Source organism: Blastococcus sp. SYSU D00695, from assembly GCF_054050555.1.
This window is the reverse complement of sequence record NZ_JBJGZP010000030.1, coordinates 1-42698: the sequence shown is the minus strand read 5'-3', so window position 1 is coordinate 42698 and position 42698 is coordinate 1. Positions and strand designations below refer to the sequence as shown.

Here is a 42698-nt window from a genome sequence, read left to right as displayed (position 1 = left end):
CCCCCCCCCCCCCCCCCCCCCCCCCCCCCCCCCCCCCCCCCCCCCCCCCCCCCCCCCCCCCCCCCCCCCCCCCCCCCCCCCCCCCCCCCCCCCCCCCCCCCCCCCCCCCCCCCCCCCCCCCCCGCGGCGGGGTCGAGGACGACGGAGAACAGGGCGCGCGGGTCCTGCAGCGTCGCCGGGGGCCGGGCCGCCGCGCGCGGGACGACGCGGTCCCACCGGGCCGGACGCCGGTGCGGCAGCAGCTCCCGGCCCTCGAACAGGTAGTCCCCCACGACCTCGCCGAGCAGCAGCCCGGCGCCGCGCTCGACCGGCAGCGCGACCGGGTCCCCGGGCCGGATCTCGTCGAGGAACGTCGACAGCTGGCGCAGGTCCTTCGACGGGCGCCGGCCCGACAGCTCCCTGGCCAGTGCGCGCAGCTCGGCCGGGGCCAGGCCGGTCGCGTCGACGTCGATCCCCGACTGGGTGCCCAGCCCGACGACGCCGGCGGCGAGGCAGGCGCCGAGCTCGTTGTGGTTGCGCGGGCGCACCACCCACACCCGCACGCCCTCCGGTCCCGCGGACGGCGGCAGGTCGTCGGGCTCGGGCCACAGGTACGGCAGGTCGTCGGGCTCGGTGCCGAAGCGTTCGGTGAACTGCGGCCGGTAGAACTGCGGGTCCTTGGCCAGCAGGTTGGACCGGTGCGACAGGTGCAGCGCCGGGTCGCCCAGCCACGAGGGCAGCAGGCCCGCGGCGGCCAGTTCCTCCTGCGAGGCGTCGACGACGTCGGGCGCGAACTCCCCGATCAGCGTGTACGTGCTGTCGGCGAAGCCGCGCTCCTGCCAGACCCGCACCATCGCCAGGCCGTAGGCGACCAGCGCCGGGGTGCGCCCCCGCCACATGCGGACGACGGGGTGGGACACCCAGCCGTAGTCGGGGAGCTCGAGCGCGCGGAGCACCTGGAGGGTCTCCACCCGCTGCTTGCCCAGCCGCGGGGAGTCCAGCAGCCGCGCGCTCTCGGCGAAGTCGGCCACCGGCAGGAAGGTCTGCATCGCCCCCGATCCTCGCCGAGACCGGCCCCGACCGCCCGCTCAGTCGCCGGCGTCGAGCTCCCGCAGCGCGGTCTCCCAGCGGTCGCGGCGGGCGTCGTCGTCCTGCTCCCACCAGGCGGTGCCCCGCTCCCCCAGCCCCGTCTTGGCCAGCTGCACCCGGGCGCGGGCGGCGGCCAGGGCAGTGGCGTCGTCGGCCCGGCCGGCCGCCCGAACCCCGGACCGGGCGACGCCGAGGTGGTGCAGCAGGCGGGCGCGGACGTCGTCGGGCAGCGCGGGGTCGGCGGCGCGCCAGCGGCGGCCGTCGACGACGATCCAGCGGCCGTCGCCGGTGCGCTCGACGTCGCGGCTCACGCGAGACGCGCGACCAGCTCGGGCAGCACCGTGCCGAGCGGGGCGTCGACCTTGACGTCGACCTTCGCGTCGCCGCGGGTCTCCCCCAGGTTGACCACGCCGACGGGGATGCCCAGCTCGGCGGCGCGCAGCACGAACCGGTAGCCGCTCATGACGGTCAGCGAGGAGCCGAGCACCAGCAGGCCCCCGGAGTCCTCCAGCAGGGCGAAGCAGTGCGCGACGCGGTCGCGGGGCACCGTCTCGCCGAAGAAGACGACGTCGGGCTTGAGCGGCCCGCCGCCGCAGGCCAGGCAGTCGACCATGACGAACCCGTCGAGCACCTCGTCGGGCAGCTCGGCGTCGCCGTCGGGGTTCACCTCGTCGGCGCGCGGCCCGAAGTGCGGGTTGGCGGCGCGCAGCCGCTCGTCGAGCAGCGCGCGGGAGGCGACGTCGCCGCACTGCAGGCAGATCGTGCGGTCCAGGCCGCCGTGCAGTTCGACGACGTCGCGGGCGCCGGCCGCCTGGTGCAGTCCGTCGACGTTCTGCGTGACCACACCGCTGAGCAGGCCGGCCGCCTGCAGGTCGGCGACCGCGCGGTGCCCGGCGTTGGGCCGGGCCCGGCGCATCTGCCGCCAGCCGACGAAGCTGCGCGCCCAGTACCGGTGCCGGCCGCGGGGGTCGCGGCGGAAGGTCTGCCAGGTCATCGGCGTGTGCCGGCGCAGCGAGCCGCTGGCCCCGCGGTAGTCCGGGATCCCGGAGTCGGTGGACAGCCCGGCGCCGGAGAGCACGAGCACGTCGCCGTCGGCGACCAGGTCGGCCAGCTCCGCCAGCCCGGGGACGGCGGTGGCGGCGGGCGGGGCGGAGGTCACCGGCCCATGGTCCCCCGCGGCGGCCGCCCCCGCCGGGCCCGGGCGAGCGGGGCGCGGGTCAGGCCCCGGCGGCCAGCTCCCGCTCGAACCGGACGAGCAGGTCGAGGTACACCCGGCGCAGCCCCTTCGGCGCGAAGGTGCGCTCGAAGAAGCCGCCGATCCCGGACGCGCCGTCCCACGTCGTCCGCACCCGGACGGTCGTGGTGCCCGCGTCCGCGGGGTGGACCGTCCACGTGGTGACCATGGAGGAGCGGGTGTCGCGCTCGACGAGGGTGTCGGCGTCGGGCTGCTCCACCTCCACGACCTGGTCGCGGACCCGCTTGGAGGTCGCGGCGAAGCGCCAGGCGACGCGGGTGCCCGCGCCCTGGCCGCCGGCCTCGACCCGGTAGTCCGAGAACTGCTCGGGCAGCGCCCGGCGGCGGGTCCCGGCGTAGTCGGCGAGCCCTGTCCGCACCTGCTCGGCAGGCGCACGGACGACGTGTTCGGCGGTGGCGACGACCTGTCCCATGACGACCATCCTGCCGCCGCCCCTCCCCGGTCCCGCCGACGGGCCTACGCGCCGTCCTCCTCGCGGTTGAGGTATCCGCACCGGAAGCGCGCCCCGGCCATCGCCTCGGTGAATCGCGCCTCCCAGGCCGGGTCGTCGACGGCGAACTGGTCGAAGGCGCGCTCCTCGAGGACGACCGGCAGCCCGTCGAGACCGGTGCAGGAGCGGCGCAGCAGCACGCGGGCCCGGCCGTCGACCTCGTCGTGGGCCGGCGTCCAGCGCGCAGCGGCGACCGCGGCGGCCATCTCGGCCCGGCGGCGCGGCGGCAGCACCGGCCGCCCGCCCGGCACCGAGAGCCGGCGTTCGGGCGCGACGGCCCAGACGATCACCGCGGCGAGCAGGGCGAGGAGGCCCAGCACCGCCAGCAGGCCCATCATGACCCGACGGTAGTGCGCCTCGCCGCCCCCGCGCCGATCCGCGGGACGCCGTCCCCGATACCCTCTCGGCCGTACGCCCCACCCGGCGCAGGCGCCGACGAGCCCCCGTAGCTCAGGGGATAGAGCATCGGTTTCCTAAACCGTGTGTCGCAGGTTCGAATCCTGCCGGGGGCACTCCTATATCTGTGCTGTTGCGCCTGATGCTTGACCACGGGGCTTCGGGTGAGTCGCGACAGTGTTGCGGTTGATGGTTGACAGCTGTTTCGGCTGATCCTTGACGCTCCTTCGATGAGGGAGTTGAGCGTGGCGGAGCAGCGCTATCTGGCGGTGCTGGCGGTGATCGCCGAGGGCCATCCGGTGAGCTCGGTGGCCCAGCAGTGGGGTGTGTCGCGGCAGACGGTCCATGCCTGGTTGGCCCGGTATGAGGACGGTGGGCTCGAGGCGTTGGCCGATTGCTCGCACCGGCCGAGGTCGTGTCTGCACCAGATGCCGGCGGGAGTGGAGGCGGCGGTGCTGAAGTTGCGGCGTCAGCACCGGGCGTGGGGTCCGCGGCGGATCGTGGTGGAACTGGCCCGGCGGCAGGTGGTGCCGGTGCCGAGTGAGGCCGGGATCTATCGGGCGCTGAAGCGGGCCGGGTTGATTGAGCCCGGCGCGCGACGGCGGCGCAAGGAAGCGTGGAAGCGCTGGGAGCGCGGTGCGCCGATGGAGTTGTGGCAGATGGACGTCGTGGGCGGCATCGGGCTGGCCGATGGCACCTCGGTCAAGGCGCTGACCGGCGTCGATGACCACTCGCGGTTCTGCGTGAGCGCGGTGCTGATGCCACGGGAACGCACCCGGGCGGTCTGCGACGGATTGGCCGCGGCGCTGCGCAGGCATGGCGTGCCGCAGCAGATCCTCACCGACAACGGCAAGGTGTTCACCGGCCGGTCCGGCCATCCCTCGACCGAGGTGTTGTTCGACCGGATCTGCCGGGAGAACGGCATCGAGCACCTGCTCACCGCGCCGCGATCACCGACCACCACCGGCAAGATCGAGCGGTTTCACCGCAGCTTGCGGGCCGAGTGTCTGACCGGGCAGCTGTTCAGCTCCCTGCGCACCGCCCAGGCCGCGGTCGACGAGTGGGTGGAGTTCTACAACGTGTCCCGGCCGCATCAGTCCCTGGACATGGAGACTCCGGCGAAGCGCTTCGTGGCCGGACCGGCCGCCGCCGTGCTGCCTGCGCAGCCCGACCGCGGCGGTGATGACTGGGTGTCTCGCCGGGTGGCCGGCAACGGGGTGGTCTGCGTGGCCTGGCAGCAGGTCAGCGTGGGCAAGCACCACGCCGGCGCCCGCTGCGACGTGCACGTCACCAACCAGCTCCTGCAGTTCTGGATCGGCAGCGATCTGACCAAGACCGTCGCCCGCACCAGCCGAGGGGAGGTCCGCAAGAAGCGGGCATCGATCCAACGAACGACGTCCTGAGCGTCGCGGATCAACCGACGCAACTCCGTCAAGCATCAACCGAAGCTGGACAGGGGCAGTCATATATCCGCTGGTCAGCGACCCGTCAGGCGGTCCGGCCAATGGTCCGTACTTCGGCGCGGAGCTCTCTGGTCCGCACCTGGTCCGCACGAACCGCCTCCAGCCGGCCCGCGACCGCGTCCAGCTCGTCCTCAAGAGGTGGCTGTACCGGTCCAGCGTCATCGCCTCCGAGGCGTGCCGGAGCATCGCCTGGACCGACTTGATCGTCGCGCCCGAGCTGATTGCCAGGGATGCCTCCGTGTGCCTCACCTCGTGGGGGACGAGCCCCTCCAGGCCCGCCGCTGTCGCCGCCGCGTCCAACGCGCCCCGCCGGAAGTTCCGCACCCGGAGCGGGGTGCCCGTCCGGCTGGCGAACACGAAGGCGTCCGGCCCCTTGCCCGCCAGCATCTCGGCGAGGTCGGCCCGCAGGAACCGAGGGACGACGACCGTCCGCCGCTGGTGCGTCTTCGGCGGGCCGAACACCTGTCGGCCGTCGACCTCGGTCACGGCCTCGGCGACCGTGATCCGCCCCCGGAGGAGGTCGACCCGGCGGACCCGCAGCCCGGCCGCCTCGCCCCACCGGAGGCCCGTGTACGCCAGGAAGAGGACGAGGGTCCGGTGCTGGCCGCACTCGTCGGCGAGGCCGGCGACCTGCTCGTGCGAGAGGTAGCGCCGTTCGGTCGTCGGGAACCTCGGGAGGTCGACCTCAGCGGCCGGGCTACGGCTCAGCCGCCCGTCCCGCACCGCGAGGTCGAGGAGGCTCGACAAGACCCCAGACGCCTGCCGCGCCCGGCTGGCCGAGAGGCCGCCGACGTCCTGGGCCGTCAGCTCGGTGACCCACGCCCCGACGTCGGAGTGCGTGACCCGGTCGACCGGCACCCGCTCCCACCTCGGGAGCACCTGGGTACGGAGAAGAGACGGGGTTCGCGCTGGTCGAGCGGTACCCGCGCGCTACCTCAGCGACGAGGAAGCCGCCGAGCAGCTCGCGTCTGACCGCTCGGTGTCAGTTCGGTACGGAGGCGCAAACCCGGCCGGAGTCAACTGGCCCTCATGACGGGGGTCGGGACGCTCGAGAAGCGGGAGAGTGGAGCGGCTCCAATAGTCGTCCCCCGTGGCCCGCTTGCGAGCGTCCTGATGCTGAAGACCCGGGAGGTGTCACTGTTCCTAGCTCGACAGGTCGCGGATCACAGTTCGCCGCCTTGCGGCCCGACGAAAAGGCTTGATGGGGTGCCCATCGCAATCCGTCACACCAGAACCACTGTCAGCTTTGTCGGAAAGAGCCGGGCCGTCGCCTCCCCACGCTAGGGGCCCACCTCGATAGGGTGTCGCACCAGACGGCGGGCCCCTCTCGGGCCCGAACGACCGTAGGGTGTAACGAGTATCGGCCGGAAGGTGGCGGGTTGGCTCTCGACTTCGGAACTCACGCGGACGTGGTGTTCGATCGAGCCCCGTTGCAGGTTGTCCTCTGCCAGATCAAGTTTCCGCCCATCTACTCATTGATGGGCGAGGCTGGAATCGCGGGCTTCCAGGAGGCTATCCGCCACTTGTATCCCAAGACGAACAAGTCTGTGGACGCGCAATTCCAGGTGTCCGATCAGCAGATGAGTGTAATGCAGAGCGCTCCCACGTTTCAGTTCCAATCCGAGGATGAGCTTTGGACAGTAAGTCTGTCTGTAGATTTCATCGCTCTCGAAACGCCAAAATATAGTCACTTCGGCGAATTCAATGAGAGGTTGGAGCGCATTCTTGCGGCGTTGGCCAGGACGGTGCGCCCTGCTGCCACGACCCGCATCGGGCTGCGCAAAGCCAACAGGCTCCTGCATCCAAACGTTAGCCGGCCGGCTGATTGGACGGGGCTGCTGAGACCGGAACTTCTAGGGGTCGTTGCCGCTCAAGAATTGCCCACACCGGTGCAGTTCGCCTTCTCGGAGCTTCGTTTTCAGGACGAGGACAACTTCATGGTGGTGAGGCACGGCCTTGATCCCGCTGCCGAACAAGCCTACGTAGTGGATGTTGACTACTTCACTGAGCGGCCTTACAGCCTGGACGAGGCGGAATCAGCTCATAGCCTGCTTCGACACTACTCGGATGGAATAACAAGCTTCTTCCACTGGTGCCTTGAGCCCAGAATGTATGACTACCTAAAGCCGCATCCCCGAACGGAAGAGTCGTCGTGACGCAGAGTCTGGTGACACGCATTCCCCATGGGTCAGTCCAGCCTTTCCAGGAGGAGATGACCGCCGGGTCGGAGCCCCAGCCTGACCTCGCGGACCTCCTCGGCCAGCGAACGAGCATTGAAGGACCGACCTCGTCCGGCGAAGGCGTAGTCCGCTACCTGAAAGCGCAAGCCAAGGTAGACGAGGCGAGCCGCGGACGAGCTGTTGATTTGAGAGTTCTCATGGCCCGCTTGGAGGGCGTTCCCTTCGATCAGGCTTCCGCCATGCTTCGGACTTCCCCGGGAAAGCTCGCCAGATGGCTACAAGGTGTCGAAACGGTTCCTGCGAAGAAGAGCGAAGCTATTCGGGATCTGAATAGGATCGTCCTGGACCTAGGGCGAGTGCTCGACCCAGTTGCGTTTTCTCGCTGGTTCAACGCCCCCAACCCGAAGCTTGGAGGGTTGACCCCCTACGAGAAGGTCAAGCGGCGGGAGACGACGGACGTGCTCAAGGCGGTTGCCGCATACCTTGAACCAACCTTTGGCTGACAGGTCAAGTGCAGATTCAGTCGGGGGCTGACTGGCTGCCGCAAGGCCGCTATCAGTTCTATCGGTATCTCGATAGTGGAGCTGGCTATGACCCGGACTCACCATACGCGACGAGTGGTGGACGCTTCGATGATGGCGTGCGTGAAACCATCTATCTGGCATCCACCCCTGAGGGTGCGGTAGCCGAGTATCTGAGGCGTCATCCCGAGCTATTCGAGATGCAGGACGCGCTTCGCATCAATGTGCACGAGGTCCGTGTTCGCATTGAGGAGCGATGCCTTGATGTGAGGTCAGAGGACAAGGCTGCCAGAGCGGGGGTCGACCTCCCGCGACTTCTCTCGAATCATCCGCACGAGCACGAGCGCTACGCTTACTCCCGGGACGTCGCGGCGTCACCCGGAATTGGAATCGGGATTGCGTACCCGTCGGCGGCACATGCTGCGCCAGCGTGGTGTCTGGTCCTCTTCGGTCAAGCGGGGGCGGGTTGGGTGAGTGAGGGCTTCGAGCGGGTACCTCGTCCCTGGGTCGACCCCAAGGACGTCACCACTATCCCTGCTTAAGAACTTCGCCTGGCTCGACGCTCCCTCAGGTCTCGTTGGGAATCGGCCGATCGTTGTCGGCGTGCGGTGACCCATGCCGGGTCGTCGGGCGGTAGGTATTTCCCGTCCCGACGCCACTGTCCGATTCCGTCCTTCACCCCATCCAAGTACTCGCCAAGCATGAAAGCATGTTCGGTCATGTCCGGCGGCCTATTGGGGGAACCAGCTGCGGAGTTGAGCGGCACGTTGGCCCATCCGAAGATCTCTCGACCCAGCTTCGTAGGCAAGGGGGCCAGGGTCGTACCGGTAAGCAGTTGCCCTGTACGAGTTATCTTCCGGGCGACCTCTTTTGCGCCCTCAAGTGCTTGACTGTCAGGGTCGGGATTGTTCATTTGCGCGCCTACGAACGCGTCGAGCTCATAGAGTCGGCCGAGTAGCTCCTCCGCCGCCGCGTCGCGTCGCGTCGCTATGTCCCTATTGCGCTCCCTGCGCTCTCCTGCGAGGAACAGGAGGTAGGCGACCAAGCCAGCGACCACTGCTGAAGTTAGACCCAGCGTTGTATCCATCCAGAACTCGTCGTCCCACCAGGCCCGGTCGTTAGGTCCCCAGCCCGTCCGCGCCGTTGCCATGATCACGGAGCGAGCCTAAGGCGGCCACGTCCTCACGGCTCGGGGCCGGGATGGGGTGCCCTATTTCTACGGACAGTGACCCGCGTATCGGCAGCTGACGTGGCTCGTCGTCCGGCTGGCCGCCCGTTGGTCCGCGTCTGGTCCGCAGACCGGCCCGCAACAGTCAGCAAGTGCATGCACCGCTCGGCGCGAACCCGCAGCTCAGACGCCTAGGCCCTTCCGCCGACGCTGGTCAGCGGAAGGGCCGTAACGGTTTCCTAAACCGTGTGTCGCAGGTTCGAATCCTGCCGGGGGCACCTCGCAGGACGTGGACGAGCCCCGGCCCGGCGGCTCAGGTGACCGCGCCGTACAGCAGGCGGGTTCCCAGGAGTGCCGCGAGCGCGGCCCAGAACAGCAGCAGCGCCGCCACCTCGCGCCGGCACCACACCGCCAGCGCGAGGCCGAGCACCGGCAGGGAGATCCCGACGACGCCGGACACCTCCACCTTCGTCAGCGCCACCCGGACCTGCTCCGCGGTGGGCGCCTCGCCGGAGGGGGGCCACGACGTGGTCAGCGCGACGTACAGCGTCGCGCCCCAGGCGACGACCCACACCAGCGTCCCGACGTCGAGCACCGGCCGGACCCGGGCCCAGCGGGCGTCCCTGCGCGACCGCGCGGCCTGCGCCTGGCGAGCACTCGGTGGCATCCGCTCCGCCCTCGTCCCGGCGCGCCGCTGGACCGGCGCCCTCGACAGCCTGCACCGGCGGGCCGGCCGCTCCGAGCACCCGCTGCGCGGACTCGCCACCCCCGTCTAGGATCCAAGTCGCATCCATACAGGGGGGCGAGATGCAGACGGTCAGCGAGAACGCGGCGCAGCGCGCGCACCGGGTCATCCGTGACGGCATCGTCGACGGCACCCACCCCGGCGGCTCGATGCTCAGCGAGAACACCCTGGCCGCCGCCCTCGGCCTCAGCCGCACCCCGGTCCGCGCCGCACTCCTGCGGCTGGCGGAGGAGGGGTGGGTGACCATCTACCCCAAGCGCGGGGCGCTGGTCCGGGCGTTCACCGCCCAGGACGGCCAGGAGCTCGCCGCCGCCCGGCACCTGCTGGAGACCGGCGGGATGCGCACCGCGTCCCCGGCCGCGCTCGCCGCGACGTGCGCCCGCCTCGACGCCCTGATCGAGGCCCAGGACGACGCCCTCCACGGGCAGGACCGCGACCGGTTCGTCGAGCTCTGCACGGCCTTCCACCGAGGCTTCGTCGAGGCCGGCGGCAACGGCCTGCTGCTCGAGTTCGCCGACCGGCTGCAGAACCGCCAGGCGATGATGCTGCACCTGAGCCTGGGCGCCATCGACGCCCATGCCGCCCAGCTCGTCGACGAGCACCGGGAGCTGGTCGCGGCCGCCCGCAGCGGCGACCTGGACCGCTTCGCCGCCCTGCTGCACGCCCACATGAGCGACGAGCCCACGCCCCGCTTCGGGCTGGCCTGACCGTGACCCCGTCCGTCGAGGAGAACGCCCGATGACCACCGCCGACACCGCCGCGCTGCAGCGCCGCACCCTGCGCGTGCTGCTCGCCTCCCAGGTGCTCGCCGGCGCCGGCCTGGCCGCCGGGGTCACCGTCGGCGCCCTGCTGGCCGAGGACATGCTCGGCTCCACCGGCCTGTCCGGACTCCCCGCCGCGCTGCTGACCCTGGGCTCCGCCGCGGCCGCCGTCGGCGTCGGGCGGCTCTCCCAGCGGTCCGGACGGCGCCCCGGCCTGGCCGCCGGCTACCTCGTCGGCGCGCTCGGCGGGGCCGGCGTCGTCCTCGCCGCGGCGATCGACAGCGTGCCGCTGCTGCTCGCCTCCCTCCTGCTCTACGGCTCGGGGACGGCGACGAACCTGCAGGCCCGCTACGCCGGCGCCGACCTGGCCGCTCCGGAGCACCGCGGCCGCGCCGTGAGCACCGTGCTGGTCGCCACCACACTCGGCGCCGTCGCCGGCCCGAACCTGGTCGAGCCCATGGGGTCCGTGGCCGCCTCCCTCGGCATCCCCGAGCTCGCCGGGCCCTTCCTCCTGGCCACCCTCGCCTACCTGCTCGCCGGCGTCGTGGTCAGCACGGCGCTCCGGCCGGACCCGCTGCTCACCGCCCGGGCGCTGGCCGACGAGGCCGCCCGGGCCGCCACCGCCGCCGGCACCGCCGTCCCCACCGAGCGGACCGACACGACCCTGCTGCGGCTGGGCGCGACCGCCATGATCGTCACCCAGCTCGTCATGGTGGCGCTGATGACGATGACGCCGGTGCACATGCGCGAGCACGGCCACGGCCTGGGCGCCGCCGGGCTGGTCATCTCCCTGCACATCGCGGCGATGTTCCTGCCGTCCCCGCTCACCGGGCGGCTCGTCGACCGGTACGGCCGGCGCCCGCTCATCGCCGCCGCCGGCACCACGCTGCTCGCCGCCGGCCTGCTCGCCGCCACCGCCCCCGCGGACTCGGTGGTCCTGCTGGCGATCGCGCTCGTCCTGCTCGGCCTGGGCTGGAACCTCGGCCTCGTCGCCGGCACCGCGCTGCTCACCGACGCCGTCCCCCTGCGGCGCCGCGCCCGCACCCAGGGCACCGTCGACCTCGGCGTGGCCCTGGCCGGCGCCACCGGCGGGCTCGGCAGCGGCTTCGTCGTCGCCGCCACCAGCTTCGCCGCCCTCGGGCTGGCCGGCGGCCTGGTCGCCGTCGCGCTGGTGCCCGCGCTGCTCGTCAGCCGCCCGCGGACGTCGGCCGGCCCGGTGGCCGCGCAGGACGCGGCGTGACGGTCGACGTCGTCGTCGCCGGCGCGGGCATCGCCGGCCTGACCGCCGCCCACGCCCTGACGACGGCGGGGCTGACCGTCACCGTCCTGGAGGCCCGCGACCGTGTCGGCGGCCGGCTGCTGAGCGTCCCGGCCGGCGACGGCGCGATCGACCTCGGCGCCACCTGGTCCTGGCCCGACGAGCCGCTGGTGCACGCGCTCGCCGCCGACCTCGGCGTCGGCACGTTCCCGCAGGCGCTCGACGGCGACGCGCTGTTCGAGCCCGACCTCCGCGGGCCGCAGCGGCTGGCCGGCAACCCGCTCGACGTGCCGTCGACCCGCTTCGCCGCCGGTGCGCAGGCCCTGGCCCGCGGGCTCGCCGACCGCCTCCCGCCGGGCACGCTCCGGCTGGGCGCGCCCGTGCGGGCCGTCCACCTGCACGAGGACGCCGTCGTGGTCGAGGCCGGCGGGGCGGCGGTCACCGCGGGGCACGTCGTCCTCGCCCTCCCGCCGGCCCTCGCCGTCGACACCCTCGCGTTCACCCCGCCGCTGCCGGCACCGGTCGCCGCGCTCGCCGCCGGGACCGCGGTCTGGATGGGCGGCACGGTGAAGGCGGTCGCCGTCCACGACCGGCCGTTCTGGCGGGACGCCGGCCTGTCCGGGTCGGCGATGAGCCACGTCGGGCCGTTCGGCGAGCTGCACGACCACAGCGCGCCCGGCGGTCCGCACGCGGTCTTCGGGTTCGCCCTCGCCGACCGGTTCCGGGGCACGCGGGACGAGCAGGTCGCCGCCGCCTTCACCGAGCAGCTCGTGCGCCTGTTCGGCCCGGCCGCGGCCCGTCCCCGGGCCGTGCACGTCACCGACTGGAGCCGCGAGCGCCACACCAGCCCGGCGGCGCCCGACCCGCGGGCGTCCACCGCCGCCTACGGCCACCCGCTGTTCGGCGAGGCCGTCGGCGGGCGGCTGCACTGGGCGTCGACCGAGACCGCTGCCCGCTCCGCCGGCCACGTCGAGGGCGCCGTCCACGCCGGTGCCCGGGCCGCCCGCGCCATCACCGCGCTCACCGGGGCCACCCCCGGCGACGACCACCAGGAGACACCGTGCCCGACCTGACCGGACTGCTGCGCGAGTACGACCGCGCCCGCGCCTACACCGACCTGCTGTGGCGCGACCTCACGCCCGACGAGGTGACCTGGCGGCCGCACGAGGAGTCCAGCGCCATCGGCTGGCACCTCGGCCACCAGGCGCACGTCGCGCACTTCATGATCCGCAACCTGACCGCGGCCGAGCCCAGCCCCGACCCGGAGCTGGACGGCCTGATGGACTCCGCCAACCCCGAGCGCTTCCGCGGCGCCCTGCCGACCGTGGCGCGGCTCGCGCTGTTCCGCGAGACCGTCGCCGAGCGGGTGCACGCCCGGATCGGGGCCATCGCGGCGGGCCGGACCGGGGCGCCGTCGCAGATGGCGGTCGTGGCGACGCACCTGCTGACCGCGCTGGTCAACCACGAGTACCAGCACGACCAGTGGATCGGCGAGGTCCGCGCGCAGGACCTCGGCCACGCGCTGCCGCCGGACCCCGAGGCCGACGGGCTGGCGCGCGTCGACGGCTACCTCTGCCTGACGCCCCTCAGCTGACGGGTCCGGGCCGCCAGGGCTCGTCCTGGTGGGCGAGCCACACCAGCTCGGGGTCCAGCGCCCGGATCAGGCGCTGCCCCTCGGTGGTCGGCTCGTCGAGCTCGCCGGACCAGACCGCCGCGTCGCCGGCGATGACGACCGGCCGCCCGCCGGTCTCGACGACGACGACCTGCGTGCCCGGCGTGTGGCCCGGCGCCGGGACCAGCCGCACCCCGGGCAGCAGCTCGTGCTCGCCGTCGACCGGGACGTAGCGCACGCCGGGCGCGTCGACCCACTCGCGGATCGTGTAGCCGTCCTGGCTGCGCGCGTCCGCCAGCTCGCGGCGCTGCACGTACACCGGCCGGCCCGCGAACAGGTGGTTGCCGCCGCAGTGGTCGGCGTGCAGGTGGGTGTTCACCACGGCGTCGACCCCGTCGAGGTCGAACCCCTGCCGGTCCAGCGGTGACAGGCGCGGGTCCATGTCGGCCATCGCGGGGTGCAGCTCGGTGAGGCCGGTGTCGACCAGCACACGGCCGCCCGGGTGGTCGACGACGTGGACGAGGACCGGCAGCCGCTCCTCCACCGCGAGCAGGTCGCCGACGCGGATCGGCGTGACCGTCACGGCGCTCACCGGACGGTCGCGGGGGTCGGGGTGCGGGTCATGCGGTCCTCCTCGGGGCCCGGCGCCCGGGTCGGCGCCGCCGCCAGGTCCGACCACCCCGCGCCCCACGACTCATCGCTCGCGCCGGGCGACCCACACCTGCCGCTCCGTGCGCACGCCCAGGTCGGCCCGCCGGCGGACGCTGCCGGGCCCCGCGGGGTCCACCAGCCGGTCGAGGGCGGCGAGGTCCTCCGGCGACAGGGCGTCCGCCACGGCCGGCCGCAACCGGCCCAGGCCGGCGAGGGCGTACTCGCCCACGGCGTCCCGGGCGGGGGCCGGGAGGTCGGCGGCGGCGAGGTCGACGGCGATCGTGCGGGAGTCGACGACGGCGAGCCCGGCCGCGGTCAGCGCCGGGCCCCAGTCGGCCCCCCGGTGCGGCAGGTGCCCGGCGGTGCGGCGGTCGGTGACGGCGTGGCAGCGCTCCTCCAGCCCGGGCCGGTCCTCCGGCGCGTCCGCGGGCAGGAAGCGCGGGAACCCGGCGAGCTCGACGACCGCGAGCAGTCCGCCGGGGCGCAGCAGGCCGTGCACCCGGGCCAGCACCCCGCCCGGGTCGGTCATGTGGTGCATCGACGCCGACGCCCAGACGAGGTCGGGCTCGCCGAGGTCGGGCCAGCGGCCGGCGTCGAGGTCGGCCCGGACGGTGCGCACCCGCGCCTGCACCCCGCGCTCCCCCGCCCTCTCCTGCAGGCGGTGCAGGTGCTCCTCGGCGGCGTCGACCGCGGTCACCTCGGCGTCCGGGAACCGGTCGAGCAGCGCGAACGTGCCGGCTCCGGTCCCGCAGCCGAGGTCCACGACCTGCCGCGGCGGCGCCACCAGCGGCAGGGACCGCACGATGCCGGCGGTCACCTCGCCCAGCACCTCGGCGTCGAGGTCGAGGACGCGCAGCTGCAGTCCGGGGTCGTCGTGGGTGTGGCGGTGGGCATCGGGACCGGACGCGTGCTGGGAGGCCATGCGGCCACGCTGGGCACTCCTTGCCGTCATGGCACACTTCCTTGCCTGACCAGCAAATCTCGGCGACACCGGAACGCGCCCGCCCGGCCGCTCGTTGGTGCGATGGGGTGCGGCGCACCCCGCCCCTCCGCTCCGAAGAGAGACATGAGTCCCAGTCACAGACCCCAGGCCGCGCACCTCGACCCCGGACGGGGGGTGCGCGGCCGGTGACCGAAGTGCTGACCCTCCTGCTGGGGGTGCTCGTGGTCGTCGCGATCACGGGCGTCACCGGCTACTTCGTGGCCCAGGAGTTCGCCTACATGGCGGTCGACCGGGCCACGCTCGCCGCCGGCGCCGAGGCCGGTGACCCCGCCGCCCGCCGGGCGCTGGCGGTCACCCGCCGCACGTCCTTCATGCTCTCGGGCGCCCAGCTCGGGATCACCGTCACGGGGCTGCTCGTCGGCTACGTCGCCGAGCCGCTGATCGGCCGGTCCCTCGGCGCGCTGCTCGGCGGCGCGGGCGTGCCGAGCGGGGTGGGCATCGCCGTCGGTGCGGTGCTCGCGCTGCTGCTGTCCACGCTGGTGCAGATGCTCTTCGGCGAGCTGTTCCCGAAGAACCTGGCCATCGCCCGGCCGGAGCCGGTCGCCCGCCGGCTCGCCACCTCCACCACCCTGTACCTGTCCGCCTTCGGCTGGCTGGTCCGCGTGTTCGACGCCGCGTCGAACCTGCTCCTGCGGGCCCTGCGGATCGAGCCGGTGCACGACGTCGAGCACGCCGCCACCGCCCGCGACCTCGAGCACATCGTCGAGGAGTCCCGGCACAGCGGCGACCTGCCCGCCGAGCTGTCGCTGCTGGTCGACCGCATCCTCGACTTCCCCGACCGGCGGGTCGGGCACGCGATGATCCCCCGCCCCCGGGTGGACACGGTCGCCCCCACCGAGACCCTCGGCGCGCTGCGCGCCCGGATGGCCACCGGCCACTCCCGCTACCCCGTGCTCGACCCCGCCACCGGCGACGTGACCGGGGTGGTGCACCTGCCCGACCTGCTGACGACGACGGCGCCCGACACCGCACCGGTGACCGCGATCGCCCGCGACAGCGTCGTCGTCTCCACGTTCACCCCGCTGCCCGACGCGCTGCGGGCGCTGACCGGCAGCGGTGACCGGCTCGCCTGCGTGATCGACGAGTACGGCGGCTTCGCCGGGGTGCTCACCGTCGAGGACCTCGCCGAGGAGCTGGTCGGCGAGATCACCGACGAGCACGACGAGGCCGGCCCGGCGCCCGTCCCGGTCGGGGCGGACGGCGGCTGGGAGGTGCCCGGCGACGTCCCCGTGGACGAGCTCGAGCGCCTCCTCGCCGTCGACCTGCCGCGGGGCGGCTACGAGACGGTCGCCGGCCTGGTCATCACCGCCGCCGGCACGCTGCCCGGACCCGGCAGCACGCTCACCGTGGAGCTGCCGCCGGACCCGGCGGACCTGCTGCACGCCGGCGACCCGCAGCCGCGGTTGCTGCGCGTGACCGTCCTCGCCGTCGACCGGCACGTGCCGTCGCGGCTGCGGCTGGAGCTGCCCGACCGTGCCGCCGCCCTCCCGGAGGAACCCCGATGAGCGACCCGTGGGTGGTGCTCGCCGCCACCGTCGCCGTCGTCGCCCTGTCGGCGTTCTTCGTCGCCGTGGAGTTCGCGGCACTGGCCGCCAAGCGGCACCGGCTGGAGGAGGCCGCGTCGGGCAGCCGCTCCGGCCGGGCGGCGCTGCGCAACTCCGCGGAGCTGACGGTGCTGCTGGCCGGCTCCCAGCTGGGCATCACCGCGGCCACGCTGGCGCTGGGGGCCATCAGCAAGCCCGCGGTCCACCACTGGCTGACCCCGCTGTTCGAGGCGTGGGGGCTGCCGCCGGTCGCCGCCGACGTCACCGGCTTCGTCCTCGCGCTGCTGGTGGTCACCTTCGTGCACCTGGTGGTCGGCGAGATGGCGCCGAAGTCGTGGGCCATCGCCCACCCGGAGCGGTCGGCCACGCTGCTCGCCGTCCCCATGCGCGGCTTCATGGCGCTGTTCCGGCCGCTGCTGCGGGTGCTCAACGCGGCCGCGAACGCGCTGCTGCGCCGGTGCGGCGTGGAACCGGCCGACGAGCTGGCCGTCGGGCACAGCCCCGCCGCGCTGCGCCAGCTCGTGCAGCACTCCGCGGACGTCGGCGCCTTGGACGCCGGCTCCTCCGCGCAGATCAGCCGCGCCCTGGAGCTGGAGCGCACGACCGTCCGGGAGCTGGTGGCCGCCGGCGCCGAGCTCGCCGCGGTCGCACCGGACGCCACCGTCGGCGCCGTCCGCGACGTCACCCGGCGCACCGGGCACCTGCGCGTCCTGGTCGGCGAGCCGGGCCGCCCGACCGGTGTCGTGCATGTGCGCGACACCCTCGCCTCGGGGCGCGAGGCGCCGGCCGCCCCGTTCACCCGGCCGGTGGCCACCCTCGACGCCGGCACCACCGTGCACGCGGCGCTCACGGCGATGCGGGAGAACCGCACCCACCTGGCGGTCGTCACCGACGGCGAGGCGGTGCTCGGCGTCGTCACCCTCTCCGACGTGCTGCGCCGGCTGTTCCCGGAGCCGGCCGCCGCCTGACCCGGGGCGCAGACGACGGTGCGGCGGCCCCCCGAGGGGGACCGCCGCACCGTCGGGCCGTTCGGCCGGGTCAGCGCACCGCGCGGTGGCGCGAGCCGGCGACCGTCTCCGCGACGCCGATGAGCAGGACCGCGGCGACGACCGCGACGACGAAACCGAGGACGTTGAGCTCCCAGATGTCGCCCGTGCCGAGCGCGTTCGCGACGACACCCCCGATCACCGAACCGACCACTCCCAGCAGGAGAGTGGCCAGGATGCCCAGGTGCTGCCTGCCCGGGGTGATGAGGCGGGCGAGTGCACCGATGACGAGGCCGGCGACGAGGAATCCGATCATGAAGTGGCAGTACCTGGGTGGTCCGAGGGCCAAACGGTCCGCGGGACGCGGCGCTGCTCACACCGCGGTCCACGGCGGTGGCTCACCACTCCGGGTGAGGACCAGGCGCTCACCACTGGAGAGCCGTGCCCGACCGGCCGATGACGCAGGCATGGAGAGGCAGCAGCCGTTGGGCTCCCGGCGCGGTTCCCTGCTGCCCCTGTCCCTGACGATCGCGCTGACCGCGCTCTACGCCACCGGGCTGTGGAACCGCCCGCTCGACCCGGCCTGGGACCGGACGTACGACGTCGTCCTCTACAACCTGCCCTACCTCGCCGCGGCTGTCGCGTGCGTCGCGGCCGCCCGTCGGGTCCGCAGCGAACAGGCCGCGTGGCTCGGGCTCGCGCTGGCGCTGACGGCGGGCGCGCTGGGCAACGCACTGCGCGTGCTCTCCTCGGGCCTGGAGGGGAACGGGCCGGCATCCGGGCTGGCCAACGCGGTGTCACTGGCCGGCTACCTGACGATGTACGTCCCGGTCTTCGTGCTCATCCGCACCCGGGTCCCGCGGTTCCACCCGAGCATGTGGCTCGACGGCATCATCGGTGGACTCGGGAGCCTCGCCGTCGGCGTCGCCTTCGTCCTCGGGCCCTACCTGTACCCGGGCCCCGGCGACCCCGACGTGGCGCCGATCGACCTGGTGGCACCCACCACCACGGTGCTCCTGATCGCCGTGGTGATGGCGGTCGGCTCGATCCTCGGGGTCCGCCTCGACCGCACCTTCGTGCTGCTCGGCCTGGGCCTCCTCGGCATCTGCGCCTCCGAGATCGCCCTGTTCGCCCTGAAGGTCCAGGGCCGCTACGTCGACGGCGGCCCGCTGGAGCTGGGCTGGCTCGTGTGCATCGTCCTGGCCGCCGCGGCCGCCACGTTCACCCGCGAGCGCAGGATCGTCCCCGAGCGCAACAGCAGCTCCCGGCTGGGCTGGCGCCTGCTCGCCGTGCCGCTGATCTGCATCATCGCCAGCCTCGTCGTCCTCGGCGCCGGCTGGACCCACCCGATCCCGCCGGTCGCCGCCTGGCTCGCCATCGCCTGCGTGCTCGCCGGCATCGGCCGGATGGGCGTGACCTTCCACGAGGTCCGCGGCTTCAACGAGGTCAAGCTGGAGTCGCGCACCGACGAGCTGACCGGCCTGCCCAACCGCCGCGCCCTCATCGAGGAGGCTCAGCGGATCGTCACCGTCGCCCGCCCGGACCGGCCGGCCGCCTTCCTGCTGCTGGACCTCGACGGCTTCAAGGAGGTCAACGACAGCCTCGGGCACTCCGCCGGCGACGAGCTGCTGCGCCTGGTCGGCCCGCGGCTGGCCGGGTCCCTGCGCTCCGACGACGTGCTGGCCCGGCTCGGCGGCGACGAGTTCGCCGTCCTGCTGCCCCGCACCGGCGCCCAGGAGGCGCAGGCCCTCGCCGAGCGGCTGCGGGAGCTGCTGCTGGAGCCCTTCACGGTCGAGGGCGTCCGGCTGCACGTCGGTGTCAGCATCGGTGTCTCCACCACGCCGGTCCCGGCGAGCACCGTGGAGGAGCTGCTGCACTGCGCCGACGTCGCCATGTACAGCGCGAAGACCGCCCGCGAGGGCGTGCACCTCTACGTCCCCGACCCGGTCACCGGCACCGCCGGCAGCGACCGGTTGCGGACCATGGAGGAGCTGCGGACGGCACTGGAGACCGACGAGCTCGTCGTCTACCTGCAGCCGCAGCTGGGCCTGCACGACGGCGGGGTGGTGGGTGCCGAGGCGCTCGTCCGGTGGAACCACCCCACCCGCGGGCTGCTCTCCCCCGCCCACCTGCTGCCCGCGGCGGAGCAGGCCGGGCTCCTGCGGCCGCTGACCGACCGGGTCCTCGAGCTGGCCCTGGCTGCCACGGCCCACTGGTGGGCCGAGCGGCGGGTGCCGGTCTCGGTGAACCTGTCGGCGGCCAACGTCACCGACCTCGACCTGCCCGAGAAGGTCGAGGCCGCGCTGCGGCGGCACGGCCTCCCCATGGAGGCCCTCACGCTGGAGCTGGTCGAGGACACCCTCATGGCCGACCCGGAGCGCGGCCGCACCGTGCTGGCCGACCTGCGCCGGCTCGGCGTCCGGACGTCGATCGACGACTACGGCACCGGGTACAGCTCGCTGGCCTACCTGCGGCACCTGCCCGCCGACGAGCTGAAGCTCGACCGCACCCTGACCGCCGACGTGGACCGGGACCCGCGTGCGGCGGCCATCGTCCAGCACACCGTCGCCCTGGCCCACGAGCTCGGCCTCACACTCGTGGCCGAGGGCGTCGAGACCCTGGCGACCAGCGCGACGCTGGCCCGGCTCGGCTGCGACGTCGCCCAGGGCTACGCGATCGCCCGCCCCATGCCGGTCGGCGACTTCCTCGCCTGGCTGGCCGCCGCCGACACCGGCCTCATCGGCACGACCCTGATCCCTGACCTGCGGGTGGGCATCGGACCGTCCCGCTGAGCCGCCGAGACGGACGTCTCCGTTCCGCTGGGGCGACACGCCGGACCCGGTGGACGGCCGCACCTGGACGCTTGACCAGGATGGAGGGGTGACACCGCTTTCCTCCCCCGCCGACCTCGCCCGTCCCCGCCCGGTCCCGGGCTCCTCCGCGACCACGGACGACTGGCACGACCTCGCCCCCGAGATCCTGCGGCAGCGACTGGTCGTCGAGGGCGTCCCGGGCGCCCCCGTGGACGACGAGCAGATCCGGCGCTACCTCTCCGGGCTCTCGCGGGAGGTCGAGATGGTGCAACTCCTCGAGCCGGTCACCCACCGCTCCGACCTCTACGGCTGGGCCGGGTGGATCCACTGGGAGACCTCCGGCGCGCACTTCTACGCCTGGGAGCAGCCCCGCCTGTTCTTCTCCGTGGACATCTACACCTGCAAGGCCTTCGACCCCGACGCCGCCGTGGCCTTCACCCGAGACTTCCTCGCCGCCCGCACGATCGTCGCCAGGTCGTTCTGATGGCGCTGCGACTGCTGGTGGCCCACACCCCGGCCGAGCGGGACGCGGCGCGGCGTGTCGAGGGCCGGGTCTTCCTCGAGGCATTCGGCAACACCCCCGAGATCATGGAAGCCGAGTACGGCGACCACGAGGACCGCTCGCGCTTCGTCACCGTCATCGACGACGCGGACGGCTCGGCACTGGGGACCGCCCGGCTGATCCTCCCGGACGACGCCGGCACGATGAAGACGCTCGTCGACATCGCCACCGGCCCCTGGGGGCTGTCGGCGGCTGACGCGCTGGCAGCAGCGGACCTGACCGGACGACGGGTCTGGGACGTGGCCACGCTCGCCGTGGACCCCCGCTTCCGGGCGGGGAGCGCGGGAGCCGAGGTCAGCCTCGCCCTGTGCCACGGCATCTGGCGATTCACGCGCAACTGTGCTGTCGACGGGCTCGTGACGATCCTCGACGACACCGTCCTGACCCTGGTCCAGGCGATGGGCCTGGCCTGGTTCCCGATGGCCGGCGCCACCTCCCACCCCTACCTCGGGTCCCCCGCCAGCACCCCCTGCGTGTTCGTGCACGCGACGGCGGAGCAGCACATGCGCGCCACGCAGCCCGATCTCATGCCCGCACTGGACGACGGCGTGTTCGCCTCGATCACCGTCGACCCGGCCGACTTCTCCCCCGACCGCGGCGCCCTGCTCTCCGAGCCCGACCCGCTGCCGCGCAGCCCCGCACCGCCCCGCCGCGACACCACCGGCTGGCGGCCGCCGACGGAGCGGCGGGCCGCGGCGCGGACCGCGACACCGGCCGCCGGCGACTGAGCGCCGCTCAGCCCGCGACGTCGTAGGTCAGGTGCACCGCGGTCGCCGACACCCGCACCTCGCGCTGGACCAACCGGTGCCGGCCGGCCGCGGCGAACAGCGGCGTCCCCGCGCCGAGCAGCTCCGGTGCCAGGTGCAGCCGGAGCCGGTCGAGCAGCCCGACGGCCAGGCAGCTGCCCACCAGCGCGCCGCCGCCCATCACGTACACGTCGCGCCCACCCGCGGCCGCGCGAGCCGCCCCGACGGCGGCCGCGGGCCCGTCCGGCACGAAGGTGACGTCGTGCGTGCCGGCCAGCCGGACGTGCGCCGGCCGGGACGAGGTGACGACGACGAACGGCGGCCGGCGGTCGAACCGGGCGCCGTAGCCGAGCCCGTCGCGCCAGCCGTCCGGCCCGTCGACGGCGTCGAACGTCCGCCGCCCCATGACGACGGCGCCGGCCTCGACCGCGACGCTCTCCAGCTCGGCGGCGTCGACCGGGTCGTCGCTGGCCAGCGCCCACCGGTGCAGCGCCTCGACGCCGTCCCCCTCGCCGGCGACGAACCCGTCGACCGACACGGTCATGTCCCCGATCACTCTGCTCATGGGGGACATGACCGGCGGAGCGGCCGGGACCGAGCGGTCAGACGTCGCGGCGGGTGAGCACCAGCGCGGTCAGGCCCCACACCATCGCCGTCCAGAACACGGTCCACAGCAGGTAGGGCGCGGCCAGCGGCGCCTCGCTGAGGAACGGGAAGCCCGAGCCCTCGGCGCCGATCGTGGCCAGCGCCGACGGGTCCTGGAAGGCGTGCATCGCGCCGCGCCACAGCCCGTCGGTGGGCAGCAGCGCCCGCGACACGGTGCCGACCCGCTCGACCCCCTCGTTGCCGAGCACCTGGCCGACGTTGCCCACGATGCCGGCCACCCAGGTGGCGCCGAACAGCCCGACGGCGACCACCCCGGAGGCCATCGGCGACACCACGCTGGACAGCAGCAGGCCCAGGGTGAGCAGCACGACCGTCTGCCCGGCCAGCAGCACCAGCCCGGCCAGCGGGTCCGGCGGCCAGTAGCCGACCGTCCACCGGACGACGGCGAACTGCGCCAGCCCCGCGACCAGCACGTACCCGCTGCCGACGGCGACCAGCCCCAGCCACTTGCCCAGCAGCGCCGCCGACCGCCGCACCGGGCGCGCCAGCAGCGACAGCGCCATCCCCGACTCGATCTCACCGGCGACGGTCGGGCCGGCGAGGAACGCGGTGCCCAGCGCCGCGATCAGGCTCAGCCCGAACATCACCAGGTTGACCAGCTGGGAGGCGATCAGCCGGGCCTGGCCGGAGGTCAGGTCGCCGAAGTCGGTGTCCAGGCCGGTGAGCTTGGAGAAGCCCCACCCGGAGAGCACGAGCAGCGCGAGGGTGAGGACGGCCAGCGCCCACAGCACCCGGCGCCGCGCGGCCTCGCGGACGGTGAGCCGCGCGATCGTGAGGACGCCGGTCACCGGGCGCCCTCCCCGTGCCCGGCCCGCAGGATGCCGAGCAGCCGCTCCTCCAGGCTGATCCGCGCCGGCTCGACCGCGTGCACGCCGACGCCCAGCGCCACCAGGTCGGCCACCAGCGCGGGGACCGCGGCGCCGTCGTCGTCGGGCGGCAGCACGACCGTGAACCGCTCCTCGCCGCGCGGGGCCGCCTCGCCGGAGACCTCCCCGGCCGCCGCCAGCCGCGCCCAGGCGCGGCCGTCGACCCCGGTCAGGTGCAGCCGAACCTCCCGGCGGCCCAGCAGCTCGGCCAGCGTGCCCGCGGCGGCCACCCGCCCGGCGTCGAGGATCACCACCCGGTCGCAGACCCGCTCCACCTCGCCGATGAGGTGGGAGTTGAGGAGCACGGCCACGCCGCGCTCCCGCAGCGACAGCACCAGGTCGCGGACGTCGACCCGGCCGATCGGGTCGAGCGCGCTCGTCGGCTCGTCCAGGACGACCAGCTCGGGGGCGCCGACCAGCGCGACGGCCAGGCCGAGCCGCTGCTGCATGCCCTTGGAGAAGCCGCCGACGCGGTCGGCAGCCCGCCCGTCGAGGCCGACGGTGGCCAGCCGCTCGCGGCCCTCCGCCTCGCCCAGGGGGACGCGGGCCAGCCGGGCGTGCAGCGCGAGGACCTCCGCGGCGGTCAGCCACGGCTGGTAGCGGAACAGCTCGGGCAGGTAGCCGACCCGCGCCCGCGACCTCGGGTCGGTGCCGGGGCGGCCCAGCAGCATGACCTCGCCGGCGTCGGGCCGGACCAGCCCCAGCAGCATCTTGATGACGCTGGTCTTGCCCGCGCCGTTGGGGCCGAGCAGCCCGACCACCTCGCCGCGGCCGACGGTGAGGGAGACGCCGTCGACCGCCGTGCGGCGCCGGTAGCGCTTGCGCAGCCCCGAGCACCAGACGGCGGGCGACTCCGGCAGCTCCGCCAGCAGCTGGGCGGCGCTGCGCGGGTCGCCCGCCGCCGCCGTCAGCGCAACCCCCGGGCGACGGCGAGCACCTCGTCGGTGCTGAGCGCGCCGGCCACGCCGGTGACGACGCCGTCGTCGACCCACACCACCGCGGCCACGGCACCGTCGCGGGAGGCCAGCACGGTGGCCGTGGCGCCGTCCACGTCGGCCGTCGAGCTGGTCACCATGTCGGCCGGCACCGGCAGCGGCAGCGTCGTCCCGTCGGCGGCGAAGGTCTGCAGCTGCTCGGCGACCTCGGCGGGCAGGCCGGGCAGCGACAGCAGGTAGTCGCGCACCGTGGTGAAGGGGACGCCGTCGGACTCCGCGGTCGGGGCCACGGCCCGGCCGACCGCCAGCACCGGGATCCCCGAGCGCTGGGTCCAGACGGCGGCCACGGCGGGCCCGGCCTGCAGCCGCACCCGGCTGCCGTCCAGGCCCGGCGGCGGGACGGGGAGCTCCTCGCCGGAGGCGGCCGCCGTGGCCGCGGCGTCGGCGGCGGAGAAGGTGAAGACGGCGCTGACCGGGTCGACCACCAGGTGGGTGGGGTCCCCGTCGACCCCGGTCGGCAGGTCGGCCACCTCGGGCACGGTCAGACCGGTCCGCTGCTCCGCCGTCGCGGCGTCGGGCACCTCGACCGGCTCGGGCCGCCCGCTGGTCTCGAGGTCGCCGAAGTCCGACAGGTCGGGCAGCGCCACCAGGTCGGTGCGGTCGAACGGGACGGCCTGCACCTGCTCGGTGCGGAACACCGGCAGCCAGTCGTTGGCCGCCGCGACCCCCGCGCCCGACAGCACGACGGCGGCGCCGAGCGCGGCGACGGCGGGCCGGCGCAGCGCCGTCCCCCACCGGCGGCGGGCCCGCGCCGGCGCCCGGCCGGCCGGGGTGGCGGCGGCCAGCCGCGCCCAGGCGGCCGGCACGTCGGGTGCCGGGGCGGCGGCACCGAGCGCGGCGGCGGCGACCCGGGCGTCGGCCCGCGCCTCCTCCAGCCCGGCGAGGCAGGGGGCACAGCCGGCGACGTGCGCGCGGTCGGCGTCGGCGACCCCCGCCGGCTCGTCGACCAGGCGGCGCAGCACGCCCTCACTCGGATGACGCATCGCGGTCCAGCTCCTTCCGCAGTCGGGACTCGGCGCGTCGCACGGTGGTGCCGACGCTGCCGGGGGACAGATCGAGGGCGGCCGCCACCTCGTCGTAGGTGAGGCCGCTGTGCCGCAGGACCAGGACGAGCGCCGCGCGGCGGGGCAGCCGGGCGAGCGCGGCACGCACCCGCCGGTGCTCCTCGCGGGAGACGACGGCGTCGGCGACGTCGGCGACCTCGGCCGGCTGCTGCCGGCCGGCGGCGTCCTCCCGGGCGCTGCGCCGGCGGCCGGAGCGGATCAGGTTGAGCGCGGTGTGCGCGGCGGCCACGCTCAGCCAGCCGCCCGCCTCCCCCGCGGGGACCGCGGAGCGGCCGAACGCGAGGAACACCTCCTGGGCGACGTCCTCGGCCTCGTCGCGGGAGCCGAGCACCCGGGTGGCGACGGCGACGACCCGCGGGTAGTCGCGGCGGAAGACGGCCTCCAGGTCGGGCCGGACGCCCCCGGCGCGCTCTCTCACCCGTCCCCTCGGCGCCGCGACGGGGACGCCGTCGACCGCCCACCGAGCGTGCTGCACCAGGTCCACGTCCACTGAGCACCGCCGGGACCGCGGATGTGACACGACACCGGGCGAGGATGCCCCGGCGCGGCGTCGGCCCGCCCGGACGCGGCGTCGCGCGCGCCGCACCACCCCGACGATGTGAGGTCTGTCACTCACTCCGGTGACGGGCGCCACGCCCGTCCGCGAAACCGGGACTTCCTGAGGTCCTGAGGCGTTACCGTTCTGATACGTACGGTGTGCCCCGGCAACGGCGCCGGAGGACGGCGGAAGGGTGGGCTCAGCACGATGGAGACGACTGTGGTCGACGTCCCCGACCGGGGACGGTTCGAGGTCCGGCTCGGCGAGCGCGTCGTGGGGCTGGCGAGCTACCACGTCGACGGCGGCGTCATGACGCTGCCGCACACCGAGGTCGACCCCGGCGTGGGCGGCCGCGGCATCGGGAAGGCCCTGGTCGCCGGTGTCCTCGACGCCGCGCGCGAGCGCGGCCTGCACGTCCTCCCCTACTGCTCGTTCATCCGGCACTACATCCAGCAGCACCCGGACTACCTCGACCTCGTCCGGGACGAGGACCGCCCGCACTTCGGCCTGGCCACCGCCGAGGCCTGAGCCGCCCGGGCCGAGGAGCCCGTTCCCGCGATCCGATCGCGCACCACCGAGATCGGGGACATAACGTGGCGCGGGTGCCCCCCAGCGTCCTGTGGTTCCGCCGTGACCTGCGGCTGGGCGACCACCCGGCCCTGCTCGCCGCCCTCGCGGCCGCCGGGGAGGGCGGCGGTGTCCTGCCGCTGTTCGTCGTCGACCGGCGGCTGTGGGGGCCGTCGGGGGCGCCGCGGCGCGAGTACCTGCGGCGCTGCCTGGCCGACCTGCGGGAGTCCACCGGCGGGGCGCTGGTCGTCCGCTCCGGCGACCCGGCCGAGGTGGTCCCGGCCGTGGCCCGCGAGGTGGGCGCCGCGACCGTGCACGTGTCCGCCGACACCGGGCCCTACGGCCGCCGGCGCGACGTCGCCGTCGAGCGCGCCCTGGGGGACGTCGCGCTCGTCCGCACGGGGTCCCCGTACGCCGTCGGCCCCGGGCTGGTGACCAAGCGCGACGGCACCCCCTTCCAGGTCTTCTCCCCCTTCGCCCGCGCCTGGCGCGAGCACGGCTGGCCGGCCCCGGCGGCCCGGCCGGACGACGTCGCCTGGTGCCGCGGCCCCGCATCGGAGGACCTGCCCCCGGCCCAGGACCTCGGCGGCACGCACCTGCCGCCGGCCGGCGAGGCCGCCGCGCACGAGGCCTGGGACCGCTTCCGCGAGCTGCGCCTGTCCGGCTACGCCGAGGGGCGCAACCTGCCGGCCGGGGACGGCACCAGCCGGCTGTCCCCGCACCTGAAGTACGGCACCATCCACCCCCGCACGCTGCTGGCCGACCTCGCGGCCGAGGAGCAGACCGAGGCGGTGCGCCGCTACACCGACGAGCTGGCCTGGCGGGAGTTCTACGCCGACGTGCTCTGGCACCGGCCGGAGACGGCGCGCGAGTACCTGCGACCGGAGCTGCAGGCCCTGGGCTACGACTCCGGCCCGCACGCCGAGGAGCTCGTCCGCGCGTGGGAGGCCGGCCGCACCGGCTTCCCGATCGTCGACGCCGGCATGCGGCAGCTGCTGGGCGAGGCGTACGTGCACAACCGGGTGCGGATGATCGTCGCCTCGTTCCTGGTCAAGGACCTGCACCAGGAGTGGACGCGGGGCGCCCGGTACTTCATGCGGCACCTGGTCGACGGCGACCTGGCCAGCAACAACCACGGCTGGCAGTGGGTCGCCGGCACCGGCACCGACGCCTCGCCGTACTACCGGGTCTTCAACCCGGTCACGCAGGGGAAGAAGTTCGACCCGGACGGGGAGTACGTGAAGCGCTGGGTGCCGGAGCTGCGGGACCTCGACGCTCGCCACGTGCACGAGCCGTGGACGGCGCCCGGCGGCGTGCCCGCCGGCTACCCGCAGCCGGTCGTCGACCACGCCCACGAGCGGCGGGTGGCCCTGGAGCGGTTCGAGCGGGTGCGTCGTGCCTGAGGGCCACACCCTGTTCCGGCTGGCCCGCGAGCAGCAGGAGGCCTTCGCCGGCCGGCCGGTGCACGTGACCAGCCCGCAGGGCCGGTTCGCCGCCGGCGCCGAGCTGCTCGACGGCCGGGTGCTGGAGGAGGTGACCTCCCACGGCAAGCACCTGTTCGCCTGCTTCGGCGCCGACACCCTGCACGTGCACCTGGGCCTGTACGGGACCTACACCAGCGGCACGGGCACCCCTCCCCCGCCGCGCGGCGCGCTGCGGATGCGCTGGGAGGGTCCCGGCGCCGACGGGCAGGGCGTCTGGACCGACCTGCGCGGCGCCACCGCCTGCGAGGTGCTGACCGCACCGGAGGTCGACCGGATCCTGGAACGGCTGGGCCCCGACCCGCTGCGCGCCCGCAGCCGGGACGGCGCCGCGGCCCACCGGCGGGTCGCCGGCAGCCGCACCGCCGTCGGCGCGCTGCTCATGGATCAGTCGGTGCTGGCGGGCGTCGGCAACGTGTACCGCGCCGAGATCCTCTTCCGGCACCGGATCTCGCCGTTCCGCCCGGGGCGCGCGGTCGGCGCCGAGGAGTGGTCGCTGCTGTGGGCGGACCTGGTCACGCTCATGCGGTCCGGCGTCCGGCTGGGGCGGATCGTCACCACCCGCCCGGAGGACCGCACCCGGCGGCGCGGGGCCGTCACCCGGGCGGACGCGCACTACGTCTACCGCCGCACCGGGCTGCCCTGCCGGGTCTGCGGCACCGAGGTGGCGACCCGGGAGATGGTGGGCCGCAACCTCTACTGGTGCCCGGCCTGCCAGGCGGCGTGAGCGGCTAGACCTCGCCCTTGGTGCCGGCCGGCACGGGGGTGAGCACCTGCACCTCGGGCGGTCCGGCCACCTTGCCGGCCAGCCGCGCCCCGAGGGCGGCGAGCGCCGGCGCCGTCCCGTGCGCCCGCAGCGCCTCGGGGCTCGCCCACTTCTCCACCATCACCAGCACCCCGTCGGCCTCGTGCAGCGCGTACAGCTCGCAGCCGGGCTCCTCGTGGACGGCGGGCAGCGCCTCGAGGACGGCCTCCCGGACGGCGTCCAGGTGCTCGGGCAGGGGACGGATGTGGGCGACCACGACGACGGACACGCGCGGGTTCCTCCTCGACGGCTGCGCCCGCCGGGCGGGCCGCGGTGGTGGCGCATCCCGTCCGGGCGGGTCAGGATGCCGATCATGACGGACGCCGAGGAGACTGCCATCACACCCGCCGCCCGTCGCCTCCGGGTGGCGATCGTCGGAGCCGGCCCCGCGGGCATCTACGCGGCCGAGGCCCTGACCCGGCAGACCGACGTCCCGGTGTCGGTCGACCTCATCGACCGGCTGCCCACGCCGTTCGGGCTGGTCCGGCACGGCATCGCCCCCGACCACCTGCGGATGCGCGCGATCCGCTCGACGCTGCTCCACGTCCTCGACCACGAGCACGTCCGGTTCGTGGGCAACGTCGAGATCGGCACCGACCTGGACCTGCACGAGCTGCGCGACTCCGTCGACGCCGTCGTCTACACCTACGGCGCCTCCCGCGACCGGGCGCTGGCGATCGAGGGCGAGGACCTGCCCGGCAGCATCGCCGCCACCGACCTCGTCGGCTGGTACTGCGGGCACCCCGACGCCGACCGGGCCCGGATCGAGGCCGCGCTCACCGGTGTGCGTTCCGCCGTGGTGGTCGGGGTCGGGAACGTGGCCCTGGACGTGGCGCGGGTGCTGGTCCGCACCGCCGCGGAGCTGGAGCCCACCGACATGCCGCAGCACGTCATCGAGGCCCTCACCGCGGCCCCGGTGGAGTCGGTGACCGTGCTGGGCCGGCGCGGCCCGGCGCAGGCCAGCTTCACCACCAAGGAGCTCGACGAGCTCGCCGACCTCGCGCACGCGACCGTGCTGGTCGACCCGGCGGACCTGCCCGACGAGGGCGAGCCGGCGCCGGCCGACCGGCTGAAGGCGCGCAACGTGAAGGTGCTGCGCGAGTACGCCGGCAACGCCGCCGAGCCCGGCCGCCCGACGCTCGCCCTGCGGTTCTTCGCCCGCCCGGTGCGCATCCTCGGCGGGGACCGCGTCACCGGGGTCGAGGTGGAGCGGACCACCGTCGACGCCGAGGGCCGCGCGACCGGCACCGGGGAGTTCACGGTCCTGCCGGCCGACCTGGTGGTGCGCTCGGTCGGCTACCGCGGGCTACCGCTGCCCGGCCTGCCGTTGGACACCGCCACGAACACGGTGCCCAACGAGGCGGGGCGGGTGCTGCGCGACGGCGCACCGTCCACCGGCGAGTACGTGGCCGGCTGGATCAAGCGCGGCCCGACGGGCGTCGTCGGTACCAACAAGCACGACGCCCGCGAGACGGTGGCGACGCTGCTGGCCGACGTGCGCGACGGGCTGGTCCCCCTGGGGGGCGACGAGGACGACCTGGTGCGCACCCTGCGGGCCAAGGGCGCCGAGCCGGTGCTGCTGTCCGACTGGAAGGCCATCGACGCCGCCGAGGTCGCCCTCGGCGCCACCCGCGGCCGGGAGCGCACGACGCTGCACGAGCGCGACGCGCTGCTCGCCGCCGCCCGCGCCGCCGCCGCCGCGAGGGACTGACGCGCTCAGCGCCGGGTGACCGCCTCGATCAGCTCCCGCGCCGCCTCCTCGGTGCCCGCGGCGGCGAAGCGGATCTTCGTCTCGGTGTCCGGCTCCAGCCGCAGCGGCGCCCCGTCGGCGGTCAGCGCGACCCCGCCGGCCGCCGCGAGCACGGCCAGGCCGCCGGCGACGTCGTGCACGTGGGTGCCGGAGCGGTCCAGGTCGTGCCAGGCGGCGGCGGAGCCGTCGGCGACCAGGCACACCTCCACCGCGGTGCAGCCGGTGACCCGGATCCGGCGGGCCGTGGTGGGCACGCCGACGTGCCGGCCACCGGGCGCGCTGGGGACGACGACGGTCGTGCCGGCGCGCGGGCCGATCGGGACGTCGTCGCGGCGGGCCCCGGAACCGACCGACCCCGACCAGCGGCGCCCCGAGGACAGGTCGACCACCACCCCGGCGACGGCGTGCCCCTCGTGCACCAGCCCCGCGGAGAACGCCCACGGCGGCAGCCCCGCGCGGAAGTTGCCGGTCCCGTCGAGCGGGTCGAGCACGATCCACGGCTCGCCCGGCTCGACCGCGACGTCGAGCCGCTCCTCGCTCAGCACGGGCACCTCCAGGGCGGCGAGCACGCCGACCGCGGCGGTGTGCGCGGCCTCGTCGGCGGCCAGGGCGGGGCTGCCGTCGGCCTTGACCCGGTCCTCGCCCGTGCCGCGGGCGAGCGCGACCGCCGTCTCCACGCGGGTGGCGGCCAGCGCCGCGGCGGCGAGGAACCGGTCGACCAGCGGCTCCCCGCGGCCAGGCTGCGCGACCGGCCGCACCCCGCGGCCCCCGGGCCGGTCGCGGACGCGGTCGCAGCCCCAGCCCACCGCCGTGGCGCCCACCGCCGGGTGGTCGGGGCCCATGCCGGCGGCGGCCAGCACCACCGCCTCCGGTGTCCCCTCGACCGTCCACTGCCGGCGCAGCAGCACGGCCTGGCCCGGGCCACCCGCGAGCACCCGGTAGGCCGGGTCGCTGACCGCCGGCGCCAGCGCGGCCGGGGCGAGCCCCAGGTCCGCGGCCGCGCGCTGCAGCACCTCCCCACCGGTGGCCGCGACGGCGACGCCCTCGGCTGCTGCTCCCCTGCTGCCCACGAGCACCGACCCTGCCCCGTCGGCGCCCGGACCGCAGGGCGGCGCGCGGTGGCGGGCCCGGTCCCGGCCTGCGCACAGTGCAGCGTGCCGACGAACCCGCGGGCCGACCTCGACGACGTCGACGTCGTCTTCCTGGTCCACCGCGAGCCCCCGCCGCTGCTGGCCCGCCACCACGCCGCGGTCGCGGCCGACACCGGGCCGGGCTGGCGCGGCGGTGCGCTGCTCGTGGAGAACGCCGCGACCCCGGCGACGTCGGCGGCCGCCCGCGCCGCCCTGCGCGCGGGGTACCCGGCGGCGACCCGCCGGGTTCTGGCCTCCCCGCGCAACCTCGGCTTCGCGCGGGCCATGGACCTCGCGCTGGACGCCTGCCGCGGCCGCTACGTCGCCCTGGTCAACTCGGACGGGGAGCCGGAGCCGGGCATGCTCCGCCGGCTCGCGGCGGCCCTGGACGCCGAGCCCCGGGCGGTGTGGGCCGCGCCGGCCGTGCACGGCCCCGGGGAGGACGACGACCCGCCGGGCCCGCCGCGGCCGGTGGACGAGCTCGGCGGCACCGCGGTGCTGGTGCGCCGAGCGGAGTTCCTCGCCGCGGGCGGCTTCGACCCCGCCTACTTCTTCTACAACGAGGACCGCGACGCCTCCCGCCGGCTGCGCGCGGCCGGGCACCTGCTGCTGCGCGTCCCCGACGCCCGCTTCCGGCACGGCAAGGGCGGCCGCACCGCCCGCGGCGTCCTGCTCCGCGAGTGGCACTACGCGCGGACCGTGCAGGCCCTGGTCCCCCAGCACGCGACCCGCCCCGTGCCCGAGACCCTCGCCCTCCTCGCCGGCCGGCCGCGCGCGCTGCTCGCCCACCTGCGCGAGGGCGACCTGCCCGGCGCGGCCGGGCTCGCACTGGCGCTGCCGGAGCTGCCGCGCGGGCTGGTGCTGGCGGCCCGGCGCCGGCACCGGCCGTGGGACGGCGCCCGGCTGGCCCGGTGGCTGGACGGCGCCCGGCTGCCGGTGACCGCGCTCTAGCCGGAGTTGCGCAGCGCGGTGGCGATGCCGTTGATCGTCAGCTGGATGTTGCGCCGGACCAGCTCGTCGTCGTCGCCGTCCCGCCGCCGGCGCAGCATCTCCACCTGCAGGTGGTGCAGCGGCTCCAGGTAGGGGAAGCGGTTGCGGATCGAGCGGGCCAGCGACGGGTTGTCGGCGAGCAGCGCGTCGTCGCCGGTGACCGCCAGCAGCATCCGGCAGGTGCGGGCGTGCTCGGCGGTGACCTGGTCCCACACCCGGGCGCGCAGCTCCTCGTCGGGCACGAGCTGCGCGTAGCGGGCGGCCAGCCCGAGGTCGGTCTTGGCCAGCACCATGCCCATGTTGGACAGCACGGTGCGGAAGAACGGCCACCGGCGGTGCAGGTCGCGCAGCCGCTGCAGCCGGCCCTCGTCGCCGTCGACCCACTCCTCCAGCGCGGCGCCGGTGCCGTACCAGCCCGGCAGCATGATCCGCGCCTGCGACCAGCTGAACACCCACGGGATCGCCCGCAGGTCGCCGATCGAGTCCCCGGCCCTGCGCGAGGGCGGCCGGCTGCCGATGTTCAGCTCCGCCAGCTCGCGGATCGGGGTGGCCGCGCGGAACCACTCCACGAAGCCCGGCGTCTCGTGCACCAGCCCGGAGTAGGCGCGGCGGGCGCGGCCGGCCAGGTCGTCGAGCAGGGCGTAGGCGTCCTCGGCGTCGTCCCCGAGCCCCTCGACGTCGAGCAGGCTGGCCTCCAGCGTGGCGGCGACCATGGCCTCGAGGTTGCGCCGCGCCAGGTCCGGGTCGGCGTACTTGGCCGCGATGACCTCGCCCTGCTCGGTGATGCGCAGCGAGCCGGCGACCGCCCCGGGGGGTTGCGCCCGGATCGCCTCGTAGCTGGGGCCACCGCCCCGGCCGACGGTGCCGCCGCGGCCGTGGAACAGCCGCAGCCGCACGCCCCCGGCGCGGGCGACCTCGACCAGCTCGAGCTCGGCCCGGTAGAGCGCCCAGTTGGCGGCGAGGTAGCCGCCGTCCTTGTTGCTGTCGGAGTAGCCGAGCATGACCTCCTGCAGGTCCCCGCGGCCGGCGACCAGCGCCCGGTACAGCGGCTGGGCCAGCATCGCGGCCGTCGTCGCGCCGGCCCGCTGCAGGTCGTCGATCGTCTCGAACAGCGGGGAGATGCCGACCGGGCAGGACGGCCGGCCGGCGGCGTCCAGCTGCAGCAGGCCGACCTCCTTCAGCAGGACGGCGACCTCCAGCACGTCGCTGACCGACCCGCACATGCTGATCACGTAGTTCGGGATGGCCTGCGGGCCCAGCAGCGCGACCTGGTCGGCGGCCGCCCGCAGCAGGTCCAGCTCGCCGCGGGCCAGCTCGGACAGCGCGGCGTCCGGCCGCACGAGGGGCCGGCGCAGCCGCAGCTCCCCGGCCAGCAGCTCCACCCGCGCGGCCTCGTCGAGCGCGGCGTAGTCGTCGCAGACACCGGCCCACGACAGCAGCTCGGCCAGCACCTCCTCGTGCACCGCGGAGTTCTGCCGCATGTCCAGGCCGCACAGGTGGAAGCCGAACACCTCGACGGCCTCGCGCAGGCGGGCCAGCCGGTCGTCGGCCAGGGCGCCGGCCCCGTGGCTGCGTAGCGAGGCGTCGACCACGGCGAGGTCGGCGAGCAGCTCGGCCGGGCCGGCGTACGGCTCCCCGTCCCTCCCGGCCGCGGTCCCACCGACGCCCCCGCCGCCGGGGACGTCGTCGTCCGGGGCCGCGCCGCCCGGGACCTCGCCCAGCACGCGCCGCGCCGTGGCCGCCAGCCGGGCGTGCACGCCGATCAGCGCCCGGCGGTAGGGCTCGTCGGCGCGGAACGGCGAGTCGTCGCCGGCGGCGTCGGCCAGCGCGTACAGCTCGGGCGTCGGCGCGACGAGCCGGTCGGACATCGACAGCTCCACGCGCAGCGCGACCAGCTCGGCCAGGTGGTGGCCCAGCGCGGTCGCCGCCTGGCGGGTGGTCGCCCGGCGGACGGCGTCGGCGCGGACGTTCGGGTTGCCGTCGCGGTCGCCGCCGATCCAGGAGCCGGGCTGCAGCATCGGCCGGTCCAGCAGCTCGGCGTCGGGCCAGCGGGCCCGCAGCGCCCGGCGCAGCTCCGCGTTGATCGCCGGGACGACCTCGAACAGCGACAGCTCGTAGTAGCGCAGCGCCTCGTCGATCTCGTCGGTCAGCCGCAGCCGGGACAGCCGCAGCAGCGCGGTCTGCCAGAGGGTGAGCACCGAGCGCCACAGCCGGCCCGCCCACTCCGGGTCCGCGCCGAGGTCCTCGGTGGAGCGGTCCCGGAGGCGGATCAGCTCGGTGACCTGCCGCTGCACCTGCGTGATCGTCTTGCGGCGCACCTCGGTCGGGTGCGCGGTGACCACGGGGACGACGAGCGCCCCGGCCAGCGCGCCGGCCACCGCGCCGGCATCGAGGTGCGCGTCGTCGAGCAGGGCGAAGGTGGCCGCCAGGCTGCCCGGCTGCGGCGGGGAGCCGCTGCGCCGGTGGAACCGCCGGCGCCGCTCGTGGTGGACGTCCTCGGCGAGGTTGGCCAGCAGCGAGAAGTGGCTGAACGCGCGGATGACGTGGTTGGCCGACCGCACGTCCAGCCCGCCCAGCTGCCCGGCGAGCTCGGCCCGGTCGACGTCGGAGCGGCGCACCCCGAACGCGGCCACCCGGGTGCGCTCGACGAGGTCGAGCACCTCCGCGCCGGACTGCTCGGCGATCACCTCGCCGAGCACCCGCCCCAGCAGCCGGATGTCCTCGCGGAGCGGGGCGTCGGTGCCGGCCTCCTCCTCCCGACCGTGCTGACGGAGGTCGGCGACGTCCACGGTGGCTTCGGACATGGCGGGAGTATGCCGCCGTCCGTGTGACGCGCGGGTGTCGTGGGGAGGACCGTCGCGTGCAGCGCCTGACCGCCACGCCCGCCGCCCCGTCCCCCGCCGCGCACGGGGAGGGCCCGCGGTGGGACGCCGCCCGCGGCGAGCTGCTGTGGGTGGACATCCCGGCCGGTCTGCTGCGGCGGGCGACGGTTCCCGCCGGCGGCGACGTCACCGAGGTGGCGGCGCACCGGGGCGGGGACACCGTGGGCGCCGTCACCCCGGCCGCGGCCGGCGGCTGGCTGCTGGCCGCCGGCGGCGGGTTCACCCACGTCGCGGAGGATGGCACCGCCCGGGTGCTGCTCGACCTGGCCGGCGAGGGCGGCGAGGCGTCCGGGGGCACCCGGATGAACGACGCCGCCTGCGACCCGGCCGGCCGCTTCCTGGCCGGCACGATGGCGTTCGACCAGCGGCCCGGCGCCGGCGCGCTCTACTGCCTGGACCTCGACGGCACGGTGCGCACCCTGCTCGACGGGCTGACGGTGTCCAACGGGCTGGGCTGGTCACCGGACGGCGGCACCTTCTACCTGGCCGACTCCGGGCCGGGGGTGGTGTGGTCCTGCGCGTACGACGTCGCCGCCGGCACGCTCGGCCCGCGCCGAGTCCTGCTGGAGTCCACCGGCGACGACGGTGTGGCCGACGGCCTGACCGTCGACGACGCCGGCTGCCTCTGGACGGCGCTGTGGGGCGGCGGCCAGGTGCGCCGCTGGTCACCGGACGGCGAGCTGCTCGCGGTCGTGGAGGTCCCGGTCGCGCGCACCTCGGCCTGCTGCTTCGCCGGCCCCGGCCGCGACCTGCTCGTGGTGACGACCTCCACCGAGGGGATGAGCGACGCCGAGCGGGCGGAGGAGCCGGACGCCGGCCGGCTGTTCACCGCCCGCCCCGGGGTGACCGGTCCCGCGGCGTCGTCCTACCGCGGCCCGCTCGCCGGCCTCCGCCAGCTCCCCTGACCTCCAGGCATGGGAGGCCATCCCCACGTCACAGCCGCCCGGACGTGGGGATCGCTTCCCATGCCGCGAGGGGGCGTCCCCGCTAGTCCTGGAGGTAGCGCAGGGCCGCCGTCGCCAGCTCGTCGCCGGCCGCGGCGCCCAGGCCGAACTGCTCGGCGGCGCCCTCGTGGTCCCCGCGGCCGACCAGCAGGACGCCGAGGTTGTGGTGGCAGCGGACGTCACCGGCCGCGATCCCGCTGCGGTAGGCCTCCTCGGCGGCCTCGTCGTCCCCGAGCTCGTCGCAGTACAGGTTGCCCAGCGGCAGCCACGCCTCGGCCTCGCCGCGCTTGGCGCCCACCTCCAGCTGGAAGCGGGCCTCGACCCCGCGGCCGGTCTCGCGCAGCAGGTCGGCGAGGTCCGCGCGGGCCGGCGGGAACAGGTGGGCACCGGCCCGCAGGGCCTCCTCCAGGCCGACGTCCTGCGTGCGGCACCACTCCCGGCAGGCGAGCACGGCCGCGGCGTGGGCGTCCCCGGCGTCGGCCGCGCCGCGCCAGGCGGCCAGCGCGCCGGCCTCGTCACCCATGTCGTCCAGGACGCGCCCCAGCGTCCGCCAGGCCTGCGCCTCCCCGCCGGCGAGCGCGGCCTCGTAGGCGACGCTCGCCTCGGACCACCGCTCCTGCGCAGCCAGGGTGTTGCCGAGGGCGAACGACGCCACCGCGTCACCGAGGGCCGCGGCCCGGCGGAAGCACTCCTCGGCCTCCGGCAGCCGCCCAGCGCCCACGAGGTCACGGCCGAGGGCGATGAGCGCGGGGGCGTCGGCGGCCGGCAGCAGCCGGAGGCGCTCGTCGAGGTCCTCGGTCATGCCGCCATCGTGCGGTGCGCCGGCGCGGCGTGGCGTCCTCCGAGGTGGTGACCTGACCCGATCGTGTCTCCCCCGCGGGTGGCGGGGAACTCAGCCGCCGAAGGCCTCCCGCCAGGCCGGCATCAGGTCGCGCTGCGCCCACTCCAGGTAGGGCGCCTGCGCGTCCCCGCCGATCTGCACCAGCGCGAGGTGGGTGAACCCGGCGTCGGCGTACTCCTGCGCGGCCTGGATGACGGCGTCGACGTCGGAGCCGCACGGGATGGCGCCGGCCACGTCGTCGGGCCGGACGAACTGGCTGGCGGCGTCGAACGCCGGCGGGCCGGGCAGCTCCGCGTTGACCTTCCAGCCCAGGCCGAACCAGCGGAACAGCCGGTGCGCCCGCTCGACCGCGGCGTCGCGGTCGGTGTCGTAGCTGATCGGCATCTGCGCGACCCGCGGCTTGCCGACCCCGCCGGCGTCGTCGAACCACTCGCCGAGCTCGGTCCGCGGCTCGGTGGCCACCATCGCGTCGCCGAGCTCACCGGCGATGCCGCAGGACTGCTGGCCGGAGACGGCCACCCCGATCGGCACCCGCTTCTCCGGGAGGTCCCACAGCCTCGCGGACTCGACGTCGAAGTGCTCGCCGCGGAAGTTGGTGTGCCCGTCGCCGTCGAACAGCTCGCGGATGATCTGCAGGGCCTCGACGAGCATCTCGTGCCGGACGTCGGCCGGCGGCCAGCCCGCCCCGACGACGTGCTCGTTGAGGTTCTCCCCCGCGCCGATGCCGAGGGTGAACCGGCCGCCGGACAGGATCTGCAGCGTCGCGGCCTGCTGGGCGACCACGACCGGGTGGTACCGCAGGATCGGGCAGGTCACGTAGGTCATCAGCGGGATGCGGTCGGTGGCCTGGGCGGCGGCGCCGAGGGTCACCCAGGCGTTGGGCGAGTGCCCCATCTCCTCCAGCCACGGGAAGAAGTGGTCGCTGCTGACCGCGAAGTCGAAGCCCGCCTGCTCGGCGCCGACCACGTGGCCCACCAGGTCCCGGGGCCCGGCCTGCTCGGTCATCATCGTGTAGCCCAGCTGCATCGCCATGCGCGGCCGCTACCCGGGGTCGGCGGCGGCCAACCCGGTCGGGCCGGCCCGGCGAGACCGGCCGGTCCGCCGCCCGCTCGGTCGGCGGCACTCTGCGGGCGGTTCCCCGAGGCTGCCGGCGGGATGTCGCCGGCTTCGTCCGGGATCCGCCGGCAGAGTGCGCCCCCGCCCCCGCCCCACCCCGCCCCGCCCCGCCCGGCCCGCTCCCGCCGGTCAGGCGCGCTCGGCGCGCAGCGCCTCCCGCAGCTTGGTCTTGCCGCTGGTCCGCAGCAGCGCCCCGGCGTACACCCGCCCGCCGAGGCGGACGACGAGCGCGACGGCGACCAGCATGAGGACGACGGCGAGGAGCACCTCCCACACCGCGGCCTGCCCGGCCGCCTGCCGCACCGGCATGACCAGCGGCGAGAGGCCGGGCACGAAGGAGGTGACCTGCGCCAGGGTGCTGCCGGGGTCACCGGCGGCCTGGATGCCGACGAAGAACCCGGCGACGAGCACGAGGGTCGTCGGCGTCAGCACGCTGCCCAGGTCCTCCTGCCGGCTGACCAGCGAGGCGGCGACGGCGAACACCGACGCGTAGAAGGCGTAGCCGAGCACGAACCACAGCACCACGGACACGACCGTGCTGATCAGCTCGCCCGGCACGTCGACGACGTCGAAGGCCAGGGCACCGGTCACGCCGATCACCCCGATGACGACGATCTGGGCCAGCCCCAGCACGCCGAGGCCGAGGATCTTGCCGGCCAGCAGCTGCCACGGGCGCATGGTGGCCAGCAGGATCTCCACCACCCGGCTGGACTTCTCCTCCACCACGCCCTGCGCCACGAACTGGCCGAACAGGATCAGCAGGCCGTAGAGGACGCCGATGCCGATGATCGCCACGACCACCCGCTGCCCGTCGCCCTCCCCGCCGTCGAGGGCGGTGACGGAGACCTGCGGGAGGGCGCCGGGGTCCACGCCGGCCTCGGCCAGCGCCCGGCCGAGGGAGACGCCGGCGACCGCGCCGCCGACGACCGACTCCAGCGTCGCGTCGCGGTCCCTGACCAGCAGCTGCGGGTCGGCGCCGGTCCCGCCGACGAGTGCGCCGTCGACGTCCTCGTCGTCCACCGCCTGCCGCGCGGCGGCCTCGTCGTCCAGGGCGACGATCGTGACGTCGACGCCCACCGCCTCGCCCTGCGCCTGGATCGCCGGGCCCAGCTCGGCGGCGTCGCCGACGACGCCGACCCGGCCCTCGTCCTCGCCCGAGCCGACGACGACCTGGAAGGCCATCACCCCGATCAGGACCAGGATGATCACGACCGAGCTGATGATGAAGTTCTTGTCCCGCAGCCGCGTGGAGATCTCCCGGCCGGCGACCAGCCGCACCAGCGCGGCGCTGCCCGGCGGGCGCTGCCTGTCGGTCACGCCGCGACCCCCGCGGCCGCCGGCGCCGGGGCCGGGTCGGCGACCGCCTCCCGGAACAGCTCCACCAGCGTCGGCTCCCGCCAGGCGAAGTGGGTGACCCGGCCCGTGCGCAGGGCCGCGGCCAGGACGGCCTGGTCGTCGGCGCCCGCGGCGAGCTCCAGCAGCGTGTCGCCGCCCTGCTGGGACACCACCCGCACGCCGGGCACCGCGGCGGCCCAGCCCGGCACGGCCTCGGGCGCGACGACCCGCAGCAGCCGGCCCGCCTCCCGGCGGCGCAGCTCCTCGACGGTGCCGCTGGCGACCATCCGGCCGCGGGCGAGGATCCCGACGGAGTCGCACAGCCGCTCGACGAGGTCCAGCTGGTGGCTGGAGAACACCACCGGGACGCCGTCGCGGCACTGCTCGAGCAGCGCCTCGGCCAGCGAGTCGACGCCGACGGGGTCCAGGCCGGAGAACGGCTCGTCGAGGATCAGCACCTCCGGCCGGCTCACCAGCGCGGCCGCCAGCTGCACCCGCTGCTGATTGCCCAGCGACAGCTTCTCGACGGCGTCCTTGCGGCGGCCGCCCAGGCCCAGCCGCTCGGCCCAGTGGTCGGCGGCGCGGGCGGCCGCGGCGGCGTCCATGCCGTGCAGGCGGGCGAAGTAGGTGAGCTGCTCGCCGACGCGCATCTTGGGGTAGAGGCCGCGCTCCTCCGGCATGTAGCCGATGCGCCGGCGGGCGGCCGCGTCGAGCGGGGTCCCGCGCCAGCGCACCTCACCGGCGTCGGGGCGGGCCAGGCCGAGCGCGATGCGCATCGTCGTCGTCTTGCCGGCGCCGTTGGCCCCGCAGAACCCGAACATCGACCCGGGCGCGACGGTGAAGCCGACCCCCTCCAGGACCCGGTTCCCGCCGTAGCTCTTGTAGAGCCCGTCGAACTCCAGCACGGTGCGTACCCCCTCGTCAGCGGTCCGCCGACCGTATCCGCCGCCTCCGACGGGCGCGGGAGCGCCCGGTGGGTTGTCATCGGGTCATGAGCCAGGAGAACCGGCCGGCAGAGCCTCCCCACGACGTCGGGCTCGACGGCCTCCGGGCGGCGGCCGCCGGGTGTCGCGCGTGCGAACTGTGGGAGCCGGCGACGCAGACGGTCTTCGGCGAGGGCCCGGAGACGGCGCGGGTCGTGCTTGTCGGCGAGCAGCCCGGGGACCAGGAGGACCGCCGCGGCGAGCCGTTCGTCGGGCCGGCGGGCCGGCTGCTCGACCGCGCCCTGGAGGCCGCCGGCATCGACCGCCGGGACGCCTACGTGACCAACTCGGTCAAGCACTTCCGGTTCACCCCGACCGGAAAGCGCCGCATCCACCAGACGCCGGGGCCCGAGCACATCCGCGCCTGCCGGCCGTGGCTGGACGCCGAGTTCGAGGTGCTCAAGCCCGAGGTCGTCGTCTGCCTGGGGGCGACGGCGGCGAAGGCCCTGATCTCGCCGTCCTTCCGCATCACGAGGGAGCGGGGGCAGCTGCTGCCGTGGACGCCGCCGGGCACCGCCGACGTCGACCCGGCCGACGACGACGAGGACGCCCCGCACCAGGCGTGGATGCTCGCCACCACGCATCCCTCGGCGGTGCTGCGGACGCCGGAGGACGCCCGCCCGGCCGCCTTCGAAGCGCTCGTGTCCGACCTGCGGGTGGTGGCCGGCGCGCTGGCCTAGTCGTCGTGTCCGGAGAGGTGGGGCCACGGCGTCAGACCCGGGCGGCCCTCGCGGGGGCGGTGGCGTCGGACGGGTCGTCGAGCAGGGCGCGAAGGCGCGGGTGCCGGGCGAGTCGAGCACGAGCGCGGTGCAGCCGCACTCGCGCCGTCCCCGCTGCGATGCCGACGACGCGCGCCGCCTCCGCCGTGCTCAGGTCCTCCCACGTCGTGAGGGTGACCAGTTCCCGGTCGAGGTCGCTGAGCGATTCGAGAGCACACCGCACGGCCTCACCTCGCGCGTCACGCTGTCCGCCGTCTTGGACGAGACGTTCCGGCGCGTCAGCGTCGGGGACTTGGCCCTCGGCGTTCGCCCGCTTCCATGCGAAGCGGTGGTGCTCGGCGAGCAATCGCCGAGCGACGCCGAACAGCCATAGTCGCCGCTCGTCGCCTGGCGGCAGGTCCGCGTGCCTCCGCCAAGCGATGAGGTAGACCTCGGCGAGCAGGTCGGCCGCGTCATGGGGCGCTGCACGGCGAGTCAGGTAGTCCAGGAGCGGCGCGCGAGTGTCGCGGAACAGGGCCTCGAACTCCCCCTGTTCGTCGCTCATCGGGCACCCGCGTAGTCGGGGTCGGTGCTGATGACCGGAAGGACCTCGGGCGAGCACTGGTGACCGATCGCGACCGCGTCGAGGACTCCCTGGCGGTCCCCGGACTGAGCAGCCTGGACCAGCGGGCGCAGCCACCCGTAGTAGGAGCCTCCAGCGCCGGAGTCCACGCCGGTGCTCGGATCCATCGGGTCGGGCTGGCCGTGATCCTCGTTGAACGTCTCGACTGGCTCCCAGGAGACCGCCTCGGCGAGCGTCCTCGCCGCCGCCTCGCGTGCCGCCAGGTCGGCGGAGTTGTCGTACGCCACCCAGGCGTCAGCCCAGGTGCAGATGGCGTTGCTGGCGGTGAAGGAGCGGAGGTGGCTCTCGGTGATGGTCGAGTCGCTGTCCTGGGGGAAGAAGTCCAGCGCGTAGTCGCGCTGCACTTCGTAGCCTGGTGCGAAGGGGATGTCGGCGGTCACTTCTTCGAAGACCTGACGCCGGTCCGTGCCGCCCAGGTCGAGGACCTCACCGGAGCCCCCGGCTCCGACCTCCCAGCCGGTCAGTTCCTCACCGGTCCGCGTCGAGAGGAACGCAGCCGCCGCCGTCCCGGCGCTCGCCACGACGACCGCCAGGGTCACCGACGCCACCTTGGCCGCCCGGCGGCGACGGCGAGCCGTCAACTCGCGGTCGGCGATCAGGGTGAGGCGGCGGTCGTGGACGGCGTCGTCGGAGGTCGCAGCGCCGTCATTGATGGACGCCTGCACCCGTGACCACACGTCGGCGAAGGTGCGCTCCTCCTGTGCGGGGTCCCGCTGGACCGTCGCTGCGCTGCGTAGCAGCGCGTCCAGGTCGTCGTGGACATCGGGGTCTCCCATCGTGCCGCCCTCCGTGTGCCGAGCCCGCGGTGCGCGAGGCCTCACTCACACATGTCGGACCGTTACAGGGCGAAGCCGGCGCTGGCGGTGAAGCCTGCCCAGAAGGGCTCGCCAGGACGTACCCCTCGGCCGTGCTCGTGGCCGACCTGCGGGTGGTGGCCGGCGCGCTGGCCTGAACACGCGCCGGGCGAGGTCCCGCCCTGTTACGGAACCTCTGAGTACTCTTCGCGGGCCCCGCCGGTCACGGCGGGGTGGGGCCCGGCCGGCCCTCGCCACTCTCGGGGGCGGGCGAGCCCGGCCGGGCCCCGCCCGCCGGGGGGGGGGGGCGGGGCGCGCGGGGGGGGCGGGTCAGGCCGAAAGTCGGCCGCCCGTGGGGGCAGGCCGCGCTGATGCAGCCGGGGGGGCT

Annotated in this window: 43 protein-coding genes, 2 tRNA genes and 1 pseudogene; 22 read left to right on the top strand and 24 right to left on the bottom strand. The window is 75.2% G+C overall.

The annotated features are described in order from the left end of the window. From ACI781_RS16700 to ACI781_RS16680, 5 genes are all read right to left on the bottom strand, one after another. Nucleotides 1–1028 (bottom strand): MSMEG_6728 family protein (locus ACI781_RS16700; protein WP_456567247.1); only part of this gene is annotated, 1028 nt, incomplete at its 3' end. A 39-nt stretch (nucleotides 1029–1067) separates the two neighbouring features. Further along, on the bottom strand, nucleotides 1068–1379 hold the full coding sequence (locus tag ACI781_RS16695) for a biopolymer transporter Tol (RefSeq protein WP_456567246.1): 312 nt from the start codon (nucleotides 1377–1379) through the stop codon (nucleotides 1068–1070). Then, complete coding sequence (locus tag ACI781_RS16690; RefSeq protein ID WP_456567245.1) at nucleotides 1376–2227, bottom strand: NAD-dependent protein deacetylase; 852 nt, start codon at nucleotides 2225–2227, stop codon at nucleotides 1376–1378. Before ACI781_RS16690 ends, ACI781_RS16695 begins: the two co-directional genes overlap by 4 nt. 58 nt (nucleotides 2228–2285) lie before the next feature. After that, the gene (locus ACI781_RS16685; protein ID WP_456567244.1) at nucleotides 2286–2735 is read right to left on the bottom strand and encodes an SRPBCC family protein; all 450 of its coding nucleotides are present in this window, start codon (nucleotides 2733–2735) and stop codon (nucleotides 2286–2288) included. A 44-nt stretch (nucleotides 2736–2779) separates the two neighbouring features. Further along, nucleotides 2780–3151, bottom strand: coding sequence for a hypothetical protein (locus ACI781_RS16680; protein WP_456567243.1), 372 nt, complete (start codon nucleotides 3149–3151; stop codon nucleotides 2780–2782). A gap of 101 nt (nucleotides 3152–3252) precedes the next feature. Between ACI781_RS16680 and ACI781_RS16675 the strand changes: the two genes are divergently transcribed. After that, nucleotides 3253–3325: transfer RNA gene (locus ACI781_RS16675), tRNA-Arg, on the top strand. Nucleotides 3326–3439: 114 nt separating this feature from the next. Beyond that, the gene (locus ACI781_RS16670; RefSeq protein WP_456567242.1) at nucleotides 3440–4612 is read left to right on the top strand and encodes an IS481 family transposase; all 1173 of its coding nucleotides are present in this window, start codon (nucleotides 3440–3442) and stop codon (nucleotides 4610–4612) included. A 255-nt stretch (nucleotides 4613–4867) separates the two neighbouring features. Here ACI781_RS16670 and ACI781_RS16665 read toward each other — a convergent pair. Continuing rightward, nucleotides 4868–5395 (bottom strand): annotated as a pseudogene (locus ACI781_RS16665) (site-specific integrase); the annotation flags it as partial. Between the two features lie 656 nt (nucleotides 5396–6051). Between ACI781_RS16665 and ACI781_RS16660 the strand changes: the two are divergent. From ACI781_RS16660 to ACI781_RS16645, 4 genes are all read left to right on the top strand, one after another. Further along, nucleotides 6052–6828 carry a TIGR04255 family protein gene (locus tag ACI781_RS16660; protein WP_456567241.1) on the top strand — a complete coding sequence of 259 codons (777 nt, stop codon included), beginning with the start codon at nucleotides 6052–6054 and terminating at the stop codon, nucleotides 6826–6828. Continuing rightward, a complete protein-coding gene (locus ACI781_RS16655; RefSeq protein ID WP_456567240.1) occupies nucleotides 6825–7355 on the top strand; it encodes a hypothetical protein in 531 nt (176 codons plus the stop codon). The genes ACI781_RS16660 and ACI781_RS16655 overlap by 4 nt, the downstream gene beginning before the upstream one ends. 8 nt (nucleotides 7356–7363) lie before the next feature. After that, nucleotides 7364–7915 (top strand): RES family NAD+ phosphorylase, encoded by a 552-nt coding sequence (locus ACI781_RS16650; protein WP_456567239.1) that lies wholly within the window; start codon nucleotides 7364–7366, stop codon nucleotides 7913–7915. An 829-nt stretch (nucleotides 7916–8744) separates the two neighbouring features. Continuing rightward, nucleotides 8745–8819 (top strand) — tRNA-Arg (locus ACI781_RS16645). Nucleotides 8820–8854: 35 nt separating this feature from the next. On the opposite strand, the gene ACI781_RS16640 is transcribed toward ACI781_RS16645, so the two are convergent. After that, nucleotides 8855–9208 carry a hypothetical protein gene (locus tag ACI781_RS16640; protein ID WP_456567238.1) on the bottom strand — a complete coding sequence of 118 codons (354 nt, stop codon included), beginning with the start codon at nucleotides 9206–9208 and terminating at the stop codon, nucleotides 8855–8857. A 140-nt stretch (nucleotides 9209–9348) separates the two neighbouring features. Here ACI781_RS16640 and ACI781_RS16635 point away from each other — a divergent pair, with 140 nt between their 5' ends. From ACI781_RS16635 to ACI781_RS16620, 4 genes are read left to right on the top strand one after another with little or no spacing between them, the layout of a single operon-like run. Beyond that, nucleotides 9349–9993 (top strand): GntR family transcriptional regulator, encoded by a 645-nt coding sequence (locus tag ACI781_RS16635; RefSeq protein WP_456567237.1) that lies wholly within the window; start codon nucleotides 9349–9351, stop codon nucleotides 9991–9993. A gap of 31 nt (nucleotides 9994–10024) precedes the next feature. Further along, on the top strand, nucleotides 10025–11287 hold the full coding sequence (locus ACI781_RS16630; protein WP_456567236.1) for an MFS transporter: 1263 nt from the start codon (nucleotides 10025–10027) through the stop codon (nucleotides 11285–11287). After that, complete coding sequence (locus ACI781_RS16625) at nucleotides 11284–12378, top strand: flavin monoamine oxidase family protein (RefSeq protein WP_456567235.1); 1095 nt, start codon at nucleotides 11284–11286, stop codon at nucleotides 12376–12378. The genes ACI781_RS16630 and ACI781_RS16625 overlap by 4 nt, the downstream gene beginning before the upstream one ends. Then, on the top strand, nucleotides 12366–12899 hold the full coding sequence (locus ACI781_RS16620) for a DinB family protein (protein WP_456567234.1): 534 nt from the start codon (nucleotides 12366–12368) through the stop codon (nucleotides 12897–12899). The genes ACI781_RS16625 and ACI781_RS16620 overlap by 13 nt, the downstream gene beginning before the upstream one ends. Here ACI781_RS16620 and ACI781_RS16615 read toward each other — a convergent pair. Together ACI781_RS16615 and ACI781_RS16610 are read right to left on the bottom strand one after the other, a co-directional pair. After that, complete coding sequence (locus ACI781_RS16615; protein WP_456567233.1) at nucleotides 12892–13509, bottom strand: N-acyl homoserine lactonase family protein; 618 nt, start codon at nucleotides 13507–13509, stop codon at nucleotides 12892–12894. The genes ACI781_RS16620 and ACI781_RS16615 overlap by 8 nt on opposite strands. Nucleotides 13510–13611: 102 nt before the next feature. Continuing rightward, a complete protein-coding gene (locus ACI781_RS16610) occupies nucleotides 13612–14490 on the bottom strand; it encodes a class I SAM-dependent methyltransferase (RefSeq protein WP_456567232.1) in 879 nt (292 codons plus the stop codon). Between the two features lie 206 nt (nucleotides 14491–14696). Between ACI781_RS16610 and ACI781_RS16605 the strand changes: the two genes are divergently transcribed. Further along, nucleotides 14697–16076, top strand: coding sequence for a hemolysin family protein (locus ACI781_RS16605; protein WP_456567231.1), 1380 nt, complete (start codon nucleotides 14697–14699; stop codon nucleotides 16074–16076). Continuing rightward, a complete protein-coding gene (locus tag ACI781_RS16600) occupies nucleotides 16073–17083 on the top strand; it encodes a hemolysin family protein (RefSeq protein ID WP_456567230.1) in 1011 nt (336 codons plus the stop codon). The genes ACI781_RS16605 and ACI781_RS16600 overlap by 4 nt, the downstream gene beginning before the upstream one ends. Before the next feature lie 70 nt (nucleotides 17084–17153). Here ACI781_RS16600 and ACI781_RS16595 read toward each other — a convergent pair whose 3' ends face one another. Next, entirely contained in the window at nucleotides 17154–17417 is a 264-nt protein-coding gene (locus ACI781_RS16595; protein ID WP_456567229.1) for a GlsB/YeaQ/YmgE family stress response membrane protein, read from the bottom strand. Nucleotides 17418–17568: 151 nt separating this feature from the next. Here ACI781_RS16595 and ACI781_RS16590 point away from each other — a divergent pair, with 151 nt between their 5' ends. The 3 genes from ACI781_RS16590 to ACI781_RS16580 all read left to right on the top strand — a co-directional run bounded on the left by ACI781_RS16590 (nucleotide 17569) and on the right by ACI781_RS16580 (nucleotide 21204). Beyond that, entirely contained in the window at nucleotides 17569–19893 is a 2325-nt protein-coding gene (locus ACI781_RS16590; RefSeq protein WP_456567228.1) for a putative bifunctional diguanylate cyclase/phosphodiesterase, read from the top strand. 88 nt (nucleotides 19894–19981) lie between these two features. Further along, nucleotides 19982–20398, top strand: a complete 417-nt coding sequence (locus tag ACI781_RS16585; RefSeq protein ID WP_456567227.1) for an S-adenosylmethionine decarboxylase — start codon at nucleotides 19982–19984, stop codon at nucleotides 20396–20398. Further along, entirely contained in the window at nucleotides 20398–21204 is an 807-nt protein-coding gene (locus tag ACI781_RS16580; RefSeq protein WP_456567226.1) for a hypothetical protein, read from the top strand. The genes ACI781_RS16585 and ACI781_RS16580 overlap by 1 nt, the downstream gene beginning before the upstream one ends. Nucleotides 21205–21211: 7 nt before the next feature. Here ACI781_RS16580 and ACI781_RS16575 read toward each other — a convergent pair whose 3' ends face one another. Genes ACI781_RS16575 through ACI781_RS16555 form a run of 5 tightly spaced genes read right to left on the bottom strand, consistent with a single transcriptional unit; the run spans nucleotide 21212 to nucleotide 25231 of the window. Then, entirely contained in the window at nucleotides 21212–21787 is a 576-nt protein-coding gene (locus ACI781_RS16575; RefSeq protein ID WP_456567225.1) for a dihydrofolate reductase family protein, read from the bottom strand. A 37-nt stretch (nucleotides 21788–21824) separates the two neighbouring features. Beyond that, nucleotides 21825–22676, bottom strand: coding sequence for an ABC transporter permease (locus ACI781_RS16570; RefSeq protein WP_456567224.1), 852 nt, complete (start codon nucleotides 22674–22676; stop codon nucleotides 21825–21827). Next, nucleotides 22673–23746 carry an ABC transporter ATP-binding protein gene (locus ACI781_RS16565; RefSeq protein ID WP_456567223.1) on the bottom strand — a complete coding sequence of 358 codons (1074 nt, stop codon included), beginning with the start codon at nucleotides 23744–23746 and terminating at the stop codon, nucleotides 22673–22675. The genes ACI781_RS16570 and ACI781_RS16565 overlap by 4 nt, the downstream gene beginning before the upstream one ends. After that, complete coding sequence (locus ACI781_RS16560; protein WP_456567222.1) at nucleotides 23662–24732, bottom strand: hypothetical protein; 1071 nt, start codon at nucleotides 24730–24732, stop codon at nucleotides 23662–23664. Before ACI781_RS16560 ends, ACI781_RS16565 begins: the two co-directional genes overlap by 85 nt. Further along, nucleotides 24716–25231, bottom strand: a complete 516-nt coding sequence (locus ACI781_RS16555; protein ID WP_456567221.1) for a sigma-70 family RNA polymerase sigma factor — start codon at nucleotides 25229–25231, stop codon at nucleotides 24716–24718. The genes ACI781_RS16560 and ACI781_RS16555 overlap by 17 nt, the downstream gene beginning before the upstream one ends. Nucleotides 25232–25558: 327 nt before the next feature. Here ACI781_RS16555 and ACI781_RS16550 point away from each other — a divergent pair, with 327 nt between their 5' ends. The 3 genes from ACI781_RS16550 to ACI781_RS16540 all read left to right on the top strand — a co-directional run bounded on the left by ACI781_RS16550 (nucleotide 25559) and on the right by ACI781_RS16540 (nucleotide 28126). After that, nucleotides 25559–25879 carry a GNAT family N-acetyltransferase gene (locus ACI781_RS16550; RefSeq protein ID WP_456567220.1) on the top strand — a complete coding sequence of 107 codons (321 nt, stop codon included), beginning with the start codon at nucleotides 25559–25561 and terminating at the stop codon, nucleotides 25877–25879. Nucleotides 25880–25953: 74 nt separating this feature from the next. After that, nucleotides 25954–27321, top strand: coding sequence for a cryptochrome/photolyase family protein (locus ACI781_RS16545; RefSeq protein ID WP_456567219.1), 1368 nt, complete (start codon nucleotides 25954–25956; stop codon nucleotides 27319–27321). Beyond that, complete coding sequence (locus ACI781_RS16540; RefSeq protein WP_456567218.1) at nucleotides 27314–28126, top strand: Fpg/Nei family DNA glycosylase; 813 nt, start codon at nucleotides 27314–27316, stop codon at nucleotides 28124–28126. Before ACI781_RS16545 ends, ACI781_RS16540 begins: the two co-directional genes overlap by 8 nt. A gap of 4 nt (nucleotides 28127–28130) precedes the next feature. On the opposite strand, the gene ACI781_RS16535 is transcribed toward ACI781_RS16540, so the two are convergent. Next, nucleotides 28131–28433, bottom strand: a complete 303-nt coding sequence (locus ACI781_RS16535) for a putative quinol monooxygenase (RefSeq protein WP_456567217.1) — start codon at nucleotides 28431–28433, stop codon at nucleotides 28131–28133. A gap of 84 nt (nucleotides 28434–28517) precedes the next feature. On the opposite strand from ACI781_RS16535, the gene ACI781_RS16530 reads away from it, so the two are divergent. Beyond that, nucleotides 28518–29915, top strand: a complete 1398-nt coding sequence (locus tag ACI781_RS16530) for an FAD-dependent oxidoreductase (RefSeq protein WP_456567216.1) — start codon at nucleotides 28518–28520, stop codon at nucleotides 29913–29915. Between the two features lie 5 nt (nucleotides 29916–29920). On the opposite strand, the gene ACI781_RS16525 is transcribed toward ACI781_RS16530, so the two are convergent. After that, on the bottom strand, nucleotides 29921–31024 hold the full coding sequence (locus ACI781_RS16525; protein ID WP_456567215.1) for an inositol monophosphatase family protein: 1104 nt from the start codon (nucleotides 31022–31024) through the stop codon (nucleotides 29921–29923). Nucleotides 31025–31108: 84 nt separating this feature from the next. On the opposite strand from ACI781_RS16525, the gene ACI781_RS16520 reads away from it, so the two are divergent. Then, entirely contained in the window at nucleotides 31109–32035 is a 927-nt protein-coding gene (locus ACI781_RS16520) for a glycosyltransferase (protein WP_456567214.1), read from the top strand. Here the strand turns inward: ACI781_RS16520 and ppc are convergent. Further along, a complete protein-coding gene (ppc, locus tag ACI781_RS16515) occupies nucleotides 32032–34878 on the bottom strand; it encodes a phosphoenolpyruvate carboxylase (RefSeq protein ID WP_456567213.1) in 2847 nt (948 codons plus the stop codon). The two genes, ACI781_RS16520 and ppc, sit on opposite strands and share 4 nt — an antisense overlap. Before the next feature lie 56 nt (nucleotides 34879–34934). Here ppc and ACI781_RS16510 point away from each other — a divergent pair, with 56 nt between their 5' ends. Further along, nucleotides 34935–35861: an SMP-30/gluconolactonase/LRE family protein gene (locus ACI781_RS16510; protein WP_456567212.1), complete on the top strand. Its 927-nt coding sequence runs from the start codon at nucleotides 34935–34937 to the stop codon at nucleotides 35859–35861. An 82-nt stretch (nucleotides 35862–35943) separates the two neighbouring features. Here ACI781_RS16510 and ACI781_RS16505 read toward each other — a convergent pair whose 3' ends face one another. The 4 genes from ACI781_RS16505 to ACI781_RS16490 form a co-directional block, all read right to left on the bottom strand. Next, complete coding sequence (locus ACI781_RS16505) at nucleotides 35944–36702, bottom strand: tetratricopeptide repeat protein (RefSeq protein WP_456567211.1); 759 nt, start codon at nucleotides 36700–36702, stop codon at nucleotides 35944–35946. Between the two features lie 90 nt (nucleotides 36703–36792). Further along, nucleotides 36793–37773, bottom strand: a complete 981-nt coding sequence (locus ACI781_RS16500; RefSeq protein WP_456567210.1) for a TIGR03557 family F420-dependent LLM class oxidoreductase — start codon at nucleotides 37771–37773, stop codon at nucleotides 36793–36795. A gap of 213 nt (nucleotides 37774–37986) precedes the next feature. Beyond that, the gene (locus tag ACI781_RS16495; RefSeq protein WP_456567209.1) at nucleotides 37987–39174 is read right to left on the bottom strand and encodes an ABC transporter permease; all 1188 of its coding nucleotides are present in this window, start codon (nucleotides 39172–39174) and stop codon (nucleotides 37987–37989) included. Continuing rightward, nucleotides 39171–40097 (bottom strand): ABC transporter ATP-binding protein, encoded by a 927-nt coding sequence (locus ACI781_RS16490; RefSeq protein WP_456567208.1) that lies wholly within the window; start codon nucleotides 40095–40097, stop codon nucleotides 39171–39173. Before ACI781_RS16490 ends, ACI781_RS16495 begins: the two co-directional genes overlap by 4 nt. A 35-nt stretch (nucleotides 40098–40132) precedes the next feature. Between ACI781_RS16490 and ACI781_RS16485 the strand changes: the two genes are divergently transcribed. Next, on the top strand, nucleotides 40133–40855 hold the full coding sequence (locus tag ACI781_RS16485; RefSeq protein ID WP_456567248.1) for a UdgX family uracil-DNA binding protein: 723 nt from the start codon (nucleotides 40133–40135) through the stop codon (nucleotides 40853–40855). A gap of 31 nt (nucleotides 40856–40886) precedes the next feature. Here ACI781_RS16485 and ACI781_RS16480 read toward each other — a convergent pair whose 3' ends face one another. Continuing rightward, on the bottom strand, nucleotides 40887–41438 hold the full coding sequence (locus tag ACI781_RS16480) for an RNA polymerase sigma factor (RefSeq protein WP_456567207.1): 552 nt from the start codon (nucleotides 41436–41438) through the stop codon (nucleotides 40887–40889). After that, nucleotides 41435–42292 (bottom strand): hypothetical protein, encoded by an 858-nt coding sequence (locus ACI781_RS16475; RefSeq protein WP_456567206.1) that lies wholly within the window; start codon nucleotides 42290–42292, stop codon nucleotides 41435–41437. Before ACI781_RS16475 ends, ACI781_RS16480 begins: the two co-directional genes overlap by 4 nt. Nucleotides 42293–42698 lie beyond the last annotated feature (406 nt).

Coding starts and splice junctions, on each gene's coding strand:
- ACI781_RS16685 (WP_456567244.1), bottom strand. CDS start 2,735: ATGGGACAGGTCGTCGCCACCGCCGAACACGTCGTCCGTGCGCCTGCC.
- ACI781_RS16680 (WP_456567243.1), bottom strand. CDS start 3,151: ATGATGGGCCTGCTGGCGGTGCTGGGCCTCCTCGCCCTGCTCGCCGCG.
- ACI781_RS16670 (WP_456567242.1), top strand. CDS start 3,440: ATGAGGGAGTTGAGCGTGGCGGAGCAGCGCTATCTGGCGGTGCTGGCG.
- ACI781_RS16640 (WP_456567238.1), bottom strand. CDS start 9,208: ATGCCACCGAGTGCTCGCCAGGCGCAGGCCGCGCGGTCGCGCAGGGAC.
- ACI781_RS16635 (WP_456567237.1), top strand. CDS start 9,349: ATGCAGACGGTCAGCGAGAACGCGGCGCAGCGCGCGCACCGGGTCATC.
- ACI781_RS16630 (WP_456567236.1), top strand. CDS start 10,025: ATGACCACCGCCGACACCGCCGCGCTGCAGCGCCGCACCCTGCGCGTG.
- ACI781_RS16610 (WP_456567232.1), bottom strand. CDS start 14,490: ATGGCCTCCCAGCACGCGTCCGGTCCCGATGCCCACCGCCACACCCAC.
- ACI781_RS16600 (WP_456567230.1), top strand. CDS start 16,073: ATGAGCGACCCGTGGGTGGTGCTCGCCGCCACCGTCGCCGTCGTCGCC.
- ACI781_RS16595 (WP_456567229.1), bottom strand. CDS start 17,417: ATGATCGGATTCCTCGTCGCCGGCCTCGTCATCGGTGCACTCGCCCGC.
- ACI781_RS16590 (WP_456567228.1), top strand. CDS start 17,569: ATGGAGAGGCAGCAGCCGTTGGGCTCCCGGCGCGGTTCCCTGCTGCCC.
- ACI781_RS16580 (WP_456567226.1), top strand. CDS start 20,398: ATGGCGCTGCGACTGCTGGTGGCCCACACCCCGGCCGAGCGGGACGCG.
- ACI781_RS16575 (WP_456567225.1), bottom strand. CDS start 21,787: ATGAGCAGAGTGATCGGGGACATGACCGTGTCGGTCGACGGGTTCGTC.
- ACI781_RS16560 (WP_456567222.1), bottom strand. CDS start 24,732: ATGCGTCATCCGAGTGAGGGCGTGCTGCGCCGCCTGGTCGACGAGCCG.
- ACI781_RS16550 (WP_456567220.1), top strand. CDS start 25,559: ATGGAGACGACTGTGGTCGACGTCCCCGACCGGGGACGGTTCGAGGTC.
- ACI781_RS16530 (WP_456567216.1), top strand. CDS start 28,518: ATGACGGACGCCGAGGAGACTGCCATCACACCCGCCGCCCGTCGCCTC.
- ppc (WP_456567213.1), bottom strand. CDS start 34,878: ATGTCCGAAGCCACCGTGGACGTCGCCGACCTCCGTCAGCACGGTCGG.
- ACI781_RS16505 (WP_456567211.1), bottom strand. CDS start 36,702: ATGACCGAGGACCTCGACGAGCGCCTCCGGCTGCTGCCGGCCGCCGAC.
- ACI781_RS16500 (WP_456567210.1), bottom strand. CDS start 37,773: ATGGCGATGCAGCTGGGCTACACGATGATGACCGAGCAGGCCGGGCCC.
- ACI781_RS16480 (WP_456567207.1), bottom strand. CDS start 41,438: ATGAGCGACGAACAGGGGGAGTTCGAGGCCCTGTTCCGCGACACTCGC.
- ACI781_RS16475 (WP_456567206.1), bottom strand. CDS start 42,292: ATGGGAGACCCCGATGTCCACGACGACCTGGACGCGCTGCTACGCAGC.